45 protein-coding genes and 2 riboswitches are annotated in these 51150 nt (G+C 68.2%); of the genes, 13 read left to right on the top strand and 32 right to left on the bottom strand.

Annotation, left to right across the window (positions count from 1 at the left end):
• Positions 1-156: 156 nt before the first annotated feature.
• From CHC08_RS39960 to CHC08_RS39925, 6 genes are all read right to left on the bottom strand, one after another.
• On the bottom strand, positions 157-1107 hold the full coding sequence (locus tag CHC08_RS39960; RefSeq protein ID WP_089212591.1) for a TIM barrel protein: 951 nt from the start codon (positions 1105-1107) through the stop codon (positions 157-159).
• Positions 1108-1476: 369 nt separating this feature from the next.
• A complete protein-coding gene (locus CHC08_RS39955; RefSeq protein WP_089212590.1) occupies positions 1477-3984 on the bottom strand; it encodes an ATP-dependent Clp protease ATP-binding subunit in 2508 nt (835 codons plus the stop codon).
• A gap of 278 nt (positions 3985-4262) precedes the next feature.
• A complete protein-coding gene (locus tag CHC08_RS39950) occupies positions 4263-4595 on the bottom strand; it encodes a histone-like nucleoid-structuring protein Lsr2 (RefSeq protein ID WP_089212589.1) in 333 nt (110 codons plus the stop codon).
• Positions 4596-5111: 516 nt separating this feature from the next.
• Complete coding sequence (locus tag CHC08_RS39945; RefSeq protein ID WP_089212588.1) at positions 5112-5360, bottom strand: hypothetical protein; 249 nt, start codon at positions 5358-5360, stop codon at positions 5112-5114.
• Positions 5361-5995: 635 nt separating this feature from the next.
• Positions 5996-7375, bottom strand: coding sequence for an RDD family protein (locus tag CHC08_RS50115; RefSeq protein WP_179282488.1), 1380 nt, complete (start codon positions 7373-7375; stop codon positions 5996-5998).
• 208 nt (positions 7376-7583) lie between these two features.
• Positions 7584-8186 (bottom strand): amino-acid N-acetyltransferase, encoded by a 603-nt coding sequence (locus tag CHC08_RS39925; RefSeq protein ID WP_245878862.1) that lies wholly within the window; start codon positions 8184-8186, stop codon positions 7584-7586.
• Between the two features lie 426 nt (positions 8187-8612).
• Positions 8613-8770: riboswitch (cyclic di-AMP (ydaO/yuaA leader) on the top strand.
• A gap of 107 nt (positions 8771-8877) precedes the next feature.
• Between CHC08_RS39925 and CHC08_RS39920 the strand changes: the two genes are divergently transcribed.
• Positions 8878-9825 (top strand): C40 family peptidase, encoded by a 948-nt coding sequence (locus CHC08_RS39920; RefSeq protein WP_245878858.1) that lies wholly within the window; start codon positions 8878-8880, stop codon positions 9823-9825.
• 169 nt (positions 9826-9994) lie between these two features.
• On the opposite strand, the gene CHC08_RS39915 is transcribed toward CHC08_RS39920, so the two are convergent.
• Together CHC08_RS39915 and CHC08_RS52045 are read right to left on the bottom strand one after the other, a co-directional pair.
• Complete coding sequence (locus tag CHC08_RS39915) at positions 9995-10243, bottom strand: helix-turn-helix domain-containing protein (RefSeq protein ID WP_371782180.1); 249 nt, start codon at positions 10241-10243, stop codon at positions 9995-9997.
• 180 nt (positions 10244-10423) lie between these two features.
• The gene (locus tag CHC08_RS52045) at positions 10424-10639 is read right to left on the bottom strand and encodes a hypothetical protein (protein WP_245878857.1); all 216 of its coding nucleotides are present in this window, start codon (positions 10637-10639) and stop codon (positions 10424-10426) included.
• Between the two features lie 265 nt (positions 10640-10904).
• Here CHC08_RS52045 and CHC08_RS39905 point away from each other — a divergent pair, with 265 nt between their 5' ends.
• The gene (locus CHC08_RS39905; RefSeq protein WP_245878856.1) at positions 10905-12089 is read left to right on the top strand and encodes a cytochrome P450; all 1185 of its coding nucleotides are present in this window, start codon (positions 10905-10907) and stop codon (positions 12087-12089) included.
• A 133-nt stretch (positions 12090-12222) separates the two neighbouring features.
• On the opposite strand, the gene lysX is transcribed toward CHC08_RS39905, so the two are convergent.
• From lysX to CHC08_RS39880, 5 genes are all read right to left on the bottom strand, one after another.
• Positions 12223-13725 (bottom strand): bifunctional lysylphosphatidylglycerol synthetase/lysine--tRNA ligase LysX, encoded by a 1503-nt coding sequence (gene lysX, locus CHC08_RS39900; RefSeq protein ID WP_089212583.1) that lies wholly within the window; start codon positions 13723-13725, stop codon positions 12223-12225.
• A 327-nt stretch (positions 13726-14052) separates the two neighbouring features.
• Positions 14053-14835, bottom strand: a complete 783-nt coding sequence (locus CHC08_RS39895) for a type III pantothenate kinase (RefSeq protein ID WP_089212582.1) — start codon at positions 14833-14835, stop codon at positions 14053-14055.
• A complete protein-coding gene (locus CHC08_RS39890) occupies positions 14835-17489 on the bottom strand; it encodes an L-aspartate oxidase (RefSeq protein WP_089212581.1) in 2655 nt (884 codons plus the stop codon). Before CHC08_RS39890 ends, CHC08_RS39895 begins: the two co-directional genes overlap by 1 nt.
• A 504-nt stretch (positions 17490-17993) precedes the next feature.
• Positions 17994-18851 carry a pantoate--beta-alanine ligase gene (panC, locus tag CHC08_RS39885; RefSeq protein WP_089212580.1) on the bottom strand — a complete coding sequence of 286 codons (858 nt, stop codon included), beginning with the start codon at positions 18849-18851 and terminating at the stop codon, positions 17994-17996.
• Positions 18842-19732: a Rossmann-like and DUF2520 domain-containing protein gene (locus CHC08_RS39880; protein WP_089212597.1), complete on the bottom strand. Its 891-nt coding sequence runs from the start codon at positions 19730-19732 to the stop codon at positions 18842-18844. Before CHC08_RS39880 ends, panC begins: the two co-directional genes overlap by 10 nt.
• A gap of 468 nt (positions 19733-20200) precedes the next feature.
• Between CHC08_RS39880 and CHC08_RS39875 the strand changes: the two genes are divergently transcribed.
• Complete coding sequence (locus CHC08_RS39875; protein ID WP_089212596.1) at positions 20201-21166, top strand: SAM-dependent methyltransferase; 966 nt, start codon at positions 20201-20203, stop codon at positions 21164-21166.
• A 196-nt stretch (positions 21167-21362) separates the two neighbouring features.
• Here CHC08_RS39875 and CHC08_RS39870 read toward each other — a convergent pair whose 3' ends face one another.
• Positions 21363-22562 carry a cytochrome P450 gene (locus CHC08_RS39870; protein ID WP_089212579.1) on the bottom strand — a complete coding sequence of 400 codons (1200 nt, stop codon included), beginning with the start codon at positions 22560-22562 and terminating at the stop codon, positions 21363-21365.
• 20 nt (positions 22563-22582) lie between these two features.
• Complete coding sequence (locus CHC08_RS39865; protein ID WP_245878855.1) at positions 22583-23596, bottom strand: TerC family protein; 1014 nt, start codon at positions 23594-23596, stop codon at positions 22583-22585.
• A gap of 270 nt (positions 23597-23866) precedes the next feature.
• Positions 23867-23982, top strand: a riboswitch (SAM riboswitch).
• 52 nt (positions 23983-24034) lie between these two features.
• Here CHC08_RS39865 and CHC08_RS39860 point away from each other — a divergent pair.
• The 3 genes from CHC08_RS39860 to CHC08_RS39850 are packed head-to-tail and all read left to right on the top strand — an operon-like array spanning position 24035 to position 27680.
• Positions 24035-25330 (top strand): aminotransferase class V-fold PLP-dependent enzyme, encoded by a 1296-nt coding sequence (locus CHC08_RS39860; RefSeq protein WP_089212578.1) that lies wholly within the window; start codon positions 24035-24037, stop codon positions 25328-25330.
• Between the two features lie 18 nt (positions 25331-25348).
• A complete protein-coding gene (locus CHC08_RS39855) occupies positions 25349-26545 on the top strand; it encodes an NADH-quinone oxidoreductase subunit D (RefSeq protein WP_089212577.1) in 1197 nt (398 codons plus the stop codon).
• Between the two features lie 16 nt (positions 26546-26561).
• Positions 26562-27680 carry an acyltransferase family protein gene (locus CHC08_RS39850; RefSeq protein ID WP_089212576.1) on the top strand — a complete coding sequence of 373 codons (1119 nt, stop codon included), beginning with the start codon at positions 26562-26564 and terminating at the stop codon, positions 27678-27680.
• 118 nt (positions 27681-27798) lie between these two features.
• On the opposite strand, the gene CHC08_RS39845 is transcribed toward CHC08_RS39850, so the two are convergent.
• The 11 genes from CHC08_RS39845 to dacB all read right to left on the bottom strand — a co-directional run bounded on the left by CHC08_RS39845 (position 27799) and on the right by dacB (position 37995).
• On the bottom strand, positions 27799-28251 hold the full coding sequence (locus CHC08_RS39845) for a DUF3180 domain-containing protein (RefSeq protein ID WP_089212575.1): 453 nt from the start codon (positions 28249-28251) through the stop codon (positions 27799-27801).
• On the bottom strand, positions 28248-28745 hold the full coding sequence (gene folK, locus CHC08_RS39840; protein ID WP_089212574.1) for a 2-amino-4-hydroxy-6-hydroxymethyldihydropteridine diphosphokinase: 498 nt from the start codon (positions 28743-28745) through the stop codon (positions 28248-28250). Before folK ends, CHC08_RS39845 begins: the two co-directional genes overlap by 4 nt.
• Positions 28742-29104, bottom strand: coding sequence for a dihydroneopterin aldolase (gene folB / locus CHC08_RS39835; protein WP_218825712.1), 363 nt, complete (start codon positions 29102-29104; stop codon positions 28742-28744). Before folB ends, folK begins: the two co-directional genes overlap by 4 nt.
• Before the next feature lie 110 nt (positions 29105-29214).
• A complete protein-coding gene (locus tag CHC08_RS39830) occupies positions 29215-29652 on the bottom strand; it encodes a nuclear transport factor 2 family protein (protein ID WP_089212573.1) in 438 nt (145 codons plus the stop codon).
• Positions 29649-30500 carry a dihydropteroate synthase gene (gene folP / locus CHC08_RS39825; RefSeq protein ID WP_089212572.1) on the bottom strand — a complete coding sequence of 284 codons (852 nt, stop codon included), beginning with the start codon at positions 30498-30500 and terminating at the stop codon, positions 29649-29651. The genes CHC08_RS39830 and folP overlap by 4 nt, the downstream gene beginning before the upstream one ends.
• A gap of 416 nt (positions 30501-30916) precedes the next feature.
• Positions 30917-31495, bottom strand: coding sequence for a GTP cyclohydrolase I FolE (gene folE / locus CHC08_RS39820; RefSeq protein ID WP_089212571.1), 579 nt, complete (start codon positions 31493-31495; stop codon positions 30917-30919).
• A 2-nt stretch (positions 31496-31497) separates the two neighbouring features.
• Positions 31498-33501: an ATP-dependent zinc metalloprotease FtsH gene (gene ftsH / locus CHC08_RS39815; protein ID WP_089212570.1), complete on the bottom strand. Its 2004-nt coding sequence runs from the start codon at positions 33499-33501 to the stop codon at positions 31498-31500.
• Positions 33502-33781: 280 nt separating this feature from the next.
• On the bottom strand, positions 33782-34339 hold the full coding sequence (hpt, locus tag CHC08_RS39810; protein WP_218825710.1) for a hypoxanthine phosphoribosyltransferase: 558 nt from the start codon (positions 34337-34339) through the stop codon (positions 33782-33784).
• 35 nt (positions 34340-34374) lie between these two features.
• Positions 34375-35370, bottom strand: a complete 996-nt coding sequence (gene tilS / locus CHC08_RS39805) for a tRNA lysidine(34) synthetase TilS (protein WP_089212568.1) — start codon at positions 35368-35370, stop codon at positions 34375-34377.
• A 93-nt stretch (positions 35371-35463) separates the two neighbouring features.
• Positions 35464-36558, bottom strand: coding sequence for a zinc-dependent metalloprotease (locus CHC08_RS39800; protein WP_179282489.1), 1095 nt, complete (start codon positions 36556-36558; stop codon positions 35464-35466).
• Between the two features lie 51 nt (positions 36559-36609).
• Positions 36610-37995 carry a D-alanyl-D-alanine carboxypeptidase/D-alanyl-D-alanine endopeptidase gene (dacB, locus tag CHC08_RS39795; protein WP_089212567.1) on the bottom strand — a complete coding sequence of 462 codons (1386 nt, stop codon included), beginning with the start codon at positions 37993-37995 and terminating at the stop codon, positions 36610-36612.
• 105 nt (positions 37996-38100) lie between these two features.
• Here dacB and CHC08_RS39790 point away from each other — a divergent pair, with 105 nt between their 5' ends.
• Complete coding sequence (locus CHC08_RS39790) at positions 38101-38598, top strand: inorganic diphosphatase (protein WP_089212566.1); 498 nt, start codon at positions 38101-38103, stop codon at positions 38596-38598.
• Between the two features lie 3 nt (positions 38599-38601).
• On the opposite strand, the gene CHC08_RS52625 is transcribed toward CHC08_RS39790, so the two are convergent.
• Together CHC08_RS52625 and CHC08_RS39780 are read right to left on the bottom strand one after the other, a co-directional pair.
• Positions 38602-39813, bottom strand: coding sequence for a C40 family peptidase (locus tag CHC08_RS52625; RefSeq protein WP_275937240.1), 1212 nt, complete (start codon positions 39811-39813; stop codon positions 38602-38604).
• Positions 39814-40060: 247 nt separating this feature from the next.
• Positions 40061-41965, bottom strand: coding sequence for an RNA polymerase sigma factor (locus tag CHC08_RS39780; RefSeq protein WP_089212565.1), 1905 nt, complete (start codon positions 41963-41965; stop codon positions 40061-40063).
• A 211-nt stretch (positions 41966-42176) separates the two neighbouring features.
• Between CHC08_RS39780 and CHC08_RS39775 the strand changes: the two genes are divergently transcribed.
• The gene (locus tag CHC08_RS39775) at positions 42177-42479 is read left to right on the top strand and encodes a hypothetical protein (RefSeq protein WP_089212564.1); all 303 of its coding nucleotides are present in this window, start codon (positions 42177-42179) and stop codon (positions 42477-42479) included.
• Here the strand turns inward: CHC08_RS39775 and CHC08_RS39770 are convergent.
• Positions 42457-43263, bottom strand: coding sequence for an FxLYD domain-containing protein (locus CHC08_RS39770; protein ID WP_089212563.1), 807 nt, complete (start codon positions 43261-43263; stop codon positions 42457-42459). The two genes, CHC08_RS39775 and CHC08_RS39770, sit on opposite strands and share 23 nt — an antisense overlap.
• Before the next feature lie 63 nt (positions 43264-43326).
• Entirely contained in the window at positions 43327-44937 is a 1611-nt protein-coding gene (locus CHC08_RS39765) for an ABC-F family ATP-binding cassette domain-containing protein (protein ID WP_089212562.1), read from the bottom strand.
• Positions 44938-45201: 264 nt separating this feature from the next.
• Here CHC08_RS39765 and CHC08_RS53090 point away from each other — a divergent pair, with 264 nt between their 5' ends.
• From CHC08_RS53090 to CHC08_RS39750, 4 genes are all read left to right on the top strand, one after another.
• Positions 45202-45309 (top strand): putative leader peptide, encoded by a 108-nt coding sequence (locus CHC08_RS53090; protein ID WP_420823608.1) that lies wholly within the window; start codon positions 45202-45204, stop codon positions 45307-45309.
• A 97-nt stretch (positions 45310-45406) separates the two neighbouring features.
• Positions 45407-46477, top strand: a complete 1071-nt coding sequence (locus CHC08_RS39760) for an ABC transporter substrate-binding protein (RefSeq protein WP_089212561.1) — start codon at positions 45407-45409, stop codon at positions 46475-46477.
• Positions 46478-46479: 2 nt separating this feature from the next.
• On the top strand, positions 46480-47325 hold the full coding sequence (locus CHC08_RS39755) for an ABC transporter permease (protein ID WP_089212560.1): 846 nt from the start codon (positions 46480-46482) through the stop codon (positions 47323-47325).
• On the top strand, positions 47301-48074 hold the full coding sequence (locus tag CHC08_RS39750; RefSeq protein WP_089212559.1) for an ABC transporter ATP-binding protein: 774 nt from the start codon (positions 47301-47303) through the stop codon (positions 48072-48074). Before CHC08_RS39755 ends, CHC08_RS39750 begins: the two co-directional genes overlap by 25 nt.
• Positions 48075-48286: 212 nt before the next feature.
• On the opposite strand, the gene CHC08_RS39745 is transcribed toward CHC08_RS39750, so the two are convergent.
• Both CHC08_RS39745 and CHC08_RS39740 read right to left on the bottom strand, forming a co-directional pair.
• Positions 48287-49447, bottom strand: coding sequence for a CU044_5270 family protein (locus CHC08_RS39745; protein ID WP_089212558.1), 1161 nt, complete (start codon positions 49445-49447; stop codon positions 48287-48289).
• On the bottom strand, positions 49444-49971 hold the full coding sequence (locus tag CHC08_RS39740) for an RNA polymerase sigma factor (protein WP_245878854.1): 528 nt from the start codon (positions 49969-49971) through the stop codon (positions 49444-49446). The genes CHC08_RS39745 and CHC08_RS39740 overlap by 4 nt, the downstream gene beginning before the upstream one ends.
• A gap of 145 nt (positions 49972-50116) precedes the next feature.
• On the opposite strand from CHC08_RS39740, the gene CHC08_RS39735 reads away from it, so the two are divergent.
• The gene (locus CHC08_RS39735) at positions 50117-50773 is read left to right on the top strand and encodes a class I SAM-dependent methyltransferase (RefSeq protein WP_089212557.1); all 657 of its coding nucleotides are present in this window, start codon (positions 50117-50119) and stop codon (positions 50771-50773) included.
• Positions 50774-51150: the final 377 nt, after the last annotated feature.

The following is a 51150-nucleotide window of genomic DNA, read 5'->3' as shown; positions in this document are numbered from 1 at the left end:
GACCGGCGCGGCCGGTGGATGCGGCCGTCTTCCCTGTTGATTTATCCGGCTGCCCGACCGGTGGGTGCCGCCGTCCTCCCTGTTGATCGGCGCGACCGGGAAGACAGTGGGAGGCCGTCATCCCGGTCGATCGGCATGACCGGCCGGGAGGAACGGTCAGGCGGCGAGGCGCAGGCCGAGCGAGGTGAGGTTGGTGCGGGCCCAGTCGAGCTCTTCGGCGATCATGTTGACCAGCGCGCCGGGCCCCTTGGCCCGCAGGGGCACGGTCAGGTCATGGGCCTCGACCTCGATGTGGGCGGTGCCGTTCACCGCGCCGGAGAGCATCGCGGTGAGGGTGTCCTCCATGACCGAGCGGGTGCTCGGGAGCTCCCTGCACGAGGCCGCCATGTGGTTGTGAACGTGGCCGAGCTTGACCACCGGGGCTCCGACAGCCGCCATGCCGCGCAGGGCGGCTCCGGCCTCCTCAGCGCCTCCTGCGAGGTAGCAGGCGTCCAGGCAGACCCCGAGGTGCTCGGAGTCGATGCCGCCGACGCGGTCCAGTGCCTGCTTGGTGGTCTCCAGCACGCAGCCGGGCCACGGCTCGAAGCCGACCCTGATCGTCTTGCCGGTGACGCTGTAGAGACCGCGCAGCTCCCGGGCGAGGCGCTCCAGGCGGCGCGAGGCGATCGCGTGCAGGTCGGCCGGCCAGTCGCGGCGCCAGCCGATGGGGATGGTGGAGATGCTCCCGAAACGGACGTCCTCCGGCAGCAGGAAGGCCAGGATCCTGGCCAGCGCCATCGTGTAGCGGTAACGCTCGGGCTTCGCCCAGTCGGGGCCGGGAGCATCCTGGTTGCGGCCGCCGGTGCCGTTGAGGCTGACGACCTCCAGGCCGCGCTCCTCAAGGGAGCGGCGCAGGCGCACCAGCTCGATCCGGTCGGCCGTGAGGTGGTCGGCCACACTCGGGGAGAGCCAGAGTCCGACGCCCATCCGCTCCACGCCCAGGCGCTTGCGCACCGGTACGGCGTATCGCGTCAGGTGCGCGATCAGGTTCTCCAGATCCTCGGCGGGGTGGACGCCCGCGTTGTAGGACAGGTGAACGAGCGTCCCGTCCTCGTGCCGCATACGCATCCAGTGCCTCCAAGGCCGTACTCCGTGTAAGCGGCCCCGATCACCCCGCGCCGACAGTGCCGACGCCGTGGGCCAGAGGCCTCCCTGCCGGGAATTCGACCCGGCTCGCTGAAGCATCCCGGGCGGGCACCGATCTCCGCGTCACTCTGGGAGATGATCCTTCGGTACGTCGCTGGGCGGACTCCGTCGCCGATCTCACCGCGATGAGCACATTTGTGGCTCACGTGGGCAAAACTTGGCCGAACTCGCTCTACAGAGTGTAGTACTACCCGTGGTGGCGAGATACCTCCTTTAGTAACAAATAAGCAGACCCCGCCGTAGATCTCCCTACGACGGGGTCTGCCTTTACCTGTTTGGAGCGGGTCGGTCCTAGTTCTGGATCGGCTCCGCAATGGCGGCTGCCGAGTCAGGAACCTGGGCGACCGGCGCGGACTCACCGACGAAGGTGAACTTCGCGTTCTCGCCCTCGCCCTCGACCGCGATCTTCACGACCTGGCCGGGACGGAGCTCGCCGTACAGGATCTTCTCCGACAGGTTGTCCTCCAGCTCGCGCTGGATCGTGCGGCGCAGAGGACGGGCGCCCATCACCGGGTCGTACCCACGGTCGGCCAGCAGCTGCTTAGCCTCCGGCGTGAGCTCCATCGACATGTCGCGGTCCTTCAGCCTCAGGTCCACCATGGCGAGCATCAGATCGACGATCTTGATGATCTCCTTCGGCGTCAGCTGGTGGAAGACCACGATGTCATCGACACGGTTGAGGAACTCGGGCCGGAAGTGCTGCTTGAGCTCCTCCTGGACCTTGGACTTCATCCGGTCGTAGTTGGACTCGGCGTCGTTGTTCTTGGCGAAGCCGACCCCCTGACCCTTGGAGATGTCACGGGTGCCGAGGTTCGTCGTCATGATGATGACGGTGTTCTTGAAGTCCACCACCCGACCCTGGGCGTCGGTCAGGCGACCGTCCTCCAGGATCTGCAACAGCGAGTTGAAGATGTCGGGGTGTGCCTTCTCGATCTCGTCGAACAGCACCACCGAGAACGGCTTGCGCCGCACCTTCTCCGTCAGCTGACCGCCCTCTTCGTATCCGACGTAACCCGGAGGGGAGCCGAACAGACGGGAGACGGTGTGCTTCTCCATGAACTCCGACATGTCCAGCATGATCAGCGCGTCTTCGTCGCCGAACAGGAACTCCGCCAGCGCCTTGGACAGCTCGGTCTTACCGACACCCGAGGGGCCGGCGAAGATGAACGAGCCACCCGGACGACGCGGGTCCTTCAACCCGGCGCGGGTGCGGCGGATCGAGCGGGACAGACCCTTGATGGCGTCGTCCTGACCGATGATCCGCTTGTGCAGCTCGTCTTCCATGCGGAGCAGTCGCTGGGACTCCTCCTCGGTGAGCTTGAAGACCGGGATGCCGGTGGCCGTGGCGAGGACCTCGGCGATGAGCTCCTCGGTGACCTCGGCGACGACGTCCATGTCGCCGGCCTTCCACTCCTTCTCCCGGCGCTCGCGCTTGAGCTGGAGCTGCTTCTCCTGGTCGCGCAGCGCGGCGGCCTTCTCGAAGTCCTGCGCGTCGATCGCGGACTCCTTGTCGCGCCGCACGTTCGCGATCTTCTCGTCGTACTCGCGCAGGTCCGGCGGCGCGGTCATCCTGCGGATCCGCATCCGCGAGCCGGCCTCGTCGATCAGGTCGATCGCCTTGTCCGGCAGGAACCGGTCGCTGATGTAGCGGTCGGCCAGCTGCGCGGCGGCCACCAGGGCGCCGTCGGTGATCGAGACCCGGTGGTGCGCCTCGTACCGGTCGCGCAGTCCCTTGAGGATCTCGATGGTGTGGCTCAGGCTGGGCTCGGCCACCTGGATGGGCTGGAAGCGCCGCTCCAGCGCGGCGTCCTTCTCCAGGTGCTTGCGGTATTCGTCCAGCGTGGTGGCACCGATGGTCTGCAGCTCACCACGGGCCAGCATCGGCTTCAGAATGCTGGCCGCGTCGATCGCGCCCTCGGCGGCACCCGCGCCGACGAGCGTGTGCAGCTCGTCGATGAACAGGATGATGTCGCCGCGGGTGCGGATCTCCTTGAGGACCTTCTTCAGCCGCTCCTCGAAGTCACCGCGGTAACGCGACCCGGCCACCAGAGCGCCCAGGTCCAGGGTGTAGAGCTGCTTGTCCTTGAGCGTCTCGGGCACCTCGCCCTTGACGATCTTCTGGGACAGCCCTTCGACCACGGCGGTCTTGCCGACGCCCGGCTCGCCCACCAGAACGGGGTTGTTCTTGGTCCTGCGGGACAGGACCTGCATGACCCGCTCGATCTCCTTCTCTCGGCCGATCACCGGATCCAGCTTGCCCTCCCGGGCGGCCTGGGTCAGGTTGCGGCCGAACTGGTCCAGCACAAGGGAGGTCGACGGTGCGGCCTCGGTCGGACCGCCCGCGGCGGCCGGCTCCTTGCCCTGGTAACCATGGAGCAACTGGATGACCTGCTGGCGGACCCGGTTGAGGTCGGCGCCAAGCTTCACCAGCACCTGCGCGGCCACCCCTTCGCCCTCACGGATGAGGCCAAGGAGGATGTGCTCGGTACCGATGTAGTTATGACCCAGCTGCAAGGCCTCGCGGAGCGACAGCTCAAGGACTTTCTTGGCACGCGGGGTGAACGGAATGTGCCCCGACGGCGCAGACTGACCTTGGCCGATGATCTCCTCGACCTGCTGACGCACACCCTCAAGACTGATGCCGAGGCTCTCCAGAGCCTTGGCGGCAACGCCTTCACCTTCATGGATCAAGCCAAGAAGGATGTGCTCCGTACCGATGTAGTTGTGGTTGAGCATCCGGGCTTCTTCTTGAGCCAGGACGACAACCCGTCGTGCGCGGTCGGTGAACCTCTCGAACATCTCGTCGCTCCTCACAGAGCGGTCAGGCAGGTCCGGGATATCCGAGCCCTGTCATCCCGCATGGTAGCCCCGACCCGGCGACCGCTCTATGCAGAAGACGTTCCCCGAGAGCAGGGCGTTCACCCTCCATCCAACTACTTACGGGGGGTGGGATGTTCCCGCTACGCCGCAAGCGAACGACGTTTATCAACCACTCAAACACATCATGCGGTCATGGCCGCCACCGGACCCCACCGTGACCGCCATAACCGCATGATTCACTGGATCTAGTGAGTGATCTAGTGAGCCGCTTCGTACTGCTCGACGATCTTGGAGGCGATTCGACCGCGCTCGCTGACATTAAGGCCGTGCGACTTCGCCCACGCCCTGATGTCGGCGCTCTTCTCTCGCGTGAGAGCCCTGGCGCCACCTGCACGGCGACGACGAGTGGCCAGGGCGCCGGAACGGCGGGCGCTCTGCACGAAAGCCGACAGAGAGTCGCGGAGCTTCTTCGCGTTTACCTCACTCAGGTCAATCTCGTAGCTGGCGCCGTCAATCGCGAAGGCGACAGTCTCATTGGCCTCGCCCCCATCGAGGTCGTCGATGAGAATCTCCTGGATCTGCTTGGCCATCTACGCAATCCTTTCGCGGAGTATTGTTTCATTCGCTAGCTAAACATATACCCGCAATCGGAGAGCGGCAATTCCGGAAGCCCGGCGATTCTTACCGGCATCCGAGACTCCGAGTGGATCAGCTGTTCTGTGTCTCAGCCTGATCGCTCTGTTTTGCCGACCGACGGCCGGCCCCTTCACTCCGAAGAAGCTTGAAGGCTCCGTAGACGAAGGCTCCACCGACGACCGCTGGGGGTATCAACGCGGACAATACGTCGTACATTCGTCCTCGATCCGGACCGGGATGGCATTCTGGGGACCATGGAAATTTGGCGGCGACTCCCGGGCTGCACAGGTGGCTCGCCCGATCAGTTGGATCCGCCCACACATGACCATAGCGCCACAGGCAAGCGGCGCGTGTCTCGGGGGCGACCGCGTCGGCCACTCTCCACCTTAATGCTTCTCTCCAGCCGCCTTACCGGTTGCACCGTGTAAAGCCACGAGGGAAAATCCGGACGGGTGATCAAGTGATCATCATCATGTCCGGAAAACCAATGTCGTCCGGGGTTCCCGGCCGCCGGACTCCTCCGCCTCGCCACGAAGTCCCTGCTGAGGAGGCTTGTCGGAGAGGACGAACAACCTCACCGCGAAGCCTGGGATCGGCGTTGCCAGGTTCTTCACAGGAATACCCACGGTCACCAGAACATCTCGGAAGAGAACCACTCGCTTCATCATCGCGGCGCACCACAGTTCGATGCCACCGTGCGGAACAAGACGGATCTTCATCGCTTTCTTACCAAGCGTACGGCCGTCTTCGACTGGGCGACATAGTCGTAAACCGTATAACCACCAAACGCGCTCAGGCCCGTAGACAACCCCGGCAACACCGCGAGGCCCGAGCTCCGATCCGCAAGAAGGCCTTCGCCCGCCGACCGGAACACGGGGCAGAAGACGAAAGAGAGAAACCAGTGGAGTACCACGAAGATGGCATCGCCGAGGATGCGAGCGGCCGGTCGATCCCACCATTGGGCGAGTGGTACCGGAACTCCCTCCGGCAACCGGTCTCCCATCGAGCCTAGAGAAGGGAGCGTTTACCCGGTAGGGGAATCACTTCCCTGTTATGGTCCCCTGTTTGAAACGGTCGGGGCTTGGCCTTCGCCCACCTCCGGTGGAGGGGCTCCCTTCCGAGAGCGGAGTCACCGAGACCGCATAGGACTCCGTAGGCGGCCACGAGGCCGATCTGCGATGATTTTTCGCCGTGCGGGGCGGGTGCGCCATAAGGCTCCTCTCGCCGCGGCGAATGAGTTTGCGCTTCCATCACACGTGGCGATCCTCGTTATCGAACTCCGTTTTCTCATCCACCCATGAAATCGGGGCCGACGGTTGAACCGCCGACCCCGTTATTTTCAGAGCTGCCAGAACTACTTGGCCTTGACGACCACCGTCGTGGCGACCTTGTCCAGCAGGGACTGCTGGTAGGGCTTGTCCACGAACTGCCAGACGAAGGCCAGGATCCAGTACACGTAGATGGCGAGGCCGAGGAGCCACCCCACGCCGGGGATCCAGGTCAGCAGCACCGGGCCGAACGTGGCTACGGCCCGCTTGGCGGCCACATCGGTGGCGAGCCCCCCGGGGCCCAGAGAGCCTCCCGCCAGGGGAACGACCTTGATGCGCATCGCCAGTTTGCCCAGGGTCCGACCGCCCCTGCGAAGCATCAGGAACTCGTAGCCGATGAACAGCGCGCTCACGATCAACGACGTCAGCAGGGCCGCCAGGAACTCGCCGCCCGCCTCCGTCACGACGCCCGTCTCCATATCGAAGCCCGGATTCGTCACGAAGATCGCACGGATGACGGAAGCGAGCGCGAGGCTGACCAGCAGATAGATCAGCCCGTCGATGATGCGGGCCACCAGACGCTCCCACCACTCCGCGAGCGGAGCGGGGACACCCGGGGGCATCGCACCCTGGGGCCCGTAGCCCGGCCGGCCGTAGCCGGGAGCCTGCTGCCAACCCTGCTGGCCGTAGCCGGGCTGCTGGCCGTAGGGACCGGTTCCGGGCTGCCCGTAGCCGGGTTGCTGGCCGTAGGCGGGCTGCTGGCCATAGGCGGGCGGCTGACCGTATCCGGGCTGGGAGGGCTGCTGCCCGTAGCCGGGTTGCTGGCCGTAACCGGGCTGACCGCCATAGGCGGGCTGGCCCTGGGAAGGCTGGCCGTAGGCGGGTGGCTGACCATAGGCACCGGTTCCGGGCTGCTGCCCGTAGCCGGGCTGCTGGCCGTAGCCGGGCTGACCGCCATAGGCGGGCTGGCTCTGAGAAGGCGGACCGTAGGGACCGGTTCCGGGCTGCTGCCCGTAGCCCGGCTGGGAGGGCTGCCCGCCATAACCGGGCTGCTCCTGGGAGGGCTGACCGTAGGCACCGGTTCCAGGCTGGCCATAACCGGGCTGGCCCTGAGAAGGCTGGCCGTAGGCAGGCGGCTGACCGTAGGCACCGGTCACGGGCGGCTGACCGTAGGCACTGGTCACGGGCGGTTGCCCGTAACCGGGCTGCTGGCCGTAGCCGGGCTGGGAGGGCCCGCCATAGCCGGGCTGCTCCTGAGAAGGCTGCTGGCCGTACGGTGACTGTTCTTGGGAGGGTTGCTGACCATACGCGGGCTGCTGGCCGTAGGCGCCGGTTCCGGGCTGCTGCCCGTAAGCGCCGGGCTGGTCGTAGGTCGGCGGAGCGGCCGGCTGGCCGTAGCCCTGCGGGGTCTGTCCTGGTCCGGTGTCCGGCGGCGAGGCCTCCAACCTGTATCCGACAACCGTCATGTCGGGATCGAATTCGCCGGAGGCTCGATCCTCGTTGTGCCGTCCGTATTCCGGCTGCCCCGAGGGTGTGCGATCGCGCTCGGGATCATCCTCTGGATACGGCGGCTGTCCGGTGCTCACCGCGTCACCTCACTTAAGACTGCGCATGTGGCATGGGTCAGACTCACACGCTTGCTGGTGCACAAGGTATCGATACAGGTATCAACAGTCATCTCTCCACTTCGTCAGCATCGAGAGCGCGGAAGCCGGGCTCTCGCGTCAGATGCAGAAGCATCCGGGTGTTTCCCAAGGTGTTCGGCTTGACATGCTCAAGATCGAGAAACTCGGCGACGCCTTCGTCGTAGGAGGCGAGAAGCTCCGCGTAGACCTCCGGCGCGACGGGCGTGCCCTGGATCTCCTGGAATCCGTGCCGGCCGAAGAAGTCAACCTCGAAGGTCAGGCAGAAAACCCGGCGTAGACCGAGCTCGCCCGCCGTGCGAATGAGAGCGGAGACGATCCTGTGGCCGATGCCCAGCCCGCGGCAGGCGGGATCGACGGCGACGGTGCGGATCTCGGCGAGATCCTCCCAGAGCACGTGAAGCGCCCCGCAGCCGATGACCGCTCCGGTCCCGTCGGTGGCGACCCAGAACTCCTGGACGTCCTCGTAGAGGGTGACCGTGGCCTTCCTCAGAAGGCGCTGACCGGCTCCCCCGTAGGTGTCCACGAGCTGCCGGATGGCGCGCACGTCCGGGGTGCGGGCGCGCCGTACGGTGATCTCGGCCGTCTCCGGCTCGGATCCTCGCCGGCCCCGCGACTCCCGCTCCGCGTCCACGCTCCCGCTCTCGGACCCGGCTCGCCGCTCCCCGGTTCCGGCGCCCTGTACGGCCGCCACGGGGAAATGCTCCGTAACCTGCTCCATGACCGATCAGCGTACGTCCTCGGCGCTCTCCAATTACGGCCCACCCTTAACTCGCGCCCCATGACCATCAGATGACTCCGGGTAATCCATCTATCACGCTGAGCATGGATTGACGGTGATACGTCGGCTCTCGTCTTTTTTGCGGTCCCGGACCTGCGGAGACTTTCGCCAAGTGCGCCCCAAGAGGGCATCAAGGCAGCATAATGCCCATGTTGATCATCAAGACGTGTGATCTTTCCGTGACATTTCAGTTGTGAAACCTCTACCGAGTTTGCAGTTCTGGTTGAGCAGGAACCTCCAAGTGCACTAATGTCCGTGCTCGTTGTCAGTGATGTAAAAAAGCCTGACCCGCCGAATCCCCGAAACGCGGGGAGCCGGGGACCCACTCTCGACCACGTCCCCCCGGGGTGAATCCGAAGTGCCTTCAACGCACCAGGTAGGGCTGCCTCCGGCCCGAACCCGTCAGCTAACCCGGTAGGCGACCGAGGAGAGGAGCCTGTTGGTGAAGCGCACGCGCAAGCGTGGAGGAAAGAACACGGGCAGTCATGCCCGCAGCCGAGGAAACGCCCCGCGTGGACTCACCCGCCGTATCGTGATCATCGGGATGGCATTCGCCTCCCTGACCCTCGGCACTCCTCTGATCGCGGCCACCGCCGAACCAAAGCCCAACCTCCAGGAGCTGGCCAAGCAGGTCGAGAAGCTGCACAACGAGATCGGCACGCTCAGCGAGCAGTACAACGGCGAGCGGGTCAAGCTGAAGCAGGCGCAGCGCGCCGCCGAGAGCGCCAAGAAGACCCTCGCCGTCAGCGAGTCCGAGCTGGAGTCCCGGCGCAGCAAGGCCAGCCTCCTCGCGCAGAGCAACTACATGACGGGCGGGCTGGGATCAGAGCTCGCCTTCACCCAGTCGGGCGACCCCGACACCTTCCTCGACCAGGCCACCACCAACTACGCCCTCCAGCAGCAGCAGAGCGAGGAGGTCGCCCAGGTCAGCCGGGCGATCGAGGCCGCCGAGCGGGCACAGGCCGGCGCCAAGGCCAGGACCACCGAGGTCAAGGACCTGCTCGCGGACATCACCGGCAAGCGGACCAAGATCGAGCGGCTGGTCAAGAGGGTCGAGAGCAACCTGTTCAGCGAGGTGCGCCAGCGGGCCGCCAGCACCCAGGGCAGCCGGGTGAAGATCAGCGTGCCCGTCGTGGGCAGCGGCAAGGCCGCCGAGGCCGCCCGCTGGGCGCTCAGCCAGCAGCTCAAGCCCTACGTGTGGGGAGCCGAGGGCCCCAACTCCTTCGACTGTTCCGGGCTGGTCATGTGGGCCTACCAGAAGGTCGGCATCAGCCTCCCCCACTACACCGGCGACCAGTGGACCGCGGGCACGCACATCTCCAGGGACGAGCTGCGCCCGGGCGACCTGGTCTTCTTCTACAACGACCTGCACCATGTCGGGATCTACATCGGCGCGGGCATGATGGTCCACGCCCCCCAGACCGGTGACGTCATCCACATCTCCACGATCGACAACCGGCCCTTCGCGGGCGGCGTGCGGATCGCGGACTGAAGCGGATCGTCCGCGGGCCCCGAAGGGCCCGCGGACGAGTGACGCCCCGAAAGAGCCCGGGGCGGAGGCTTGAACGGACCCGGAGAGGGCCGGACGAGCCTGAACGGGCGAGGAGCCTGCCGGAGCCGGTCAGGACGGGACACGGCAGGCTGAGACGATCGGCCGCGGCCTAGATCAACTGACGGCGAGCGGCCCAGGCCACCGCTTCGATCGCCGTGGCCACACCGATACGGTCGCAGATTCCGCGGAGCCTGCGCCGGACCGTCCGGCCGCTGATGTCGAGGCGACGCCCCACTCTGTCGACGGTGACGCCCTTGGCGAGCTCTGCCAACAGAACGAGATCGTCATCGCTGAGACCGATATCGCCCATGCCCAGGGGGCTGTCGCCATGGCGTGAATCCACTTCTGGATAAGCCATCTAGAATCACTCCCCCCTCATAGGTAACCAGGCGTGAACGCGCCAGAAATCAATACCGTCCGCCAGGAACGGTAAACGCCTTGTTCAAAGGTCGTCAAGTTCCGCTCTCCAGAGAGGTTGGCCGCTATTGACATAGTACTCGTTACATGAAGTACTCATGATATGTCGGCGCCTTTGTGGTCAAGTCACGACCGAGTCAAGGCAGGCACCCACAAGCGGTCGCTGACTGCGGCAATCGAAGTCCTTGCAGAACAAGGTTTCGCTGACGCCACGGCCGATGAGATCGCCTTCGGAGCGGGCCATACGGCCGACGCCGTTTTCTCGCCTTTTCTCGGGAAAAATGATCATTTCCCGGCACTCTTCGCCCTGACATGCCTCGGCAATGATGCGGCTCATCGCCTTGACAACACCGAGGGGATCGCCCTGCGATGGGAAAGAGGAAGGGACGCTCTCCACGGCATTCGGCCCGCAGCCAGTCGGCGCGGCCGATCCTCGCATGGAGTCCTATGTCATATAGAGCCCACCCAAAATGGACTTTCTACGCTGCGTCCTGGCTCGGTCGGAATTGCTCGATCGATTGACCGTCCGTCGACGGACTTCCCGTACGGCGGTCGCCCGCCTGGTTTCCGCGTACCGCGCCCATAAGATCCGGAGACCGTCCGTGAGCACCGCGACCGTCCTTGACCTGCTGGGGTTCGACCCTTTCGCGCCCGACTTCCTCCGCGCGCCGTACCGGCGTTACCGCGAACTCCGCGAGCAGGGCCCGCTGTTCCGGACTCCGGCGGGGATGTGGCTGGCGACGGGATACGCGCCGTGTGCCGCGCTGCTGCGCGACCCGCGCTTCGGCCACGGAGAGGGACCGCCGGGGCGTAACCGGGGCGCACGATCCTTCCTCACCATGGATCCGCCCGACCACACCCGTCTGCGCGCCCTGGTGAGCAGGGCCTTCACCGCGCGGATGATCGAACGGCTCCGGCCGAGGATCTCGGCGATCGCCGAGGAGTTGGTCGGGGGGATGTCCGGTGAGGTCGACCTGATCTCCGCGCTGGCCTATCCGCTGCCGGTCCGGGTGATCAGCGAGATGCTGGGGGTGCCGCCGGAGGATCAGGCGCGTTTCCAGGGCTGGAGCGAGTCGCTGGCGCGCGGGCTCGACCCGGACTTCCTGCTGCCCGAGAAGATGCTCGCGGAGCGCGACGCGGCCCGGGACGAGTTTCACGCCTACTTCGGGGAGTTGCTGGTCAGGCGGCGGGCCGAGCCCGGCGGGGACCTGCTGAGCGCCCTCGTCACGGCGGACGAGCTGACCACCGAGGAGTTGCTGAGCACGTGCGTGCTCCTGCTGGTGGCCGGGCACGAGACCACGGTCAACCTGATCGGCAACGGCGCCCTGGCGCTGCTCCGCCACGGCGCCCTGCACCGCTTCGACGAGGGCGGCGAAGGATCCGAGAGAAATACCGCGAAGGCGGTGGAGGAACTCCTCCGTTACGACCCACCCGTCCAGCTCACGCTCAGGTTCGCGCTGGAGGACGTGGAGTTGTGCGGGACGCCGATCCGCGAGGGAGAGGCGGTGATGGCGCTGCTCGGCGCGGCCAACCGGGACCCCGAGGTGTTCTCCGACCCCGACAGGCTCGACCTGGACCGCGGGCCCGTCCGTCACCTGGCCTTCGGCCTGGGGGCCCACTTCTGCCTGGGAGCGCCGCTGGCCCGGCTGGAGGGGTCTGTCGCGCTGTCCGCCCTCGCGACGGCGGCGCCGGATCTGACCCTGGTCGATCCGACGCCGCCGTACAAGGAGAACCTCACGCTGCGTGGCCTGGCGGCGCTGCCCGTCAGGCTCGGCCCGCCGGCCTGACCGACGGGAGGCGGCGCCGCCCCTCAGGCTTGGTCCATCGGCCTACGCGGGAGGCAGCGCTGCCCGCCGGCCTCAACCCGCCGGCTTGACCGGCGGGAATCGGCCCACGCATGAAACAGCGCTGCCCATCGGGCTAGCTCGCCGGCTTGACCAGCGGGAACAGGATGGTCTCGCGGATGTTCTTGCCGGTGAAGGCCATGACAAGGCGATCCACGCCGAGCCCCATGCCGCCCGTGGGCGGCATCGCATATTCCAGGGCGGTGAGGAAGTCCTCGTCAAGCTGCATGGCCTCGGGGTCGCCGCCCGCGGCGAGCAGGGACTGCTCGGTAAGACGGCGGCGCTGCTCGACCGGGTCGACCAGCTCCGAGAAGGCGGTGCCGAGCTCGGTGCCGAAGCCGATCAGGTCCCACTTCTCCGTGAGGAGCGGGTTGTCACGGTGCTGGCGGGCCAGCGGGGAGGTCTCCAGCGGGTAGTCCATGACAAACGTGGGCTGGATGAGCGTGTGCTCGACGAGCGCCTCGAAGATTTCCTGGACGAGCTTGCCCTGTCCCCACTTGGCGTCCCAGTGGATCTCGTGCTTGTCCGCGTACTGCCGGACCCGCTCCAGCGGCGTCTCGGTCGTGACCTCCTCGCCCAGCGCGTCCGAGACCGCCCCGTAAAGGGTGATCCGCGGCCACTCCTCCAGGCCCAGGTCGATCTCCTGGTCCTGGTAGGTCACCACGGAGTGCCCGAGCGCCGCCACGACCGCGCTCTGGATCATCCGCTGGGTCAGGTCTGCCATGTCGTTGTAGTCGAGGTACGTCCCGTAAGCCTCAAGCATCGTGAACTCGGGGTTGTGGGTGGAGTCAGCGCCCTCGTTGCGGAAGTTGCGGCTGACCTCGAAGACCTTCTCGATGCCGCCCACCACGAGCCGCTTGAGGTAGAGCTCGATCGCGATGCGAAGGTAGAGCTCCATGTTGTAGGCGTTGATGTGGGTCTTGAACGGCCGGGCCGTGGCACCGCCGTGGATCGGCTGGAGCATCGGCGTCTCGACCTCGAGGTAGCCCTCGCCGTGCCAGAAGTCGCGCATCGCCCGCACGACGGCGCTACGGGTGTAGGCCATCTTCCGGGCCTCGTCGTTGACGATGAGGTCGACGTAGCGCTGGCGGACCCGCGCCTCGGGGTCGGTGAGCCCGGCGTGCTTCTCCGGCAACGGTCGCAGGCACTTGGAGGTGATCACCCAGCGATCGGCGAGGATGGACAGCTCGCCCCTGCGGGAGGTGATGACCTCGCCCTCGATGCCCACGTGGTCGCCGAGGTCGACGTCGCGCTTCCAGGCGGCCAGGGACTCCTCGCCCACCCGGTCCAGGGAGATCATGACCTGGAGGTCGCCGGAGCCGTCGCGGATCGTGGCGAAGCAGAGCTTGCCCCCGGTCCTGGACAGCATCACGCGCCCCGTGACGCCCACTTTGTCGCCGGTCGCGGTGTCAACGGCGAGATCGGCATATTTCTGGCGGATCTCGCTGTTGGTCGCGGTGCGCGGGAAATTCACCGGGTAGGGGTCGACGCCCTCTGAGCGGAGGCGGTCGAGCTTCTCCCGGCGCACGCGCATCTGCTCGGGCAGATCCTCGGCTGGGTTCGTCACTTCATCGGTCACAGTTCCAAAGGGTACCGATGTGGCGAACCGCAGGAACCCATCGCCCTGCGGCGGCGGGGAAGCCTTCTCACCGGACATCTAGGGCAGATACCCCTTCTTTCAGGGCAGGGAGTAAGCACCTTTGTGTTTTCTCGTGGTGTGTGGGTCGGGCTCAGTAGAGTCGGGGTGTTCCGCGATAGCCAAGCGGGACGTGTTTGAACACGGCAGGGCGTGCCGTGTCTGCGCGGGGAGGCTTCGGGGTTGCCCGGGCCGGTGAACCGCGAACCGACAGACCCGGCTTTGAAAACCGGGTGCTGGAATCCCCGGTTTTCAAAGCCGGGGAGGACGTCAAGCGGTGTTGCGGTGGTAGATCAGCCGGAGGCCGATGAGCGTGAGCCAGGGCTCGTGCATGTCGATCGAGCGCGCCTCGCTGACCACGAGCGGTGCCGCGCTGCCGGTGGCCACCACGGTGACGTCGTCGGGGTCGTCGGCCAGCTCGGCCACCATCCGCTCGACGATCCCGTCCACCTGACCGGCGAAACCGTAGATGATGCCCGACTGGAGCGCCTCGACCGTGTTCTTGCCGATCACGGACCGGGGACGGATCAACTCCACCTTGTGCAGCTGCGCCCCCGCCGCCGCCAGCGCGTCCACCGAGATCTCGATGCCCGGGGCGGTCACCGCACCGATGTACTCGCCCTTGGCCGAGACCGCGTCGAAGGAGGTCGCGGTCCCGAAGTCGACGATGATGCATGGCCCGCCGTACAGCTGGATGGCCGCCAGCGCGTTGACGATCCGGTCGCTGCCGACCTCTTTCGGGTTGTCCATCCGCACCGGCACGCCGGTGCGGACGCCGGGCTCGACGATCACCGCGGTCACGTCGCCGTAGTAGCGGCGGCACATCTCGCGCATCTCGTTGAGCACCGACGGCACCGTGGAACAGAGCGCGATGCCGTCGACGTCGGCACCCTTGAGCAGCGGCGACTGTCCCAGCAGCCCCTGGAGCACGACGGCGATCTCGTCGGCCGTGCGCCGGGCGTCCGTGGCGATCCGCCAGTGCTCGATCACGTCCTCGCCCTCGAAAAGGCCGAGAACGGTATGGGTGTTGCCGACATCAATGGCAAGCAGCATCAATTCCCCCGAAGGTCCAAGGCGATGTCCAGAGCCGGAGCCGAATGCGTGAGCGCGCCCACGGCAAGGTAGTCAACACCTGTTTCGGCCACGTCACGAGCAGACTCCAGGGTCAACCCTCCGCTGGACTCCAGGCGCGCCCTGCCGTCCACCAGTCGTACGGCCTCCGCCAGCTGATCAACGGTGAAATTGTCCAACAGGATCTCCTCCGCTCCCTCGGCCAGCACCGGCTCGATCTGGTCGATCCGGTCGACCTCGACCTCGATCGGCAGGCCCGGGTAGGAGTTCCGGACCGCCCGGAACGCCTCGGCCACCCCGCCGGAGGCCACCACGTGATTGTCCTTGATCAGCGCGGCATCCGAAAGGGACATCCGATGGTTGACGCCACCGCCCGCGCGGACGGCGTACTTCTCCAGCGCGCGCAGACCGGGCAGGGTTTTACGGCTGTCCCGGATGCGGGCTCCGGTCCCCTCGACCGCCCGGACCCACCTGCCGGTCAGCGAGGCGATCCCGGACAGGTGCGTGAGCAGGTTGAGTGCGGTCCGCTCGGCGGTCAGCACGTCCCGGGTGGCGCCGGTGACGGTCATCAGCACGTCTCCCCGGCTCACCCGCTCGCCGTCTTTGACGTGCCGTTCGGTACGGCTCACGCCGAGCCGCGCGAACACCGCCTCCGCGACCGCGAGACCCGCGATCACCCCGTCCGCCCGGGCCACCACGTCGGCGGTCGCGACCTGACCGGCGGGGATCGTGGCGATGCTCGTCACGTCGCCGGCCTCCCCCAGGTCCTCCCGCAACGCGATGTCGATCAGGGCGCTCACCTCGGCGGGCTCCAGCCCGGACGCCACGAGGTCGTCGATCGTGTGCGCGGGCATGGCGACGTTCGCGTGTGGACGGTAGTTCATGGTCAATCCCTCTCCTGTAAGGGTCACGTCGAGGTGGCCCTGCCACCGGGCATCGTCTCGGTCGGGGAAGTCCTCGCGCCAGTGCGACCCGCGAGTCTCCTGGCGACTGCGCGCGGCGGCCACCAGGACGGACGCGACCGTCAGCAGGTTCGTGGTCTCCCAGGACTCCGTGCACGGCTCGACCGCCACCGGGGTCCACCGGACGCTCAGCAGTGCCTTGGCGACCGCGCTCAGGGACTCCTGGCTGCGCAGCACGCTCGCCCCCCGGCTCATGTGTCCCTGAATCCTGGTCCGGGCCCTGGGGTCGATCAGGCTGGTGGGGCGGTCGTCGGTCGGCGGCTCACCCAGCGCGGGCCGTACGACGCCCTCCGCCTCACCCTGCGCGGCGTGCGCGACGCCCGCGACCCCGTCCGGTACGGGGTGCGCGACGCCCGCGGCCTCGCCCTGCGCGGGCCGTACGGCCTCCGCGACCTTGCCGGATCCGGCCCGCCGCTCCGCGTGGATGTCGGCGGCGATCCGCTCGGCGAAGACCAGGCCTTCGAGCAGGGAGTTGGAGGCCAGCCGGTTGGCGCCGTGCACGCCGGTGCAGGCCACCTCGCCGCAGGCGTACAGGCCGGGCACGCTGGTACGGCCGTGCAGGTCGGCGCGGACGCCGCCGCTGGCGTAGTGGGCGGCGGGGGCGACCGGGATGAGCTGGGTGACCGGGTCGATGCCGTGCTCCAGGCAGACGGAGTAGATCGTCGGGAAGCGGGTGCGCCACTTCTCCTCGCCGAAGTGACGGGCGTCGAGATACATGTGGTCGGCCCCGGTCTCCCTCATCCGCCGCATGATCGCCTTGGCCACGACGTCGCGGGGCGCGAGGTCGGCGAGCTCGTGGACGTCCTTCATGAACCGGATGCCCTCGGCGTCGGCCAGCACCGCGCCCTCGCCCCGCACCGCCTCGGAGATCAGTGGCTGCTGGCCGGTGGAGTCCTCGCCGAGCCAGAGCACGGTCGGGTGGAACTGGACGAACTCCACGTCCCTCACGACGGCGCCCGCGCGCAGTGCGAGCGCCACGCCGTCACCGGTGGAGACGAGGGGGTTGGTGGTGGCGGCGTAGACCTGGCCCATGCCACCGGTGGCCAGCACCACGGCCCCGGCCCTGACCGCGCCCACACCGTCACGTTCGCCCTCACCCATGACGTGCAGGGTCACTCCGGCGGCCCGGCCGGCGGCGTCCTTGAACAGGTCGAGCACAAGCGCGTGCTCGATCACCTCGATCTCCGACTCCTGGACCGCCTGGACGAGCGCCCTCTGCACCTCGGCGCCGGTGGCGTCGCCGCCGGCGTGCACGATGCGGTTGCGCCGATGGCCGCCCTCCCTGGTGAGCTGGAGCTCTCCGGCGTCGTCGGTGTCGAACCGGGCCCCCGCCGCGATCAGCCGGCGCACCGCGCCCGGCCCCTCGGTCACCAGGACCCGGACGGCCTCCTCGTCACAGAGGCCCACCCCCGCGATGAGCGTGTCGGACAGGTGCTCGGCGGGGGTGTCCCGCGGGTCGAGCACGGCGGCGATCCCGCCCTGCGCCCAGCGGGTGGATCCCGAGGACAGCACGTCCTTGGTGACGACCAGGACCTTCGCCCCGGGATCGAGACCGGCGTACCGCAGTGCCAGGGTGAGCCCCGCTATGCCGGATCCCACCACGACCACGTCCGCCTCGACCGTCCAGCCCGGAGCGGGAGCGGTCAACCTCTGGGGAATAGCCGGGATGCTCATTGCCGCCTCCTCGCGAGGGGTCATCAAGAGGCCGTTCATTTCGTCACTCTGACGATAACGGGAGAGTCGAGACGGCTGTTCCCCGGGGTGTGCCATCGGGGCTCGGCAGCCGGGTCGTACCCGGTCGCCTCGAATGCCCCAACGCGGAAGCCACCGGAGCGCGACGACCGGATCACGAAGCAGGTCGTATCCGGTCGCCTCGAATGCCCCAGCGAGGAAGCCACGGGAACGCGGCGACCGGATCACGAGGCAGGTCGTATCCGGTCGCCTTGAATGCCCCAGCGAGGAAGCCACGGGGGCGCGATGGCCGCCAGGGGTGTCCGGGAGCCTCAGAGAGCGCTTGGGACCGCCCTTCCCGGCCGGGGGCGCGGGTCCGTTCGACCGGGGCTCAACGGCCCAGGGGGTGTTTGGTGCTCACCCGGCGGGGCTTACCGGATCGAGTCCGCCTGACCGGCAGGGCGTTCTCGGTTCGCCCCCGTCAGAGGTCGGAGGGTCCGGGGGACCTCAAAGGGTGACGATCACGTTGTCGATCAACCGGGTGGACCCCACCTTCGCGGCCACGGCGAGAATCGCCTCACCCGCGTGGTTCTCGCCGACCTCGGCGAAGGTCGCCGGGTTCACCAGCACCAGGTAGTCGAGGTTGAGTGACGGCTCACCCTCAAGCACGGCGTGCGCGACCCGGCGGATCTCTCCCGGCGTCCGCTGCTCCGCGCCCGCGAACAGGGCCCGGGACAGGGCCAGCGCCGCCCGCCGGTCGTTCGGGGACAGGTAGCGGTTACGGCTGGACAGCGCCAGGCCGTCCGCCTCCCGGATCGTGGGCGCACCGACGATGGAGATCGGCAGGTCGAGATCGACCGCCATCCGGCGGATCATCGCGAGCTGCTGGGCGTCCTTCTGCCCGAACACCGCCACATCCGGCTGGACCAGGTTGAACAGCTTGAGCACCACGGTCAGCACACCGTCGAGGTGCCCCGGCCTGAACGCCCCCTCGACGATCGCGCCCATCCCTCCCGCGGAGACGCCCACCTGCCTGTCCGGCAGGTACATGGTCTCGGCGGCGGGAGCGAAGACCAGGCTCACGCCCTCGGCCGCGCAGATCTCCAGGTCGGCGTCGAACGTCCGGGGGTAGCGGGAGAAGTCCTCGGTCGGGCCGAACTGGAGCGGGTTCACAAAAATGCTCACGGCGACGTGATCGGCCTTCTCGCGGGCCAGCCGTACGAGCGAACGGTGACCCTCGTGCAACGCGCCCATGGTCGGCACCAGCGCCAGCGTGGCCTTCCCCGAGGAGACCTTCTCGCCGATCCCCACTGCCTCGCGCGCCTTCACCAGCTCGGTGCGGTCGCCCGCCACGATCACGTCCATACGTTTCCTCCCAGCGCGTCCAGAAGGCGCTCGGCGGCTTCGGGCTTGAGCAGCCCGGCCGCCAGCGCCCGGTCCGCCGTGAGCCTAGCGAGGGCGACATAGGCGTCGGCCGCCTCGGGTGCCGCCAGGATCAGCGCGTCCACGTGCTTGCGGACGGTCGCGGCGTCACCGCGTACCACCGGGCCCGTCAGACCGGCGATGCCGAGCCGCAACACGTTCTCCAGGGCCGCGCCGAGCAGCGGGCCGAGCATCCGGCCCGGCTGGTCCACGCCGACCTTCCGCAACAGCTCCGAGGACTCCGCGACGAGCGTCACCATGTGGTTCGCCGCCGCCGCGAGTGCCGCGTGGTAGAGCGGCCTGTTCTCGTCCTCGATCCAGACGGGCTCGCCCTCCATCTCGATGACCAGGGCCTCGGCCACCGGGCGGAGCGGGTCGGGCGCGGTGACCCCGTAGGAGATGCCGGTGAGGCGGCGAAGGTCGTCGTCCCTGCCGGTGAAGGTCATCACCGGGTGGAGCGCCAGGGGCAGCGCACCGGCCTTGATCGCCGGATTCAGCACCGCCAGGCCGTACGCGCCGCTGGTGTGGGCCACCAGTTTGCCCCGGAGGTCGGCGCCCGTGCCGACCAGGCCCGCGACCAGGTCGGGCAGCGCGTCGTCGGGAACCGTCAACAGGACGAGGTCCGACTGGGCCACCACGTCCTCGGGGCGGCTGGTGACAACCCCGAGCCGCTCGGCGGCCCGCTCTCTGGAGGCGTCGGAGACTCCGCTCGCGGCGACGACCCGATGTCCCGCTCTCGCGAGGGCGACACCGAGTGCCGAACCGACCCTGCCCGCTCCAATCACGCCGACGGCTAGCCGTGCCGGGCGATCGACTGCGTCCATGGCGTCCCGTCCTTTGACCACGTGGAGGCTCCATGCCCAATTGACCAGCGTAACGGGCCGGACCATCTCAACTGTGGCAAGGCGCGTGTTCGAACACGCCGGAGGCGGAATGACGACGGCGCGCACAGGCCGCCGAACGGTGTCCGCCCTGCTGTGGCCCGGCGAAGCGGCGGATCGGAGACCGGCCGCCCATGGGTGGTCGGCGAGTCCCCGGCGTGCCCGGTCAACGGCGACCGGGTTCCGATTCATGGCGAACAAGGCGTCGGCCATGTGCAGGAAAGAGGTGAGCGCGAACGCCGGCTGGGCGGGTTCTTCGCCGAGGCACCCGGCCCCGGCTCGAGCGGTCATTCACCGCCGCGACATCGACAACGGCCGTGGTGATTAGTGACAGGATGGAGTCGTGCCCCGCTCAGAGCATCATCAAGAGTTGATCTCTTCCCCTCGCCGAAGCGGGTAGCGTCTGTGGACATGTGGCTCACCTGGCGTGCCGCGATGGAACAGGCTCTCTACGGCGAGAACGGTTTCTACCTGCGAGAGTGTCCCTCCGGACATTTCAGGACCTCCGTCGGCGCCTCCCCCGCATTCGCCAGGGCCATGCTGCGCGAGCTCGTCGCGGTGGACGGCGCGCTCGGCCATCCTCCGGTGGTCGACCTCGTGGACATCGGCGCCGGTGAGGGCGGGCTGGCGGCCGGCGTGCTCGCCGTCGCGCCCCCCGAGCTCCGTTCCCGGCTGCGGGTCATCGGAGTGGACCTGGCCTCCCGGCCCGCCCGGCTACCGGAGGAGATCAGGTGGGCGGCGGCCGTTCCCGACGCGATCTGCGGGCTGGTGATCGCCAACGAGTGGCTGGACAACATTCCCGTGGACATCGTCGAGCAGACGGCGGACGGACCCCGGCTGGTCATGGTCAACGTCTCGGACGGCGAGGAAAGGCTGGGCGAGAGGCCCCATGAGGCCGATCTGGCCTGGCTGGCCCGCTGGTGGCCGATGCGGACCACGGGCGAGCGGGCGGAGATCGGCAGGCCCCGCGACGAGGCCTGGGCCTCGGTGATCGTACGGCTGACAGGCGGCCGGGCGATCGCGATCGACTACGCGCACTCCGTGGACGACCGCCCGCCGTACGGCACCCTGGCCGGATACCGCGACGGATCGATGGTCGCGCCCGTACCGGACGGATCATGCGACGTCACCGCGCACGTGGCCCTCGACTCCTGCGCCTTCGCCGGGGAGTGCGCCGGAGTCGTCACGACGACCCTGACCACCCAGCGGGAGGCGCTGCGCGCCCTGGGCATCACCGGGACGCGCCCATCCCTCGACCAAGCCCGCAGTGATCCGCGCGGATACCTCCTGGCCCTCACGAGGGCATCTGAGGAGGCGGAGCTGATCGCCACCGAGGGTCTCGGCGGGTTCGGCTGGCTCGCTCAGACCCGGACCTGAGACCGGCTCGCTCAGACGGACCCGAGCCACCAACCCCGGACCTGAGACCGGCTCGCTCAGACGGACCCGAGCCACCAACCCCGGACCTGAGACCGGCTTGCCCGGACCCGATCTGGGATCGGCTCACTCAGGTCCGGGTCCAGCCCCGGGCCTGAGAGCGGCTCGCCCGGACCCGGGCTCGAACTCGGGCCTGCGTTCAGACCCGGACCTGAATGGATTCCAGGCCCCGGATGACGTAGCCGGATCCCCAGACGGGCTCGGCGGCCAGTTCCAGCTTCGGCGCCCGGCGCAGCAGCGCGCCGAACGACTCGATCAGCTCGATCCTGGCCAGCGGCGCGCCCAGGCAGAAGTGGATGCCGGCGCCGAAGGAGATGTGCGGGTTGTCCACCCGGCCCACGTCCAGGCGATCGGGGTCGGCGAACACCTCGGGGTCGCGGTTGGCGGAGCCGAACAGCAACGCCACCTCCGTGCCACGCGGGATGTCGAACCCGCCGACCGAGATGTCCTCCAGCACCCAGCGCTCGAACATCTGCAGCGGCGTGTCCCAGCGCATCATCTCCTCGACCGCGGTGGGCAGCAGTCCGTGGTCGGCGCGGAGCCGGTCCAGCTCGGCCGGGTTGCGAAACAGCGACCACCAGCCGTTGCCGGTGACGTTGACGGTGGCCTCGTGCCCGGCGTTGAGCAGCAGCACGCAGGTGCCGACCAGCTCCTCCTCGGTGAGCTTGTCGCCCTCCTCCGCCACCAGGGCGAGGGCGCTGATCAGATCGTCACCGGGGTTCGCCCTGCGGCTGCGGGCCAGCCCGATGAGGTAGTCGGAGAACTCCTCGGCCGCGCGCACGGCGGTGTGCTGGGCCTCGACCGAGGGGTTGAGCTCGTACATCCCGCAGATGTCGGCCGACCAGGGCCGCAGCAGGTGCCGGTCGGCCTCGGGCACGCCGAGCATCTCCGCGATCACGGTCACCGGCAGCGGCTCGGCGACCTCGGAGATGAGGTCGCCGCCGCCGCGCTCGACAAACGCGTCGACGAGCTCACCGGCGATCCTGGCGACCTTGGGACGGAGCGCCTCAACCATGCGCGGGGTGAACGCCTTGGACACCAGCCGCCTGAGCCGGGTGTGCACGGGCGGCTCGACGTCGAGCATCCCCGCCCTGATGACCCGCCAGAACGGGTCCTGGAACTCGGGGTCGCCCGGCTTGCCGAACTCCTGGTGCGTGGCCACGTGCAGGTAGGAACGGCCGAGCCGGCGGTCGCGCAGCAGCGCGTTGACGTCGGCGTGCCGGGCGATCAGCCACTGGCCGGTCGGTTCGAAGAAACTGACCGGCCGTTCCCGCCTCAGCTCGTCGTAGACGTCATAGGGATGGGCGACGAATTCCGGATTCCAAGGATCAAAGCGCACGTAAGCATCGTAATCCTGACCTAGGAGTCGGTCCGCTCGTCAGCTTGCCCCTTGCCCTCGGAGGAGCCGATCCGCTCACCCACCTGGCCCTTACCCCCGGAAGAACCGACCGGCCCTCCCGCCTGGCCCTTGCCCTCGGAGGAACCGGTCCGCTCACCCACCTGGCCCTCGGCCGTGGAGGAAGCGGTCCGTTCGCCCGCCTGGTCCTTGCCCTGGGAGGAATCGGTCGGCTCTTCTCCCGCCTGGCCTGAGCCGGTCCCTCCGCCCTTCTGGTCGTCCGCCCCGCCCTCGGCCGCGTAGCGCTGGTGCAGCGCCACCGGCTCCTCCCGGCCCGCCTTGCTGCGCATCCGGATGTTCAGCAGCTCCACCAGGAGCGAGAACGCCATCGCGAAGTAGATGTAGCCCTTGGAGATGTGCTGCTCGAAGCCCTCGGCGATGAGCACGACGCCGATCAGCACCAGGAAGGACAGGGCGAGCATCTTGATGCTCGGATGCCGGTCCACGAAGCGGCTGATCGGCCCGGAGGCGACGAGCATCACGATGACCGAGACGATGACGGCCGCGATCATGACGCCGAGCTCGTCGACCATGCCGACCGCGGTGATCACGGAGTCGAGCGAGAAGACGATGTCGAGGACCATGATCTGCAGGATCACGGCGGTGAAGGAGGCCGCCACCTTGCCTCCGGCGTGGCCGGACTTGCCTTCCAGGCTGTCGTGCACCTCGAAGACGCTCTTGCCCAGCAGGAACAGCCCGCCGAGTATCAAAATCAGATCGCGACCGGATATCCCCTGCCCGAAGACCTCAAAGAACGGTGATGTGAGTTTCACCACCCACGACAGCGCGAACAGCAGGGCCAGGCGGCTGACCAGGGCGGCCATGAGGCCAAGCTTGCGGGCTTTGTCACGCTGCTCGGGAGGGAGCTTTCCCGCGAGGATCGAGATGAAGATGATGTTGTCGATGCCCAGGACGATCTCGAGCGCGACAAGGGTGAAGAACCCTATCCATATCTCCGGGTTGGTCACCCAGTCCATTGATTCCTCCTTGGTCGGCCGGCGGCTGAAACGCTTTGCCGACTGACTGCCTCGACGACTGGGGGACGCTCTGAGTTCCTTCCCGGGAATAAACACTGATCGCATTCGACACATGTGGGCACTGTCAGGCGGTCCCGGGAGGCACCCGGACACAACGCGGAACGCATCCGGACAGGCCATCGAGGGGACGGCCGGACGCGATGCGGACCAACGCCGGCCACATTCAGTACTTGCGGGGCACGGTCAGGCGTCGGTTATAGTTCCCAGATAGGTCATGAGTGCCAGTGACAAGCCCCGGCTCGCTGGCCGGCAACCCTCGCGTCCGCGGCGGGGTGCCCCGGGTGAGGACCTGGCCCGGCACGTCGCGTGTCGGGCAAGCGCGGGCTCCATGCACCAACGCCATGTGTTGGGGTCCGATGACCTCGAAGGAGACCTGGCGTGTCCACACTGACGATTTTCACCCCCGCCTCCACGCCCGTGACCACCCCGGCGCCCCATGTGCCCTCGGAGCGGCGGATTCCCGCGGTGCTCGGCTCCGACCTGGAGGTCCCGGTCAGGGGCGGCAGGCTGGTCCCCTACGCCAACCTCGACTACGCCGCCAGCGCACCCTGTCTGGAGCCGGTGAGCGCCGCCGTCACCGCCGCGCTCCCGGCATACTCCAGCGTCCATCGCGGCGCCGGGTACGCGTCCCAGCTCACGACGGCCCGCTACGAGCAGGCCCGGCACACCGTCCGCGCCTTCGCCGGCGCCCGTCCCGACGACTCGGTGATCTTCACTCGCAACACCACCGACGCGACCAACCTGCTGGCCCGCAGCCTGCCCGAGGGGACCACCACCGTGGTCTTCGACACCGAACACCACGCCTCACTCCTGCCCTGGGGCACCGCCGTACGGCTCGGGATTCCCGCCTTTCCCGGCGAGGCCGTCCGCGCCGCCGACGAGGCCCTCGCCGGGATCGACGGTCCCAAGCTGCTGGTCGTCACCGCCGCATCCAACGTCACCGGCGAGCTCTGGCCGATCGCCGCCCTGGCCCACATCGCCCACCGCCACGGCGCCCGCATCCTCGTCGACGCCGCCCAGCTCGTCCCGCACCGCCGCCTCAACCTGACGGCGCTCGACCTGGACTACGTGGTCTTCTCCGGTCACAAGCTCTACGCCCCGTTCGGCACGGGCGCCCTGATCGGCCGCTCGGACTGGCTGGCGGAGGCGGAGCCGTACCTCAAGGGCGGCGGCGCGGTGAAGGCCGTGAACGACGATGAGACCGAGTGGCACGAGGACCCCGAGGCCCGCCACGAGGCCGGCACCCCGAACGTCCTGGGCGCCGTCGCACTGGCCGCCGCCTGCGACGCCCTGACCGCCACCGGCTGGACCGTACTGCTCCGCGAGGAGGAGCGCCTCCTGAACCGCCTGCGCGCCGGCATCACCGCGGTCCCGGGCGTGCACGAGCTCTCCCTGTGGGGCCCCGACCACCCCCGCGTCGGCATCGTCTCCTTCGTGGTCGAGGGCTTCACCGCCCGCGAGGTCGCCGAGGTCCTGTCCGGCGACTACGGCATCGGCGTGCGCGACGGCAAATTCTGCGCCCACCCGTTCGTCCGCCACCTCCTCGGTACCACGGACGGTGGCTGCGACGACGTCACCGCCTCCGCCGTCCGCGCCTCCATCGGCATCGGCACCACCGAGGAACACGTCGATCGTCTGATCACCGCTCTGCAGGATCTTGTGTCGCGCGGATGACGTGGCAGCATGGGTCTTATGACTGAGCCCCATGCCGAAGGCGCGCCCCGGACGGTAAGCGTGGGGATCGGGGCCGGAGCGGAGGCCGTGCCGGAAACGCACGGCAAGGAGCTCGCGACCGAGGACATGATCCTCAACATCGGGCCGCAGCATCCGTCCACGCACGGGGTGCTGCGGCTGCGGCTCACGCTGGACGGCGAGCGGATCAGTTCGGCCGAGCCGGTCGTGGGCTACATGCACCGCGGCGCGGAGAAGCTGTTCGAGGTGCGCGACTACCGGCAGATCATCGTGCTGGCCAACCGGCACGACTGGCTGTCGGCCTTCTCGAACGAGCTGGGCGTCGTGCTCGCGGTGGAGCGGATGCTCGGCATGGAGGTGCCGGTCAGGGCGGTCTGGACGCGCACCCTGATGGCCGAGCTCAACCGGGTGCTGAGCCACCTGATGTTCCTCGGGTCCTACCCGCTGGAGCTCGGCGCGATCACCCCGGTCTTCTACGCGTTCCGGGAACGTGAGACCCTCCAGGCCGTGATGGAGGAGATCTCCGGCGGTCGCATGCACTACATGTTCAACCGGGTCGGCGGTCTCAAGGAGGAGCTGCCCCTGGGATGGGCGAACCGGGTCTCCCAGGCCGTCGCCGACGTGCGACGGCGGCTGCCCGACATCGAGAACCTGATCGTCGGAAACGAGATCTTCATCGCTCGCACGCGCGGAGTGGGCGTCCTGGACCGCGAGACGATCATGCAGTACGGCGTGAGCGGCCCGATCGCCCGCGCCTCGGGCGTGGACATCGACCTGCGCAGGGACGAGCCCTACCTGGCCTACGGCGAGCTGCCCGTGAAGGTCGTCACCCGGTCCGCCGGAGACTGTCACGCCCGGTTCGAGGTGCTGCTGGAGCAGGTGAAGGTCTCCCTGGACCTGGCCGACGCCTGCGTGGAGAGACTCCTCGAGCTCCCGCAGGGGCCGATCAACCAGCGCCTGCCCAAGGTGCTCAAGGTGCCCGAGGGCCACACCTACGCCTGGACCGAGAATCCGCTGGGCATCAACGGCTACTATCTGGTCTCCCGCGGAGAGAAGACTCCGTGGCGGATGAAGCTCCGCTCGGCCTCCTACAACAACGTCCAGGTGCTGCGGGAGATGCTCCCCGGCCATCTGATCTCCGACATGGTCGCCATCCTCGGCTCGATGTTCTTCGTCGTCGGCGACATCGACAAATGAGGCACGGTAGGACTGCATGAGCGAACGTGGTGGGGACACGAGTCCCCGCGTGGCGGCCGGACGGCAGCGGGACAAATACGTCGACTGGCTCCGAGCGGTCAGCCTGCTCGTCGTGGTGCTCTGGCACTGGGCGTTCACGATCCTGCAGTGGGGTCCGGACGGCCCCTCGCCGACAAGCCCGCTGGGCTTCACCTCGGGGCTGTGGATCCTCACCTGGCTGCTCCAGGTGCTGCCGCTCTTCTTCTACGTCGGCGGGCACGTCCACCTCCTGTCCTGGGAACGCGCCCGCGAGCGCGGGGTGGGCATCGGGACCTTCGTCTGGCGGCGCATCCGCAGCCTCGCGATCCCGGCGTTGGCGCTGGCCGTCACCTGGATCGTGCTGGGCGCGATCGTGACGTGGGCGTTCGGGATCGGCTGGATGAACCGTGTTGTCCTGCTCATCATCAGCCCGCTGTGGTTCATCGCCGTCTACCTCGTGCTGATCGCCCTGCTCCCCATCGCGCTGTGGCTGCACCGCCGCTTCGACGTGCTGATTCTCATCTGGCTCGCGGGGGCGGCGCTGGTCGTCGACGTGCTGCGGCTGCGCTACGGGTACGAGGCCGCGGGCTGGCTCAACATGATCATTGTCTGGGGTCTCGCCCATCAGGCGGGGTTCTTCTACGACAGGGTGGTGGCCCTGGCCCGCCAGTTCGACGTCGCCATCCTGTGGACCGGGCTGTTCGGCCTCTTCGGGCTGGTCTACTCGGGCATCTACCCGGGCTCGATGGTGGGCGTGCCCGGCGACAAGCTGTCCAACATGGCCCCGCCGACCTTTGTCATCGTGGCGCTGCTGGTCTTCCAAATCGGCCTGGTGGAGGTGCTGAGGCCGTCCATGGAGCGCCTGCTGGAGCGTCCGAGGTGGCAGCGCGTCAACGAGACGGTCAACAGGTTCGCGCTGCCGCTGTTCCTGTTCCATACGACCGGCATGGCGATCTGGGTGGCGCTGACCTGGTGGCTGCTCGGCGGGGCGCCGCCCGGCCAGGGAGCGCCCGACCTGTCCTGGTGGCTGGAGAGGCCCCTGGCCGTCATCGGCCCGCTGCTGTGCACGTTCCCGGTCATCATGCTGTTCGGCCGCAGACGGGCCGCGAAGCGTTAGGAGCCTCCCCGGACCAGACGGTGAGGCACCGGGAGCATTCTTCGGGCTGGAGGACGAGACACCGGAGGCGTCTCCGGGCTGGGGACGAGGCTGCGGGAGCGTTCTTCGGCGGCCGGTTCTAGCGGTCTTCCTCGTTGGAGTCCTTGGGCACCTTGCAGCAATGTTCCAGGTAGAGGGCCGCGCAGACCAGCAGCACGCAGACGACAAACGAGCCGCCGGTGATGAGGAAGTCACGGCGGGGCACGCCCTGGTCCAGCAGGTCGGCGGTGTAGAGGGTGAATCCGGCGAAGATCCCGGCGAAGATCGCCCCGCCGTACGCGGAGGCCTTGGCGAGGCCCACGAGGCGGGCCACGGCCAGCGGCTCGACGGGCTTGGTGTCGGGCTTGCGCTCGATCCTGGCCTTTGTCATCCAGCCGCTGTAGAACTCGCCGATCGCCAGCAGGAGCACCGTCGGGATCGAGGTCCACGGCACGGTCGGCAGGTCCGAGTAGAGCGGCTTCAGGAGCGCCCACGTAATGATCGCGAACACGATGAAGAGCCCGACGAGCACGCCGGGACGGGTTGGCTTCACACGGACCTCTTCAGCGTCAGATCGGTGCGCGGCCGTACGTAGTCCTGATCCAGGTCGGCCAGCAGGTCGGCCACCCTGCGCCCGGAGAGGACCGCCTCCGGGTCGGCCCGCACCCACGGCACCATCACGAACGCCCGTTCGTCCGCCCTGGGATGCGGCAGCGTCAGATCGGGGTCGTTCATGACGACGTCCCCGACGGTGATCAGGTCGAGGTCCAGGGTGCGCGCTCCCCAGCGCTCCCTGCGGACCCGGCCGAAGGAGTTTTCCACATCCTGAACACGCTCAAGGAGCGCCCAGGGTTCCAGCGTGGTCTCGGCGATCACTATGGCGTTGAGATAGAGGCCCTGTTCCGGTCCGCCGAAAGGGTCGGTCTCGTAAACGGGCGACACCGCGACGAACGTGAGCTCCGGGCCGTCGAAAAGCGCGTCGAGCGCGCCCTGCAGCGTGGCGAGCCGGTCGCCCAGATTGCTGCCGAGCCCCAGCACGACCCTCATGCCCGGCTCCGGGTGATCGTCACGATCACGTCGTCGAACGGCAGCGGGATCGGCGCGGCGGGCTTGTGCACGCTGATCTCCACCGACGACACGAGCTCGCGGGCCAGGCAGACGTCCGCCAGGCGCTGGGCCAGGGTCTCGATCAGATCGACGGGCTCTCCCTCCACGACCTTCACCAGATCCTGGGCGAGCTCGCCGTAGTGGACGGTCTTGGTAAGGTCGTCCCCGGCTGCCGCGGGTGCCGTATCCAGAAAAAGAGTGACATCGACGATGAACTCCTGGCCGAGCTCCCGCTCCGCGGCGAGCACGCCGTGCCGCCCTCGGGCCCGCAGCCCCTTCACACTGATCCGATCATGGATCCGATCCTGGATCGGGTCGCTGACCCAGTCCTGCATCGGATTGCTGATCAGGTCCTGCATCGAGTCCTGGATCGGATCGCCCTCCTCGGCGGCCCGCTCGCTGCTCTCGCTCACGCGGATTCCTCTTCCTCTTCGTCGTCACCCTGCAGCACAGGTGAGCCGTGATGCAACCAGAGCCGCCACCCCGCCGACGACCTGACGAAGGTGTTGCTCGCCACCACCTTGCCCGCCGCGAAGCTGGAATCACCTTCGTCGCCCGCGGTGAGGATGTTCTCCTCGCAGGTGAGGATCGCGATGTCGCCCAGGACCATGACGCGGACGTCGGTCAGCACGAACTGAATGTAGGGCGTGTTGGCCATGATGAGGGCCCATGAGCGCAGCACCTCCTGCCGGCCGTTCACGATCGGCCATCCGGGATGCACGCAGCTCACCTGCTCGCCGTCGATGTCCTCGGCCCAGATCTCTGTCATCCGGTCGAGGTCGGCGTTCTCGATAGCGGTGTAGAACGCCTGGTTGACCGTCTCGACGGCGGTGGTGTCGACGCTCATGATCTCGCTCCCTGAACTGCGGCCACCACGCGGACGGCGTCCGCGTTCGGGCGTACGTCATGCACCCGCACGCACCATGCCCCCGCCTGCGCGGCGAGGGTGGTCACGGCGAGTGTGGCGTCGTCACTCTGGCTGAAAGGGCGCGGGGCGCCATCCGGGTCGGCGAGCAGGCGCCCCAGGAAGCGTTTCCGCGAGGCACCGATGATCAGCGGGTAGCCCAGCTCTCCGAGCTGGTCGACGCCCGCGATCAGTTTCCAGTTGTGTTCGGCGTTCTTGGAGAAGCCCAGCCCCGGATCGAGCACGATCTGGTTCTCGGCGACCCCCTCCGCCAGCACGGAGGCCACCCGCTTGGCGAGCTCCTCACGCACCTCGGTCACGACGTCGCCGTATACGGCCCGGCTGTCCATGGCATGGCTGTGTCCTCGCCAGTGCATCACCACGTACGGCACGCCTGACGCGGCCACGATCCTCGGCATCGCCGGATCGGCCAGCCCGCCGCTGACGTCGTTGACCAGCTTCGCCCCGGCCTCCACGGCCGCCTGGGCGACCTCGGCCCGCATGGTGTCGACGCTGACCGTGACGCCCTCACGGCTCAGCTCCCTGATGACCGGCTCGACCCTGGCCAGCTCCTCCTCCAGCGACACCCGCGCGGCCCCGGGCCTGGTGGACTCCCCGCCCACGTCGACGATGTCGGCACCCTGCTCGACCAGCTCCAGGCCGTGCCGTACGGCTATCGCCGGATCGAACCACTGGCCGCCGTCGGAGAAAGAGTCGGGGGTGACGTTGACCACGCCCATCACAAGGCACCGGCCCACATCGGGCATCCCCGGCACACTCCACGTAGTCATGCCGATAAGCCTAGGCGCTCCACATCCGTCGGCCGTCTCGTGGGTCCGGCTTGCGCCATAACGAATCAGCCCCTCCGGCCCCTCCAGCCCCTCCGTCACGGGGCAGGCAGCCATCGATCGGTGCGACGTTCGGGGCATCTGCCCGCCATGTGTTTCCTCCACTCGGGGGGTTGGAGCTCATTCGGGGGTGTGGAGCTCACCGGACCGCATGGCCGTACCCGCCGCGATCAGCGGATCGGAGAGCGTTCGGGATCAGGCGTTCGGGGAGCACCTGGCCTTGGCGAGTGTGGCGATATTAGCCCGGCCGGGGTCTGGCCGGAGTGCTTTCCCAGGGGGCCGCGGCCTATAACACAGAAACCTTGTCCGGACCGCTGGCAAGCGGTCTGGACAAGGCAAGGTTTCTGTGGACAACAGGCTCAGCGGATGATGAGGGCCATCGCCTCGGCGCGGGTCCGGTCGCTGTCCCGGAACAGGCCGCGGACCGCCGAGGTGGTGGTCTTGGCCCCGGGTTTACGAACACCGCGCATGGTCATGCAGAGATGCTCGCACTCGATCACGACGATGACCCCGCGAGGCTCCAGCACGTTCATGAGCGCGTCGGCGATCTGGGAGGTCATCCGCTCCTGCACCTGGGGGCGCCGAGCGTATACGTCGACAAGCCGGGCGAGCTTGGACAGACCGGTGATCTGCCCCTTCTCGTTCGGGATGTAGCCGACGTGGGCGACCCCGTGGAACGGAACCAGGTGGTGCTCGCAGGTCGAGTAGACCTCGATGTCGCGCACGAGCACCATCTCGTCGTGGCCGGCGTCGAAGACCGTGGTCAGGACGTCTTCCGGGGTCTGCCCCAGCCCGGCGAACTGCTCCGCGTAGGCGCGGGCGACCCGAGCCGGGGTGTCCTGCAGACCGTCTCGGTCCGGATCTTCACCGATCGCGATCAGAATCTCGCGAACGGCCTTCTCGATCCGGGCCGAGTCGACCTCGAGCGGCTTGCCCATGCTCAGTTTCCGTCCCTGGGGACGGAGTCCTGGTGACCGGCACCCGCGGGAAGCGCACCGTTTCCGGTCGGCTCACCCGCGGGGAGCGAGCCGTTGCCCGACTGCTCCTTCGGGGTGAGGATCGGCGGGCGGTCCGAGGGGAGCCGCTTGCCGTAGCCGGAGTAGGAGGGGCGCTTCTCCTTGATGACGACCGGGGCGAAGATCTGCATCACCTGCTCGCGGGAGAGCGTCTCCTTCTCCATGAGCTCGAGAACCAGGTTGTCGAGCACGTCGCGGTATTCGACGAGGATCTCCCAGGCCTGGTCGTGGCCCGACTCGATGAGGCGGCGCACCTCCTCGTCGATCGTGGAGGCGACCTTCTCCGAGTAGTCGCGCTCGTGACCCATCTCACGGCCGAGGAAGACCTCGGCGTTGCCGCTGCCGAACTTGCGGGCGCCGAGCTGCTCGCTCATGCCGTATTCGGTGACCATGCGGCGGGCGATGGAGGTGGCCTTCTCGATGTCGTTGGAGGCGCCGGTGGTGGGCTCGTGGAACACGAGCTCCTCCGCCGTACGGCCACCCAGCAGCATCGCGAGCTGGTCCAGCATCTCCGAGCGGGTCGCGAGGAACTTGTCCTCCATCGGAAGCGTCATCGTGTAACCGAGGGCGCGACCGCGGGACAGGATCGTGATCTTGTGGACCGGGTCGGAGTTGGGCAGCGCGTGCGCGACCAGGGCGTGACCGCCCTCGTGGTACGCGATGATCTTCTTTTCCTGGTCCGACATGACGCGGGACTTGCGCTCGGGACCGGCCATCACGCGGTCGATGGACTCCTCGAGGAGCTCCATCGTGATCAGCTTCTGGTCGTTCCGCGCGGTGAGCAGAGCGGCCTCGTTGATCACGTTGGCCAGGTCGGCACCGGTGAAACCGGGCGTCCGGCGGGCGATGATGTCGAGTTCGACACCCTCGGCGAACGGCTTACCGCGGCCGTGCACCTTGAGGATGCCCTTGCGGCCCTCCAGGTCGGGACGGTCGACGGTGACCTGGCGGTCGAAACGACCGGGACGCAGCAGTGCCGGGTCCAGGATGTCGGGCCGGTTGGTCGCGGCGATCAGGATCACGCCGCCCTTGACATCGAAGCCGTCCATCTCGACGAGGAGCTGGTTCAGCGTCTGCTCGCGCTCGTCGTGACCGCCACCGAGACCGGCGCCGCGGTGACGGCCCACCGCGTCGATCTCGTCGATGAAGATGATCGCCGGAGCGTTCGTCTTGGCCTGCTCGAACAGGTCGCGGACTCGCGAGGCGCCGACACCGACGAACATCTCGACGAAGTCAGAACCGGAGATGGAGTAGAACGGCACGCCGGCCTCACCGGCGACGGCCCTGGCGAGCAGGGTCTTGCCGGTTCCGGGCGGGCCATACAGCAGGACGCCCTTGGGGATCTTGGCGCCGATCGCCTGGAACTTGGCCGGGGCCTGGAGGAAGTCCTTGATCTCCTCCAGCTCCTCGATGGCCTCGTCCGCACCGGCGACGTCGGCGAAGGTGGTCTTCGGGGTGTCCTTGGTGATGAGTTTGGCCTTCGACTTGCCGAAGCTCATCACGCGGGAACCGCCGCCCTGCATCTGGTTCATGATGAACAAGAAGATCAGCACGATGATGACGATCGGCAGGAAGCTCACCAGAAGGCCGACGAGGAAGTTCTCCTTCGGCACGTCGACGGTGTAGCCACCGGTGAGTTTGCCGCTCTTGGAAGCGGCCTCTAGCTGGTCTGCGAGCTGGACGCCCTGGCCGGTCACCCACGAGGAGTAGTAGCGCTTCTTGTTGGTCAGAGTGACCTCGATGCGCTGGTCCTTGTCGATGATCTTGGCGTTGGCAACCTGACCTGTGTCGATCCAGCTGATGACCTTGGAGGTATCGGCCTTCTCGAAGTTACTGTCGCCACTCCACAGAGTGGTGACAAGCAGGAGCAGCACAACGATGCCCAGGATCCACAGCAGTGGCCCACGTGTAAATCGCTTGAGATCCATCCGATGCGGAACCCCGGCGGGCCCGTCCCTTCCTGACCATGGCCTGGCAACCCCGGGCGACCCCGGGGTTCGCGGTATCCCTAACCGCTCCAACTGACTACCCAGAGATGACGAAAAGCCATCCCTTCGGTGTCCGAAGGTACACCGGTGCGCCGTGCAGGGTAACTGCTCGAACAGCACCGGCTTTGCCCTACCAACGTACGTCAGGTAGGCCAGTGTTCCCCGCCGCTATGGGCAATGTCGCGTTCGCGAAAGGCGCGCTTCGCGCAGGGCGTACTTTTCAGCCCGCTCCATATACGTGCGGGGCGAGAGTTCCAATGAAGGGAAGATTGCGATATCGCTCTGCGTAGTCAAGCCCGTAACCGATCACGAACTCGTTGGGAATGTCAAAACCGACATACTTCACATCGATCGGCACCTTGATCGCGTCCGGCTTGCGCAGCGCGGTGCAAATCTCCACGGAGGCGGGATTGCGCGACTTAAGGTTGTGCACCAACCACGACAAAGTCAGACCGGAATCGATGATGTCTTCCACGACCAGCACGTGGCGTCCGGCGATGTCGGTGTCAAGGTCCTTCAGCACGCGCACGACGCCCGAGGTCTTGGTGCCCGCGCCGTAGGACGACACGGCCATCCAGTCCATCTCGACCGGCACGTGCAACGCCCTCGCCAGATCCGCCATGACCATGACCGCGCCCTTGAGCACGCCCACGAGCAGCAAATCCTTGCCCGCGTAGTCCTCGTCGATCCGGCTCGCGAGCTCCTTTATCTTGATCTGGAGCTCTTCCTCGGGGATGAGGACCCGCGAGAGGTCCTTGCCCATGTCGGCTGCGTCCACCTGGGATTTCCTTACGAGACGGGGCTGGATGTTCGTCACTGCCTGGCGAATATCAGGGTGCCACACCGGCGGACCGCTCCAACCCCCCCGGGGACCTCCACCCTCCGCTGCCCCCTCCACGAGGTCACCAGGCGGTCGACCTGAAAGATGTGCGAGGCCGCGAGCGTTCCCGGCGGCGCTCCCGCCTCGATCGCCGCCCGCCGCAACACCCGCCGCCGCACGGCGGCGGGGAGGTCCTCCAGCTCCGCCACCGTCACCACGACCGCCTCGATATCGCTAAGAGCGCAATCCCGGACGATCGCCCGGAGATAGGCGGAGTCGGCCCAGGCGTCGAGGGCGTCCGCGTCGTCCCGGCACAGGGTCGCGGTCCTGGCGAGCGCCTCGGCGATCCCGGGGCCGAGCTCGTCCTCCAGGACCGGCAGCAGCCGCTCGCGGACCCGGACGCGGGTGTAGCGGATGTCGAGATTGTGCGGGTCGTCCCACGGGACCAGACCGAGCGCCGCGCACGCCGCCGCGGTCGTCTCGCGGCCGAGCTCCAGCAGCGGCCGCCGGTAGATTCCCGCCCGCGCGGGCATCCCCGCCAGCGAGCGCGTGCCGCTCCCCCTGGTCAGCCGGAGCAGCACCGTCTCCGCCTGGTCGTCCCTGGTGTGCCCGAGGAGCACGGCCACCGCCCCGAGCCGCGCGGACGCCTCGGACAGCGCCGCGTATCTGGCCTCCCTGGCCGCCGCCTCGGGCCCTCCCGCGGTGCCGACCGAAACGGGCAACGCCTCCGCGAGGCCGAGCTCCAGACCGGGCGCGAGCCGTATGACATCGTCGGCCCGCTCGGGGGATCCGGCCTGAAGGCCGTGATCCACGGTCAGCAGCCCCGCCCGGAGATTCATCCGGGGCGCCGTGAAACCCAGTGCGGCGGCCAGCGCCAGGGAGTCGGCGCCGCCGCTGCACGCGACCAGCACCAGGTCACCCGATTCCAGGTCACCCAGTGCGTGTCGTACGGCGCGGCGGACGTCGGCGACTGCGGGATGCGGACCCATCCCGCCATTGTCCGGCCTCGGACCGGCCGACGGCGCCTTCCACCGTCGGCGGCCGAGCCGGTCCGTGGCGTCGCCGGCCTCCGGAAAAGAGGGTCAGCCGGTGGTGCCGCTGGCCTCCGGAAGAGCCGGTGCGCCGATCACTCTGGCGATCCAGCGCTCGGGATGCTTGATCTCCTCCTGGTCCGGAAGGGTCTCCGGGGAGGTCCAGACCTTGTTGAAGCCGTCCATTCCCGCGCGGTCGACGACCGTGCGGACGAAGGCGGAGCCCTCGGCGTACTGCTTCATCTTGAGATCGACGCCGAGCAGCTTGCGGATCATGCGGTCGAGGCGGGAGCCGCCCTCGCGCCGGTGGTGGAACTTGGCGCGAATGTCGGCGACCGAGGGGACCACCGACGGCCCGACCGCGTCCATGACGTAGTCGCCGTGGCCCTCGACGAGGGTCATCACCGCGGTGAGCCGGTCGAGGATCACCTTCTGCTCGGGCGTCTGGATGGCGTCGATCAGGTTGCCGTCGCCGCCCTTGACGACCTCGGCGACCGCGTCGGCGGCCGATCGGAGCCGGCCGAGGAGCGTGGGCAGGTCGATGTCGGAGGCGAGAAGGAACTCGGTCATCTGGGAGCGGACATACTCCCGCAGCCAGGGGACCCCGGTGAACTGCACCCGGTGGGTCTCCTCGTGGAGGCAGACCCAGAGGCGGAAGTCCTGGGGGTTGACGTTGAGCTCGTGTTCGGCGTTCACGATGTTGGGCGCGACCAGGGTGAGGCGGCCGGCGGCCTCCTTACCCGACGGGTCGGGCGGAAGGAAGAGCTCGTACTGCCCGAGGACGCGGGAGGCCAGGAAGGCCAGCACCGCGCCGACCTCGACCCCGGTGACGCGCGATCCCACGGCGCTCACGATCGCCGGCGTCTGGTCCCTGCGCTCCGCCATCCGCGTGGTCAGCGGCTCCAGCACCACCCGGAAACCGTCGACGTTGGCCTTGATCCAGCCTGGTCTGTCGACGATGGTCGCGGGCTGCGGCGCGGTCTCGGTATCGATTCGGGTGAACTCACGGACGTGCCCTTCGGCCACACGGGAGAGGCGTCGCAAATCCGCGACCGCCTGCCGGGCCTCCTCTCGGCTCACTTGCGGTCCGGGGCGCACCAGGCGCGTTCCGGTCGCTACGGCAAGATCCCAGTCGATCACCTGCATACCGTCCACCGTACGTGGTCTCCTTCCGAGTCGCGCGCATCGGACCGGCAATCACCCGGCGGCGACGGTCGCGGCAAGCCTGTCGAGAGCCGCCTCCGCCTTGCCCCAGCCGGGTGGGACGTCGTCCGCCATGAACGCGAAGGTCACCAGACGGCCTTCTCTCGTGGTGGTCACGCCCGCCAGGGTGTTGACTCCGTCCAGAGTTCCCGTCTTGGCGCGGATCAGACCGTAGACGGAGTGACTTTTGCCGAACCGGTGCCCGATGGTGCCGCTGAACCCGGCGACGGGCATGCCGCTGATGATCGGGTGGAGGCCGGGGTTGCGCGGGGAGGCCGCCGTCGCGACCAGGCGGGCCAGTCCCGCCGGGGTGATGCGGTTCTTGGGGGACAGCCCGCAGCCGTCGAAGATCTGCACGCCCTCGTCCGCACCGATCCGGGTCAGCACCTGGTGAACGGCCGCCACGGCGCCCTCGAAGGAGGCGGGCTTGCCCTCCTTGAGGGCGACCTGCCTGGCCAGGGCCTCGCTGAGGTCGTTGTCGCTGAGCGTCAGGGCGCGCTCGACCAGGGCGTAGACCGGCGGGGAGTCGACCCGGGCGATCTCCTGGGCGCCCGCCGGGGCCTTGGACCGCCTGTCGGACTGGGAGACCGTGATCCCGTACTTCGACAGCTGCGACACGAACGCCCCGTGCGCCACCCGGGAGGGGTCGGAGACCCGCTGGTGGCTGCCCGGAGAGACCCTGCCCTCGTCGACCATGAGCGCCGTGACGGGGGCGACGCTGCCCTCGGGTACGTAGTTGGGCTTCCAGGTCGAGGCGGTGCGCGGTCCGGTGTAGAGGGAGTCGTCGTAGGCCACCGTCACCTTGGTGACCCCCGCGGCCTTGAGCGCCTTGGCCGTGAGCCCGGCGAGGGAGGCCAGCGAGGTCGGCCTGGGGTAGTAGAGAGGATCCCCCGACGACCTGGGACCCGCCAGGGTGGGGTCGCCGCCGCCGACCAGGATGATCGAGTTGGGCGAGGAGCCGCGCACCACGCGGGTGCTCAGTCTGGCGTCGGGTCCCAGGGAGGCCAGCGAGGCGACCGCGGTGACGAGCTTGGTGGTGGAGGCGGGGGTGATTCCCACGCGGGCGCCGCTGTCGAACAGCGTGGCGCCCGTCTCGGCGTCGAGGACCACGGCTCCGACGCGGTCGCCCAGCGCGGGGTCCCCCAGCGCCTCGGTCAGCCGTCCAGCCAAAGTACCCTTGGCAGGGAGAGGTCCGTTCCCCCGTGCGGCCAGCACCGGACCTGCGGTGATGATCGGAATGGGAGACGGCTTAGCCGAAGCGACCGGTTTGGACTTCTGCGGTATCAGCTCGTTGCTGGTGAGCAGGTAGAACCCGGCCGTGACGGCGACCAGTTGCAGCAGGACGAGAGTGACCAGGGCCACCCACCGCTCACGCCACATTTGCCGCCAACCTCTCATCATCGTTATCCAAACAGGTGTTATTAACGCCTACGAGACATTAACGCCCAACCGGGTGCACCCGGGGGCTTGAGCGGAGGAACCGCGGTGGAGTTCGACGTTCTCGTTGAGATTCCCAAAGGGCAACGGAACAAGTACGAGGTGGACCACGAGTCAGGACGGATCCGGCTCGATCGGATGCTCTTCACCTCCACGCAGTACCCCGCCGACTACGGCTTCATCGAGAACACCCTCGGCGAGGACGGCGACCCCCTCGACGCCCTGGTACTACTCCAGGAGCCGACCTTCCCCGGCTGTCTCATCAAGTGCCGCACCGTCGGCATGTTCCGCATGACCGATGAGAAGGGCGGAGACGACAAGGTCCTCTGCGTTCCCGCCACCGACCCCCGGCATGAGCACATCCGCGACATCCATCACGTCCCGGAGTTCGACCGCCTGGAGATCCAGCACTTCTTCGAGGTCTACAAGGATCTGGAGCCCGGCAAGTCCGTCGAGGGCGCCAACTGGGTCGGCCGGGTCGAGGCCGAAGAGGAGATCGTGCGCTCCATCAAGCGCGCCCAGGACCAGGAGTACAACAAGCACTAGCCGTCAGGCGGGGCGGGTCGCACCGACAAAATCGCTGCGCCACATCGGTGCGACCCGAACCACGTCACCCGTCTGCGGAGCATGCACCATCAGCCCCTTGCCGACGTAGATCCCCACATGGTGGATGTCACCGGGATTCTGCGTGATCCGGCCGAAGAAGAGCAGGTCGCCCCGGCTGAGCTGGCTGGTCGGCACGTGCGGGCCCGCGGTCCACTGGGTGCCGGTCCAGTGGTCCAGCGTGATCCCGACCTGCTCCCACGCCCGCATGGTCAGGCCGGAACAGTCGAAGGTGTCGGGGCCGGCGGCCGCCCACACGTACGGCTTGTTGAGCTGGCCGAGCGCCCAGTCGGCGGCGATGTCTCCCCTGGACGACGCCGTGCCCAGCGCCGACACCCCCGCGGACGCACCCATCCGCGCCGTCTCACGCACCACCGCCGCGGCCTGGCGCCTTTCCTGCGCGGCGCGCTCTCTGGCGAGCCTGGCCCTCTCGACCTCCGCCGCCCGCTCCCTTGCGAGCCGGTCGGCGGTGCTGCGTGCCTCGTCCGCCTGCCGCGCCAGCAGCGCCTGCTCCTGCTTGATCCGGTGGGTCGCCGCGAGCTGTCTGGCCACGGCCTCCTCGGCCGCCTTCTTCGCCGCCGCCGCCCGCTCCTCGGCCTCCCGCTGGTCGGCGTAGGCCTCCTCGGCCTGGCCCTGGAGGATGGCGAAGACCTCCTGCGAGTCGCGTAGCTGCTTGAGCATCTCGGCGTGGCCGCCGCCCATGTGGGCCAGGATGCTGGCCCGATGCAGGTAGTTCTGGTCCATGGAGCCGCCGAGGTCGGCCATCATGGCCATCATCGGCTGGGCGAGATCCAATCCGCCGTAGCTCTGGGCGGTGATCGCGGCCACCGCTTCGCGGGACTCCTCCACCTGTGCCCCGGCGTCGGTGGCCCGCTTGCTCGCCTGCTCGAAGAGCTTCTGCGCGTTGACGGTCTTGACCCGCTCGCCGTTGTAGGCCTCGATGAGCTTCTCAGCCTCGGCGACCAGTCCTTCGAGGTTCGCCTGTGCCTCGGCGAGCATGACCGTGGTCGTGCTCAGCTGCTTGCTCCGCTCACGGGCCTCGGACCTGGCTTCGGCGACCTCGTCGGCCGATGGGCCGGGCCTTCCGCGCAGCACGATGTCGGCCGGAACACCCGCACCGGCGATTAGGCAGCAGGACAGGCCCAGGCCGGCGACCACCGCGACACGACGACGCCTTCTGGCAAGCGCGCGACGACGCCCTTTAACAGTGAAATGCATGCGTTTACCCCCCGAATTCCCGTATTGCCGCACACCGCTATGCAGCGCCGCATATCAATACGTATTGATGCGGTCCGCTGGGGGTTAATGCGGGCAACCGGTCTACTCAGAATTCCCCTCAGTCACTCTCCGCACACATGTAGCACACGTAACGTAATTTTGGGGATAGGCACCGCGAGGCTTTCCGTCAGGCCATCGGCTCCGGGCCGGAGGCCGAGGACGGCTGCTCGGTTGGCGCGGTCGTCGGCCGGCCCGGTGAGGCGGGCGGGTCGGAGCGGGTGGGAGGCTGCGGGTTCGGGTTCGCCGGGGCGGGGTCGGGAGCGTTCGGCTTCGGCCTCTCGTGCGAGCGAGGGTTCGGATTCGCCGGGGCCGGATTCCTCGGGGCGTCGTTCCTCGGGACCGGGTTCTTCGGGGTCTCACTCCTCGGGGCGTCGTTCCTCGGGGTCGGGTTCTTCGGGGTTTCGCTTCTCGGGGTCGGGTTCTTCGGGGTCGGGTTCTTCGGGGTTTCGGTCCGCGGGCCTGGGTTCTTCGGAGCCGGGTTCCTCGGACTCCTCGGGGCCGGGTCCGCCGGAACCGGCCGGGGAGCGGTCGAGACCGGTTTTGAACCCCTGCGATGCGGATGCGAGCCCCAGGCGCGCGGATTCGACGGCCCGGAGTGCGGGTTCGACGGCTTGGGAGTGCTCACGCAGCGGTGGGGGGCCGACCTGTGTCCCTGATGGTCACGCGGCTGGTGGTGCCTGTCCGGCGAACCCGTCCGGGAGGGTCCCGGCAACGTCGGCCAGACCGGACTGTCCGGACCATTGGGCCTGGGCGGCTCCACGGGTGTCACCACCGGCGCGTCCGGCCTGCCGCCCGGTCTGACCGGTCCGCCGTCCGGCTTGCCGGTGGGCCGGGGAGAGTCGTCCGGCTTGCCGGTGGGCCGGGGAGGGTTCACGGACGGCCGGTCGGCCGGGCCGGAACCTGCGGGGGTGCTCCGGTCGATCTCGAAGACGGGCCTGGTGGCGGTCATCGGCCCCCTCGCCCCGACGGAGCCGACCGGATAGGCGGAAACCCTCTCGTCGATCGGCTCCAGCGTCATGGGGGTCTCGTTGGGCTCGGGATCCCACGGCAGACGGATGCCCGGTGGTTCCACCGCGGCCGACGGCGTGCCCGAGGCGATGCCGACGATCACCTCGCCAGGCCTGCCCGCAAGGTAGGGAAAGATCATCGCGATGGCGGCGACCGCAGCGACCGCAGCCGCCGCACCGGCCATCGCATAAGGCCGGCGATACTTCCGGCGAATCCCGTCGGCGGGAAACCCGGCGGCGTCAAGAAGGCCGACCCTGCGGGCGACGTAGCGACGGTAGGGGACGAGCTCGGGATCGACGAAGCAGCTCATCACCCGCACGCGCAACGTCTTCGGCAGCGCGACCACGGGCAGCAGCTCGAAGACCTTGCCGGCGGAGACCTGCCTGACCCGGTGCGGCGCGCAGATGTCACAGCGGTTCACGTGGCGGATCACCCGCTCGCGCGTCTCCGAGGTGAGCTCGCCGGAGAAGCCGGTCGACATCTGGGCCCGGCTCACGCAGTCGTACGGCCCCTTGCGGACGAGGACCTCGGCGGTGACCACGTCACGCAGCCGCTCCCGAGCCAGTTCGTACAGCGCGCCGGCGGTCTTCACCGTGACTCTCAGTACTGCGGCGAGGTCGGTGACGGTCAGGCCGTGCCGGCAGGTCAGCTCGAGGACCTCCCGATCCTTGGGCGAAAGGCTCTGGGTGGCGTTCCAGGCCATGACGCGCAGATCGGCGTCATCGGCGCCGGCGAGCACCGGGCCCGCGACCATCGGATCGATGCCCATGGTGAGGTTGCGCCGTACGCACTCCCCCCGAGCGAGTGCGTACAGCCACACCTCCAGCCGATCGGGATCGGCAAGCTCTCGAATATGGGCCTCGGCCGCGATCAGAGTGTCGCGGAGCGCCACCTGGGCGGCGTCTGGAGTGCCCACCATTGACCAGCAGTATCTGTAGATGCTCTCGGCATACGTGTCGTAAAGCGCGGCGAGGGCACCCGGATCGCGTGCACGCAAGGCTTCGACCAGGACACTGTCATTCATGTGACAGAAGGTAAATGATTAGTAACTAAAAGTTCCAGTCGTTTCCATATAGTGACATCAATTATCTTCGTCGCGTCAGAATGATCTGCAAAAAATGCCGTACGGCTTGCACTCAAAAATATGGATAAACAGTTATTTGCCCGAATCAATGGTGCGCGGCGGCCTCCGGTCGAGATCACCGGAGAGCGGAGTTCCGGGCCGGACAAAGGCAGTGTCCGCCACCGGCCGCCTGGGCGGCAGGTTGCCGCTCGGGACCGGCGTGGGGGCGAGCGTCACCGAGGCCGACGGCGAGGGAATCGACATCACCGTGACGCTGGGCATCTGCGACGCCCCGTCACTCTGCGTGACCATGATGCGGCCGCAGCCCGGCGACAGCAGCATGATCAGCGAGACCGGCAGGACCCTCGACAACCTCAACGGCGATCGAGGACCGCCGGTCCTTCCGGGACGAGACACACCGGCCCCGCCTCGCCGTACGGCATGCGCCACGGTCACGGACGGCTGTCACCGGTGAGCGTCGTCCTGCCCCTGTCCTTGACGAACGGCGCCGTGGTCGGCTTGACGATGTGCATGGGAGCGACACCGCCCTTGGCCAGTTCCTCGTAGGGACGGCTGCTCGATCCCCAGGTGCGCGCGGTCACCTCCGCCGTGGCGATCTTGCTGGTGTCCGGGACGCTCTTGATCTGCAGGATGAAGCGCCGCTTCTCCCCGGGCCGGACGTCCTCCACGAACGTGCTTCCCCCGCCGAGAAGCTTGCCCGCCTTGTCCCGCAGGAGTGCGGTGACCGCCAGACTCTCGGCCGGCCGCCGGTAGGGCGTGCCGACGTATCCGGTGATCAGGTAGCTGCCGTCCTTGTTGTCGGTCAGCACGTCGGAGACCGGGAAGTGCAGGAAGGACGAGACGATCCGGCCCGCCTGATGCCACTGCGCCGGGCGATACTGAATGCTCACGGTGGTGGGCTTCTCGGCGGCGACCACCTGGCCGCTGAAGGAGAGCGAGTCGGCGGGCGGCACGGCGTCCAGCGGCTGCTCCAGCCGGACGACCTCCTTGCCCGCGGCGTCCTTCGCGACCACCGTGGCCACCGTGTGCTCGCCAAAGTGCCAGGGGTTACGGTTGGCGAGCACTCCGGCCCAGTTCACCACATACCCCTCGTCGCCCTTGACGATGGACGAGGCCTGTTCCTTGACCGCGAGCGGTTTGAGCGCGGCGACGGCCTGCTTGTCGTCATCGGAGCATCCGGCGAGGGCAAGGGCGGCGAGGACCGCGAGGGCACTGACGATTCGGGTACTGTACGTCACCTAGCCGTCATAACCCGTAATCACCCCGCGACCTCGCGGACACGCTCAGTCCGGGCGAACTTTTTAGCGCTGACGGACCACCCTGGCCTCATCCCATACCGGTTCGGGTGCTTCGTACACCTTTCCATCGGAACCGAAGACCAGGTAACGATCGAAGTCATCTGCGAACCAGCGGTCGTGGGTGACCGCGACCACGGTCCCGTCGAAAGCGTTCAGCCCCTCCTGCAGCGCTTCGGCGCTGGCCAGGTCGAGGTTGTCGGTCGGCTCGTCCAGCAGCAGCAACGTGGTCCCCGACAGCTCCAGCAGCAGGATCTGCAGCCGCGCCTGCTGCCCGCCGGACAGCGTCTCGAAGCGCTGCTCGGCGATGGTCCCGGCCAGCTCGTATCGGGACAGCACCTTCATCGCCTCGTTCTTCAGCCGGGCGTGCTCGCTCATGACGATCTCGACGGGCGTCCGGCCGAGGAGCTCGGGATGAGCGTGGGTCTGCGCGAAGTGGCCGGGCACGACCCGGGCGCCGAGCCTGGCCACGCCGGTGTGCCTGACCTCGCCCCCGGCGATCAGGCGGAGGAAGTGCGACTTGCCCGATCCGTTGGAGCCCAGCACCGCGACCCGCTCGCCGTACCAGATCTCCAGGTCGAACGGCTTCATCAGGCCGGTGAGCTCCAGCCCCTCGCAGATCACCGCCCGCTTGGCGGTCCGGCCGCCCTTGAGCCTCATGCTGATGAACTGGTCCTTCGGCGCCGCCTCGGGCGGTCCCGCCTCCTCGAACCTGCGCAGCCGTGTCTGGGCCGAATGGTAGGCGGCGGCCATGGTGTCCATGTATTTGGCCTTCTGCTTGAGCATGAGGACCAGCCGCTTGATCTTCGCGTGCTCCTCGTCCCAGCGTTTCTTGAGCTCGTCGAGGCGTTCGTTGCGGTCCTTGCGGGCCTGGGCGTAGGTGCGGAAACCCCCGCCGTGGACCCAGATGTTTCCGGACTCGACGGTGACGATCCGGTCGGCCGCGTTGGCCAGGAGCTGCCGGTCGTGGCTGACCAGCACCACCGTCTTGGGCGTCTCGCGGAGCACCTGCTCCAGCCAGAGCTTGCCCGGCACGTCCAGATAGTTGTCCGGCTCGTCCAGCAGCAGCGTCTGGTCGGGGCCCCGCAGCAGCGCCTCCAGCACCAGCCGCTTCTGCTCACCGCCCGACAGGGTGTTGACCTCGCGGTATTTGCAGTCGTCGTACGGGATGCCGAGCGCGGCCATCGTGCAGGTGTCCCAGAGCACCTCGATGTCGTAGCCGCCCGCGTCGCTGTAGTCCGTGATGGCCTGCGCGTAGCGCATCTGGGCCTTCTCGTCCTCGCGCTCCATCATCACGAGCTCGGCGGCGTCGAGCCGCTCGGCCGCCTGCCGTACACGCTGCGGGGCGACGCTCACCAGCAGGTCGTGCACGGTCCGCTCGTCACGGATGCTCCCGATGAACTGCCGCATGATCCCCAGGCCACCGGAGCTGGCGACGCTGCCCTCGACCGGCTGCAGGTCGCCCGCAATCAACCGCATCAGCGTCGTCTTGCCCGCCCCGTTCGGCCCGACGAGCGCCGCCTTGACCCCTTCGCCGATCCGGAAGGACACGTCGTTCAGCAACGGCCGTCCATCCGGCAATACATACGTCAGATGACCAACCTCAACGTGCGCCACCGCGATTCCCCTCCAAAGGTCCTCGCGCAGCGTACCCGCCGGTTTCCCATCCGGGCACCCTGATTTCCCCCGCGACGGCGGTCACGGAACCGTCCCGCCGAACGCGCGGGGCCGTACACGCCTGGCTTGACACGGCATCCGCTCCGCGACTCGCGGACGGCTTCCGGCGCCGGGCCCACGGAGGCCTGCGACACGTTCGGGTATTTCATGTAAAACCAGTAGGGAGTATTGCAATACGATCCCGTCGCGCCTAGCGTCGTGACCATGAGGAGCCAGGGGAGCCAGACAGGCCAAGGCACGCACCTGATCCGGCGGGTGCACATCGATCTCTGCCGCGTCGCCAGCGCCCAGTGTCGCCGCCTCCCCTCCTAGCGACCTCCTTTCTGAGCGACTCCGTCAGCCCGTCCCCCCGCCGCGCGACCAGGACGGCGCGCGAGCGTACGAACCACTGACAGCGAAGGACCATCACATGTCCTCCGACCCATCCCCCCGCCGAACCATCCGGCGATCCGCCCTCGTCGCCGTCGCGCTGCTCACCGGATTGACCTCGCTGTCCGCATGCGCCGGCGACGACAAGACCGTGTCGGCCCTCGCGGCCGACGCGCCGCTGCCGGCCCAGGTGCCCAAGGGCACCAAGCTCATCGTCGGCGATCCGGCCGTCAAGGTCGCGCTCACCCTCTCCGGCCAGATCGACAAGTTCTCCTTCGACATCGAGTGGGCCAACATCAGCGGCGGCCCGCAGACCACCGAGGCATTCCGCGCCGACGCGCTCGACATCGGAGCGGTGGCCGAGATCCCGGCGATCCACGCGACCTGGACCGGCCTGCCCGTGAAGATCGTCGCATCCAAGTTCCGCAAGGACCCGATCAACCATCCCACCTACGAGCTGGGAATCGCCCCCGGCGCGGGTGTGAAGACCCTCGCCGACCTGCGCGGCAAGAAGATCGCCTACAGTCCGGGCCAGGCCCAGGGCGCGCTCATGCTGCGGGTGCTGAAGAAGGCCGGGCTGACCAAGAACGACGTGACCCTGGTCGAGCTGCCCAGCACCGGCGATGTCTACGTCAACGCGCTGGCCAGCAAGCAGGTCGACGTCGCCCCGCTCGGCGGGGTCAACAACAAGCGCTACCCCGTCAAGTACGGCCGGGACGGCGCCACCACCATCCCGCACGGCATCCGCGACGATCCCAGTCATCTCTACGCACGGACCTCCACCCTGCAGGACCCGGCGAAGGCGGCGGCCATCGCCGAATACGTCCAGGCCTGGGCGCGCGCCGCCAGGTGGGTGTACGAGCATCCCCAGGAGTGGATCGAGGGCTACTACGTCAAGGATCAGGGCCTGACCCCCGAGGACGGCCGGTATCTGGTCGACCAGGCCGGTGAGCCGGACATCCCCGCCGACTGGTCGGAGGCCATCGCCCGGCACCAGGAGACCATCGAGCTGCTGGCGGCCGAGACCGGCAACCCGGTGCTGAAGGCGGGGGACCTCTACGACCTGCGCTACGAGTCCCTCGGCGCGAACGCCGTGAAGGGAGGTGCTTGACAATGGTCGCCACCGTCGGCACCCGGACCGACAGCACCTCCTCCGCGCCCGCGCGGTCGTCCCTGCGAACCCGGCGCAGACTGGGCCCGGGCCGGCCGATCCGCTTCGGCCCCACGATCGGACCGCTCCTGCTGCTCACCGTATGGACGGCCGGCTCGGCGACGGGCCTGCTGGACGAACGGGTCCTGTCGGCACCGTGGACCGTGGTGACCACCACCGGCGAGCTGATCGAGAGCGGGCGGCTCCAGGCCAACCTTCTGACCTCGGTGCAGCGGGTCGCGCTCGGCCTCGGGTTCGGGGTGGTGCTCGGCACCGCCCTGGCACTCGTCTCCGGACTCAGCCGCTGGGGCGAGGCCGTCATCGACGGGCCCGTCCAGATCAAGCGGGCGATCCCGGCGCTGGCCCTGATGCCACTGCTGATCCTCTGGCTCGGCATCGGCGAGGTCATGAAGGTCTCCACGATCACCCTCGGCGTCTTCGTCCCCATCTACATCCACACGCACAACGGGCTGCGCGGCATCGACAGCAGATACGTCGAACTGGCGGAGACGGTCAGGCTCAGCCGCCGGGCGTTCATCCGCCGGGTCGTGCTGCCGGGCGCGCTGCCCGGGTTCCTGCTCGGGATGCGGTTCGCGGTCACGACCGGGTGGCTGTTCCTCGTGGTCGTCGAGCAGATCAACTCCACCAGCGGCATCGGCTACATGATGGAGCTGGCGCGCACCTACGGTCAGACCGACATCATCATCGTCGGTCTCGTCCTGTACGGCCTGCTCGGCCTGCTCTCCGACGGCGCGGTCCGCCTCATCGAGAGGAGGGCGCTTTCATGGCGACGCACCCTGGCGGACTGACCACCGTCGCGCCGGCCGTACGGATCGCCGAGCTGACGCGTTCCTATGACGACCGGACCATCCTGGACAGCCTGGACCTCGAGATCCGCGCGGGCGAGTTCGTCGCGCTGCTCGGGCAGAGCGGGTCGGGGAAGAGCACGCTGCTGCGCGCGCTGGCCGGTCTCGACGGAGAGGTGGCGGGCACCGGACTCATCGACGTGCCCGGTGCGGTCTCCGTCGTCTTCCAGGACTCGCGGCTGCTTCCCTGGCTGCGGGTTCACGACAACGTCATCCTCGGGCTCACCGGGCCCGGCGCGGCGGAACAGGGCCGCGAAAGCCTCGCCGAGGTGGGCCTCGCCGGACGCGAGCGGGCGTGGCCGAACCAGCTTTCCGGCGGCGAGCAGCAGCGCGTCGCACTGGCCAGATCCCTGGTTCGAGAACCCGAGCTCCTCCTCGCCGACGAGCCCTTCGGAGCTCTCGACGCCCTCACCCGCATCCGGATGCACGCGTTGCTCCGCAGCCTGTGCGACCGGCACCGGCCGGCGGTGCTGCTGGTCACCCACGACGTCGACGAGGCGATCGTGCTCGCCGACCGCGTGCTCGTGCTCGACGGCGGGCGGATCGCGGCCGAACAACTCATCGACGTCGACACCCCCAGAAACTCCGCGGACCCCAGGTTCGCCGAGATCCGCGCACACCTGCTCGGCGCGCTCGGCGTGACCGGAGAACCCCGAGAACCCCGAGAACCCCGAGAACGGAGCCGGGATTGAGCGTCACCCCGCGACTGCTGAACCTGAACCTCTTCATCTACCCCGGCGGCCCGGAGCATGACCGACGCCGCTCTTGGGCCGAGGTCCCGCGCGGTGGTCCCGGGGGTGGGGAACCGTTTGCGCGGGCGGCGACGTCCAAGGTGTAGTTGGTTGGATTCACGGTCCGCCCCGCCGGGGGAAGCGGTGAGGCGGACCTCATCCCTCGTCCCGGTCTACTCCGGCTTGACGGGCTTCTTGTCGGTCCACGAGGCTTCGGTGGTCGACGTCCAGAAGATGGTGGTGCCGGGCTTCGCCCAGGCGTACGTCTCGATCCCGTGGACGGCCACGATCTGGTCGGTCAGCAGGACCCCGGTCTCCGGGTCGACGAGGAGCTGACGCTCGAACGTGCCGGTGACCCACTTCTCGGTCCGCGCGATGCCCTGGCCCTTACGGCCCAGCGGGTCGGTGACCTCACCCAGCGACCGCACACCGTCCAGCCCGGCGAGCACCTGGTAGGCCGCGGCCCGTACGGCGGGCTTCACCGGCATCTCGCTCAGCAGCCCCGAGGTGACCTGGTAGAGCCAGGCATCCGCGTCCTGCGGGGCGTTCGACTCGGTGCCGTGGCCGGCGTAGCCCTTCAGCAGCCGCTTCTTCAGGGCGTCCGCGGTCGTGGGCAGCGACTGGAGCTCGGCCACCGAAACGTTCCGCCCGGCCAGATCGAAGACCTTGTCGCCGATGTTGATCGGGTTGCCGAACGGCTTGCCCGCCTTGGCCTCGATCGTCCGGCTGACCTTGGTCGAGCCCTCGGCGCCCGGCTTCAGCATGTCGACCGTCCACTTCTTCGGCGAGCCGTCCTGCTTCCAGGCGTCCTCCGCGCCGGGGGCGGGCTTGGTGCCCAGGTTCTGGTCGACGAACCAGCTCTCACCCTTCGGCGAACGAGCCACCCAGAGCCGATGGCTGCCCGTGCTGTGCACCAGGTAACGCACCGCGGTGCCCACCTGGTCGGCGCTGCCGCTCACCCCCTCGACATACCAGTACGCTCCGCTCTCCTCCCGGGCCTTCAGCGACGACTCGGCCGCGACGAGAAGGACCTGCTTGGCCGAGAGCCGGAGGACCGGCTGTGTGCTCTGCGTGCTCCGCGTGGCGGACGGGACGGCCACCGCCGTCGGCGACGGCGTCGTACCACCGGTCGTGGTGACCGCGACGGCGACGGCGGTGACCGCCGCCGCCGCACCGGCCAGGCCCAGACCCCACACCGGCTTGGCGATCTTCCAGCGCCGTACCGGCCTGGCCTGCGACATCGCGCGAGAAAGCTCGGCGGCCCGGGTGCTCTCGCTCACCGGGGTGTCGAGGTGGGCCGGGCGCGCCGCTCGCAGTTGATCCATCGGGTTCATGACCACTCCTCACTGAGGTTGCGCACTCGGGACTGGGACGGGGCCGTCGGTGCCGCCTTCATTGCCTGGACAAGCCGCTTGCGGGCGCGGTGCAGCCGCACGCGGAAGGCCGTCGGGGAACATCCGACGACCCGGGCCGCGTCGCGCGGGGTGAGCCCCTGCCAGGCCACGAGGATCAGAAGCTCCCGCTCGTCCTGGGTCAGGGAGGTCATCGCCTTGAGAACGGCCAATCTCTCGGCCACCTGCTCGGCATGGTCCTCTTCCGTCCAGGCGCGTAGTTCGCCGGCGAGCGACTCGCGTCTGATCTCGGCGCGAATGTTGTCGCGCAGCACGTTGCGGGCGACGCCGAGCAGCCACGGCAATGCGGGGTCCGGCACGTCGTCGAACCGCCGCCAGGCGATCGCGAACGTCTCGCTCACCACCTCGTCCGCGACCTGCCGGCCCGCTTGGCTGACCACGTAGGCCCACACTCGCTGCCGGCACTCGTCATACATGGTGGTGAACCGCTGAGAGTCGTCCGTCACCGCCCGCCCCCTTCGTCCCGGGTGTTTTGTTCTGACACGAGGAAGTGGTCCGAGACCCTCAAGTGTTACAAACGACTACAAAACAACCCTGGCGGAAGCCGGTCGAGGACGCTTCTTGTCAGTGCCGGCTGACACGATCCACCTCATGTCAGAATCGGATACCGCATCAATCTCGTCCTACTGGGATGCCGCCGCCGCTTCCTTCGACGACGAAGTCGACCACGGCCTTCGCGATCCCCAGGCCAGACGCGCATGGGGAGAGCGGCTGCGCTCGTGGATGCCCCGGCCGCCGGCGGACGTTTTGGATCTGGGCTGCGGCACCGGCTCCCTGGCGCTGCTGCTCGCCGAGCAGGGACACCGGCCGGTCGGAGTGGATCTGTCCCCGCTGATGGTCGAGCAGGCCCGCCGCAAGCTCACCGCGGCGGGCTTCGACAGCCCGGTGATGACGGGCGACGCGAGCGATCCACCGGCGGAGGCCGGGCATTCCTTCGACGTGATCCTCGTCCGGCATCTGCTGTGGACCCTGCCGGATCCCGAAGGCGCCCTTCGCCGCTGGATAGGCCTTCTGCGTCCAGGTGGGCGACTGGTTCTCGTCGAAGGACGCTGGCAGACCCCCACAGACGATCATCCCTATGCCGCCGAGTCCGGACCCCTGCCCTGGTTCGGCGGGGTGACCGCCGAACGTCTCCTCCAGGCTCTGCGGCCACTCACCGCGGACCTGCGCACCGAGCCGCTCACCGACCCTGACCTGTGGGGCCGCCCGATTCACGACGAGAGATACGCCGTCATCGCTCACCCCTAGTCAGGCTCAGGTCCCGCGAGCCCTTGGGCCAGACCCGCCGGTCGACAGAGCAGGGGCGCTCGATCACCACCCACCGCGTCTGGGGAAATGGCTCCGGCCGGCAGAGGTGTCAGCTGGACCGCTGATCGTCTCTGCCGGCCGGAGCCGTTCTTGGGTCAGGACGCGGCCACGCGTCGGAGACGTGGCCGCGTCACCGGGGTGTTTTAGAAGGAATGACGGTAGTAGTTGCCCCAGTCGAAGGCGCCGGAGCGGCCTTCGCCGATGCGGGCGCGGAAGCCGTCGAAGCCGTTCTTGTCGCTGAAGCTGAACTTCCACTCGCGGTGGCCGCCGGTGGAGAAGCGGCGGTTGTGCCAGCCGTTGTCGTCGTGGTAGTAGAA

The sequence above is a fragment of the Streptosporangium subroseum genome (genome assembly GCF_900188345.1).
Classification (GTDB): domain Bacteria; phylum Actinomycetota; class Actinomycetes; order Streptosporangiales; family Streptosporangiaceae; genus Streptosporangium; species Streptosporangium subroseum.
This window is presented reverse-complemented; position numbering and strand designations above follow the sequence as displayed.

What these genes read in the sequence shown, in the direction of transcription:
- panC (WP_089212580.1), bottom strand. Translation starts at nt 18,851, where the DNA reads ATGGACGTGATCGTGGCGGGCGACCGCACCGAGCTGGTGAAGGCGCGC.
- CHC08_RS39745 (WP_089212558.1), bottom strand. Translation starts at nt 49,447, where the DNA reads ATGAACCCGATGGATCAACTGCGAGCGGCGCGCCCGGCCCACCTCGAC.
- folK (WP_089212574.1), bottom strand. Translation starts at nt 28,745, where the DNA reads ATGAGGGTCGTGCTGGGGCTCGGCAGCAATCTGGGCGACCGGCTCGCC.
- CHC08_RS39960 (WP_089212591.1), bottom strand. Translation starts at nt 1,107, where the DNA reads ATGCGTATGCGGCACGAGGACGGGACGCTCGTTCACCTGTCCTACAAC.
- CHC08_RS39890 (WP_089212581.1), bottom strand. Translation starts at nt 17,489, where the DNA reads ATGAGCATCCCGGCTATTCCCCAGAGGTTGACCGCTCCCGCTCCGGGC.
- ftsH (WP_089212570.1), bottom strand. Translation starts at nt 33,501, where the DNA reads ATGGATCTCAAGCGATTTACACGTGGGCCACTGCTGTGGATCCTGGGC.
- CHC08_RS50115 (WP_179282488.1), bottom strand. Translation starts at nt 7,375, where the DNA reads ATGACGGTTGTCGGATACAGGTTGGAGGCCTCGCCGCCGGACACCGGA.
- tilS (WP_089212568.1), bottom strand. Translation starts at nt 35,370, where the DNA reads ATGGGTCCGCATCCCGCAGTCGCCGACGTCCGCCGCGCCGTACGACAC.
- CHC08_RS39945 (WP_089212588.1), bottom strand. Translation starts at nt 5,360, where the DNA reads ATGAAGATCCGTCTTGTTCCGCACGGTGGCATCGAACTGTGGTGCGCC.
- CHC08_RS39755 (WP_089212560.1), top strand. Translation starts at nt 46,480, where the DNA reads ATGGTCGCCACCGTCGGCACCCGGACCGACAGCACCTCCTCCGCGCCC.
- CHC08_RS39875 (WP_089212596.1), top strand. Translation starts at nt 20,201, where the DNA reads ATGTGGCTCACCTGGCGTGCCGCGATGGAACAGGCTCTCTACGGCGAG.
- CHC08_RS39850 (WP_089212576.1), top strand. Translation starts at nt 26,562, where the DNA reads ATGAGCGAACGTGGTGGGGACACGAGTCCCCGCGTGGCGGCCGGACGG.
- dacB (WP_089212567.1), bottom strand. Translation starts at nt 37,995, where the DNA reads ATGTGGCGTGAGCGGTGGGTGGCCCTGGTCACTCTCGTCCTGCTGCAA.
- CHC08_RS53090 (WP_420823608.1), top strand. Translation starts at nt 45,202, where the DNA reads ATGAGGAGCCAGGGGAGCCAGACAGGCCAAGGCACGCACCTGATCCGG.
- CHC08_RS39920 (WP_245878858.1), top strand. Translation starts at nt 8,878, where the DNA reads ATGGCATTCGCCTCCCTGACCCTCGGCACTCCTCTGATCGCGGCCACC.
- CHC08_RS39735 (WP_089212557.1), top strand. Translation starts at nt 50,117, where the DNA reads ATGTCAGAATCGGATACCGCATCAATCTCGTCCTACTGGGATGCCGCC.
- CHC08_RS39830 (WP_089212573.1), bottom strand. Translation starts at nt 29,652, where the DNA reads ATGAGCGTCGACACCACCGCCGTCGAGACGGTCAACCAGGCGTTCTAC.
- CHC08_RS39895 (WP_089212582.1), bottom strand. Translation starts at nt 14,835, where the DNA reads ATGCTGCTTGCCATTGATGTCGGCAACACCCATACCGTTCTCGGCCTT.
- CHC08_RS39760 (WP_089212561.1), top strand. Translation starts at nt 45,407, where the DNA reads ATGTCCTCCGACCCATCCCCCCGCCGAACCATCCGGCGATCCGCCCTC.
- folP (WP_089212572.1), bottom strand. Translation starts at nt 30,500, where the DNA reads ATGACTACGTGGAGTGTGCCGGGGATGCCCGATGTGGGCCGGTGCCTT.
- CHC08_RS39880 (WP_089212597.1), bottom strand. Translation starts at nt 19,732, where the DNA reads ATGGACGCAGTCGATCGCCCGGCACGGCTAGCCGTCGGCGTGATTGGA.
- CHC08_RS39800 (WP_179282489.1), bottom strand. Translation starts at nt 36,558, where the DNA reads ATGCAGGTGATCGACTGGGATCTTGCCGTAGCGACCGGAACGCGCCTG.
- CHC08_RS39955 (WP_089212590.1), bottom strand. Translation starts at nt 3,984, where the DNA reads ATGTTCGAGAGGTTCACCGACCGCGCACGACGGGTTGTCGTCCTGGCT.
- folE (WP_089212571.1), bottom strand. Translation starts at nt 31,495, where the DNA reads ATGGGCAAGCCGCTCGAGGTCGACTCGGCCCGGATCGAGAAGGCCGTT.
- CHC08_RS39865 (WP_245878855.1), bottom strand. Translation starts at nt 23,596, where the DNA reads ATGGACTGGGTGACCAACCCGGAGATATGGATAGGGTTCTTCACCCTT.
- CHC08_RS52045 (WP_245878857.1), bottom strand. Translation starts at nt 10,639, where the DNA reads ATGAGCCGCATCATTGCCGAGGCATGTCAGGGCGAAGAGTGCCGGGAA.
- CHC08_RS39915 (WP_371782180.1), bottom strand. Translation starts at nt 10,243, where the DNA reads ATGGCTTATCCAGAAGTGGATTCACGCCATGGCGACAGCCCCCTGGGC.
- CHC08_RS39750 (WP_089212559.1), top strand. Translation starts at nt 47,301, where the DNA reads ATGGCGACGCACCCTGGCGGACTGACCACCGTCGCGCCGGCCGTACGG.
- CHC08_RS39950 (WP_089212589.1), bottom strand. Translation starts at nt 4,595, where the DNA reads ATGGCCAAGCAGATCCAGGAGATTCTCATCGACGACCTCGATGGGGGC.
- CHC08_RS39780 (WP_089212565.1), bottom strand. Translation starts at nt 41,965, where the DNA reads ATGAATGACAGTGTCCTGGTCGAAGCCTTGCGTGCACGCGATCCGGGT.
- CHC08_RS39855 (WP_089212577.1), top strand. Translation starts at nt 25,349, where the DNA reads ATGACTGAGCCCCATGCCGAAGGCGCGCCCCGGACGGTAAGCGTGGGG.